This is a genomic window from Streptomyces agglomeratus, from assembly GCF_001746415.1.
Classification (GTDB): domain Bacteria; phylum Actinomycetota; class Actinomycetes; order Streptomycetales; family Streptomycetaceae; genus Streptomyces; species Streptomyces agglomeratus.
Genome location: NZ_MEHJ01000002.1, coordinates 1 through 54788, shown reverse-complemented (window position 1 = coordinate 54788; position 54788 = coordinate 1). Strand labels below are relative to the sequence as shown.

General features: G+C 67.5%; 59 protein-coding genes, 14 pseudogenes and 1 other annotated feature. Of the genes and pseudogenes, 40 read left to right on the top strand and 33 right to left on the bottom strand.

What is annotated here, in order from left to right; genetic code table 11:
- Positions 1-25: 25 nt before the first annotated feature.
- Together AS594_RS36940 and AS594_RS36935 are read right to left on the bottom strand one after the other, a co-directional pair.
- Positions 26-571, bottom strand: coding sequence for a thioredoxin family protein (locus tag AS594_RS36940; protein WP_069931739.1), 546 nt, complete (start codon positions 569-571; stop codon positions 26-28).
- A 182-nt stretch (positions 572-753) separates the two neighbouring features.
- Positions 754-996: a Helicase associated domain protein gene (locus tag AS594_RS36935; protein WP_069931738.1), complete on the bottom strand. Its 243-nt coding sequence runs from the start codon at positions 994-996 to the stop codon at positions 754-756.
- Between the two features lie 88 nt (positions 997-1084).
- Here AS594_RS36935 and AS594_RS41975 point away from each other — a divergent pair, with 88 nt between their 5' ends.
- A complete protein-coding gene (locus tag AS594_RS41975) occupies positions 1085-2008 on the top strand; it encodes a pentapeptide repeat-containing protein (protein ID WP_079148511.1) in 924 nt (307 codons plus the stop codon).
- A 691-nt stretch (positions 2009-2699) separates the two neighbouring features.
- Here the strand turns inward: AS594_RS41975 and AS594_RS36925 are convergent.
- From AS594_RS36925 to AS594_RS36915, 3 genes are all read right to left on the bottom strand, one after another.
- Positions 2700-4052, bottom strand: a complete 1353-nt coding sequence (locus AS594_RS36925) for an IS110 family RNA-guided transposase (protein WP_069774610.1) — start codon at positions 4050-4052, stop codon at positions 2700-2702.
- Between the two features lie 239 nt (positions 4053-4291).
- Positions 4292-5041 (bottom strand): transposase, encoded by a 750-nt coding sequence (locus AS594_RS36920; RefSeq protein ID WP_240509340.1) that lies wholly within the window; start codon positions 5039-5041, stop codon positions 4292-4294.
- Positions 5042-5189: 148 nt separating this feature from the next.
- Complete coding sequence (locus AS594_RS36915; RefSeq protein WP_069934042.1) at positions 5190-5648, bottom strand: hypothetical protein; 459 nt, start codon at positions 5646-5648, stop codon at positions 5190-5192.
- Positions 5649-5810: 162 nt separating this feature from the next.
- Between AS594_RS36915 and AS594_RS36910 the strand changes: the two genes are divergently transcribed.
- Positions 5811-6002: a hypothetical protein gene (locus tag AS594_RS36910; RefSeq protein WP_069774645.1), complete on the top strand. Its 192-nt coding sequence runs from the start codon at positions 5811-5813 to the stop codon at positions 6000-6002.
- 738 nt (positions 6003-6740) lie between these two features.
- Here the strand turns inward: AS594_RS36910 and AS594_RS36905 are convergent.
- Positions 6741-7091 carry an ATP-dependent DNA ligase gene (locus AS594_RS36905; protein WP_069931735.1) on the bottom strand — a complete coding sequence of 117 codons (351 nt, stop codon included), beginning with the start codon at positions 7089-7091 and terminating at the stop codon, positions 6741-6743.
- 245 nt (positions 7092-7336) lie between these two features.
- On the opposite strand from AS594_RS36905, the gene AS594_RS36900 reads away from it, so the two are divergent.
- Together AS594_RS36900 and AS594_RS43475 are read left to right on the top strand one after the other, a co-directional pair.
- Positions 7337-7537 carry a hypothetical protein gene (locus AS594_RS36900; RefSeq protein ID WP_069774455.1) on the top strand — a complete coding sequence of 67 codons (201 nt, stop codon included), beginning with the start codon at positions 7337-7339 and terminating at the stop codon, positions 7535-7537.
- A gap of 139 nt (positions 7538-7676) precedes the next feature.
- Positions 7677-9065: a GNAT family N-acetyltransferase gene (locus AS594_RS43475; protein WP_240509339.1), complete on the top strand. Its 1389-nt coding sequence runs from the start codon at positions 7677-7679 to the stop codon at positions 9063-9065.
- Here the strand turns inward: AS594_RS43475 and AS594_RS48180 are convergent.
- The 3 genes and pseudogenes from AS594_RS48180 to AS594_RS36885 form a co-directional block, all read right to left on the bottom strand.
- On the bottom strand, positions 8990-9466 hold the full coding sequence (locus AS594_RS48180) for a transposase (RefSeq protein WP_079148510.1): 477 nt from the start codon (positions 9464-9466) through the stop codon (positions 8990-8992). The genes AS594_RS43475 and AS594_RS48180 overlap by 76 nt on opposite strands.
- A gap of 88 nt (positions 9467-9554) precedes the next feature.
- A pseudogene (locus AS594_RS36890) lies at positions 9555-10898 on the bottom strand (NF041680 family putative transposase); the annotation flags it as partial.
- A 193-nt stretch (positions 10899-11091) separates the two neighbouring features.
- Entirely contained in the window at positions 11092-12543 is a 1452-nt protein-coding gene (locus AS594_RS36885) for a nucleobase:cation symporter-2 family protein (RefSeq protein WP_069931732.1), read from the bottom strand.
- A gap of 373 nt (positions 12544-12916) precedes the next feature.
- Here AS594_RS36885 and AS594_RS36880 point away from each other — a divergent pair, with 373 nt between their 5' ends.
- From AS594_RS36880 to AS594_RS36870, 4 genes are all read left to right on the top strand, one after another.
- Entirely contained in the window at positions 12917-13636 is a 720-nt protein-coding gene (locus AS594_RS36880; protein WP_069931731.1) for a helix-turn-helix domain-containing protein, read from the top strand.
- Positions 13637-13970: 334 nt separating this feature from the next.
- Positions 13971-15392, top strand: a complete 1422-nt coding sequence (locus AS594_RS36875) for a nucleobase:cation symporter-2 family protein (RefSeq protein WP_069931730.1) — start codon at positions 13971-13973, stop codon at positions 15390-15392.
- Positions 15393-15696: 304 nt separating this feature from the next.
- Positions 15697-15990: a cold shock domain-containing protein gene (locus AS594_RS41960; RefSeq protein WP_079148509.1), complete on the top strand. Its 294-nt coding sequence runs from the start codon at positions 15697-15699 to the stop codon at positions 15988-15990.
- A gap of 339 nt (positions 15991-16329) precedes the next feature.
- Entirely contained in the window at positions 16330-16488 is a 159-nt protein-coding gene (locus tag AS594_RS36870; RefSeq protein ID WP_176741126.1) for a hypothetical protein, read from the top strand.
- 117 nt (positions 16489-16605) lie between these two features.
- On the opposite strand, the pseudogene AS594_RS43470 reads toward AS594_RS36870, so the two are convergent.
- The 4 genes and pseudogenes from AS594_RS43470 to AS594_RS48175 form a co-directional block, all read right to left on the bottom strand.
- A pseudogene (locus AS594_RS43470) lies at positions 16606-17466 on the bottom strand (IS5 family transposase).
- Positions 17467-17536: 70 nt separating this feature from the next.
- The gene (locus AS594_RS36860; RefSeq protein ID WP_069931728.1) at positions 17537-17956 is read right to left on the bottom strand and encodes a RacP protein; all 420 of its coding nucleotides are present in this window, start codon (positions 17954-17956) and stop codon (positions 17537-17539) included.
- 2 nt (positions 17957-17958) lie between these two features.
- A pseudogene (locus tag AS594_RS36855) lies at positions 17959-18955 on the bottom strand (DUF6192 family protein).
- Positions 18840-19232: a Ku protein gene (locus AS594_RS48175; RefSeq protein WP_369522875.1), complete on the bottom strand. Its 393-nt coding sequence runs from the start codon at positions 19230-19232 to the stop codon at positions 18840-18842. Before AS594_RS48175 ends, AS594_RS36855 begins: the two are co-directional and overlap by 116 nt.
- A gap of 643 nt (positions 19233-19875) precedes the next feature.
- On the opposite strand from AS594_RS48175, the pseudogene AS594_RS48170 reads away from it, so the two are divergent.
- From AS594_RS48170 to AS594_RS36850, 4 genes and pseudogenes are all read left to right on the top strand, one after another.
- Positions 19876-20454 (top strand): annotated as a pseudogene (locus tag AS594_RS48170) (hypothetical protein); the annotation flags it as partial.
- Positions 20455-20578: 124 nt separating this feature from the next.
- A complete protein-coding gene (locus AS594_RS46855; protein ID WP_240509337.1) occupies positions 20579-20929 on the top strand; it encodes a hypothetical protein in 351 nt (116 codons plus the stop codon).
- 162 nt (positions 20930-21091) lie between these two features.
- Positions 21092-21220: a hypothetical protein gene (locus AS594_RS47380; protein ID WP_256097114.1), complete on the top strand. Its 129-nt coding sequence runs from the start codon at positions 21092-21094 to the stop codon at positions 21218-21220.
- Between the two features lie 539 nt (positions 21221-21759).
- Entirely contained in the window at positions 21760-22530 is a 771-nt protein-coding gene (locus AS594_RS36850) for an IS5/IS1182 family transposase (protein ID WP_069931727.1), read from the top strand.
- A 53-nt stretch (positions 22531-22583) separates the two neighbouring features.
- Here the strand turns inward: AS594_RS36850 and AS594_RS48165 are convergent, their stop codons facing one another.
- Together AS594_RS48165 and AS594_RS36845 are read right to left on the bottom strand one after the other, a co-directional pair.
- A complete protein-coding gene (locus AS594_RS48165) occupies positions 22584-23054 on the bottom strand; it encodes an RICIN domain-containing protein (protein ID WP_369522878.1) in 471 nt (156 codons plus the stop codon).
- A gap of 984 nt (positions 23055-24038) precedes the next feature.
- Positions 24039-24802 (bottom strand): annotated as a pseudogene (locus tag AS594_RS36845) (IS5 family transposase).
- 350 nt (positions 24803-25152) lie between these two features.
- Here AS594_RS36845 and AS594_RS36840 point away from each other — a divergent pair.
- The 4 genes and pseudogenes from AS594_RS36840 to AS594_RS36830 all read left to right on the top strand — a co-directional run bounded on the left by AS594_RS36840 (position 25153) and on the right by AS594_RS36830 (position 26551).
- Positions 25153-25338 carry a hypothetical protein gene (locus AS594_RS36840; protein WP_069925254.1) on the top strand — a complete coding sequence of 62 codons (186 nt, stop codon included), beginning with the start codon at positions 25153-25155 and terminating at the stop codon, positions 25336-25338.
- 223 nt (positions 25339-25561) lie between these two features.
- Positions 25562-25690, top strand: a pseudogene (locus AS594_RS45580) (IS5/IS1182 family transposase); the annotation flags it as partial.
- Positions 25676-25936: pseudogene (locus AS594_RS36835) on the top strand (DUF6415 family natural product biosynthesis protein); the annotation flags it as partial. The pseudogenes AS594_RS45580 and AS594_RS36835, both read left to right, overlap by 15 nt.
- 225 nt (positions 25937-26161) lie before the next feature.
- Positions 26162-26551: a hypothetical protein gene (locus AS594_RS36830; RefSeq protein ID WP_069934039.1), complete on the top strand. Its 390-nt coding sequence runs from the start codon at positions 26162-26164 to the stop codon at positions 26549-26551.
- 511 nt (positions 26552-27062) lie between these two features.
- Here the strand turns inward: AS594_RS36830 and AS594_RS44140 are convergent.
- From AS594_RS44140 to AS594_RS36805, 5 genes and pseudogenes are all read right to left on the bottom strand, one after another.
- Positions 27063-27833 (bottom strand): site-specific integrase, encoded by a 771-nt coding sequence (locus tag AS594_RS44140; protein ID WP_141747236.1) that lies wholly within the window; start codon positions 27831-27833, stop codon positions 27063-27065.
- 563 nt (positions 27834-28396) lie between these two features.
- On the bottom strand, positions 28397-28717 hold the full coding sequence (locus AS594_RS36815) for a helix-turn-helix domain-containing protein (RefSeq protein WP_069931723.1): 321 nt from the start codon (positions 28715-28717) through the stop codon (positions 28397-28399).
- An 18-nt stretch (positions 28718-28735) separates the two neighbouring features.
- Positions 28736-28876: a hypothetical protein gene (locus tag AS594_RS46850; RefSeq protein WP_338120227.1), complete on the bottom strand. Its 141-nt coding sequence runs from the start codon at positions 28874-28876 to the stop codon at positions 28736-28738.
- Positions 28873-29796, bottom strand: a complete 924-nt coding sequence (locus AS594_RS36810; protein ID WP_240509335.1) for a site-specific integrase — start codon at positions 29794-29796, stop codon at positions 28873-28875. Before AS594_RS36810 ends, AS594_RS46850 begins: the two co-directional genes overlap by 4 nt.
- Before the next feature lie 179 nt (positions 29797-29975).
- Positions 29976-30300: pseudogene (locus AS594_RS36805) on the bottom strand (hypothetical protein); the annotation flags it as partial.
- A 535-nt stretch (positions 30301-30835) separates the two neighbouring features.
- Between AS594_RS36805 and AS594_RS47375 the strand changes: the two are divergent.
- Positions 30836-30967 carry a hypothetical protein gene (locus AS594_RS47375; protein WP_256097109.1) on the top strand — a complete coding sequence of 44 codons (132 nt, stop codon included), beginning with the start codon at positions 30836-30838 and terminating at the stop codon, positions 30965-30967.
- A gap of 15 nt (positions 30968-30982) precedes the next feature.
- Here AS594_RS47375 and AS594_RS36800 read toward each other — a convergent pair whose 3' ends face one another.
- The gene (locus AS594_RS36800; protein ID WP_069931722.1) at positions 30983-31375 is read right to left on the bottom strand and encodes a hypothetical protein; all 393 of its coding nucleotides are present in this window, start codon (positions 31373-31375) and stop codon (positions 30983-30985) included.
- Between the two features lie 26 nt (positions 31376-31401).
- Between AS594_RS36800 and AS594_RS36795 the strand changes: the two genes are divergently transcribed.
- Positions 31402-32847, top strand: coding sequence for a transposase (locus tag AS594_RS36795; protein ID WP_240509334.1), 1446 nt, complete (start codon positions 31402-31404; stop codon positions 32845-32847).
- A gap of 93 nt (positions 32848-32940) precedes the next feature.
- Positions 32941-33243: a hypothetical protein gene (locus AS594_RS46845; protein ID WP_069931721.1), complete on the top strand. Its 303-nt coding sequence runs from the start codon at positions 32941-32943 to the stop codon at positions 33241-33243.
- A gap of 14 nt (positions 33244-33257) precedes the next feature.
- On the opposite strand, the gene AS594_RS48160 is transcribed toward AS594_RS46845, so the two are convergent.
- The 3 genes and pseudogenes from AS594_RS48160 to AS594_RS48150 form a co-directional block, all read right to left on the bottom strand.
- Positions 33258-33440: a hypothetical protein gene (locus AS594_RS48160; RefSeq protein ID WP_420877925.1), complete on the bottom strand. Its 183-nt coding sequence runs from the start codon at positions 33438-33440 to the stop codon at positions 33258-33260.
- A gap of 139 nt (positions 33441-33579) precedes the next feature.
- Positions 33580-33816, bottom strand: a pseudogene (locus AS594_RS48155) (transposase); the annotation flags it as partial.
- Between the two features lie 90 nt (positions 33817-33906).
- Entirely contained in the window at positions 33907-34257 is a 351-nt protein-coding gene (locus AS594_RS48150) for a helix-turn-helix domain-containing protein (protein ID WP_069931719.1), read from the bottom strand.
- Between the two features lie 276 nt (positions 34258-34533).
- Here AS594_RS48150 and AS594_RS45105 point away from each other — a divergent pair, with 276 nt between their 5' ends.
- Positions 34534-34701 carry a hypothetical protein gene (locus AS594_RS45105; protein ID WP_167368140.1) on the top strand — a complete coding sequence of 56 codons (168 nt, stop codon included), beginning with the start codon at positions 34534-34536 and terminating at the stop codon, positions 34699-34701.
- A gap of 8 nt (positions 34702-34709) precedes the next feature.
- Here AS594_RS45105 and AS594_RS36775 read toward each other — a convergent pair whose 3' ends face one another.
- Entirely contained in the window at positions 34710-35042 is a 333-nt protein-coding gene (locus tag AS594_RS36775) for a hypothetical protein (RefSeq protein ID WP_240509333.1), read from the bottom strand.
- Between the two features lie 141 nt (positions 35043-35183).
- On the opposite strand from AS594_RS36775, the gene AS594_RS36770 reads away from it, so the two are divergent.
- From AS594_RS36770 to AS594_RS36755, 3 genes are all read left to right on the top strand, one after another.
- Positions 35184-35618 (top strand): TSUP family transporter, encoded by a 435-nt coding sequence (locus AS594_RS36770; protein ID WP_420877915.1) that lies wholly within the window; start codon positions 35184-35186, stop codon positions 35616-35618.
- Positions 35615-35764, top strand: coding sequence for a hypothetical protein (locus tag AS594_RS46835; protein ID WP_240509332.1), 150 nt, complete (start codon positions 35615-35617; stop codon positions 35762-35764). The genes AS594_RS36770 and AS594_RS46835 overlap by 4 nt, the downstream gene beginning before the upstream one ends.
- An 821-nt stretch (positions 35765-36585) precedes the next feature.
- Positions 36586-36981, top strand: a complete 396-nt coding sequence (locus AS594_RS36755) for a hypothetical protein (protein ID WP_141747235.1) — start codon at positions 36586-36588, stop codon at positions 36979-36981.
- Here the strand turns inward: AS594_RS36755 and AS594_RS36750 are convergent.
- Together AS594_RS36750 and AS594_RS36745 are read right to left on the bottom strand one after the other, a co-directional pair.
- Entirely contained in the window at positions 36971-37480 is a 510-nt protein-coding gene (locus tag AS594_RS36750; protein WP_240509331.1) for a transposase, read from the bottom strand. The two genes, AS594_RS36755 and AS594_RS36750, sit on opposite strands and share 11 nt — an antisense overlap.
- Positions 37481-37482: 2 nt before the next feature.
- Entirely contained in the window at positions 37483-37674 is a 192-nt protein-coding gene (locus AS594_RS36745) for a hypothetical protein (protein WP_069931717.1), read from the bottom strand.
- Positions 37675-37806: 132 nt separating this feature from the next.
- Here AS594_RS36745 and AS594_RS36740 point away from each other — a divergent pair, with 132 nt between their 5' ends.
- The 5 genes from AS594_RS36740 to AS594_RS36720 all read left to right on the top strand — a co-directional run bounded on the left by AS594_RS36740 (position 37807) and on the right by AS594_RS36720 (position 41746).
- The gene (locus tag AS594_RS36740; RefSeq protein ID WP_240509330.1) at positions 37807-38442 is read left to right on the top strand and encodes a PP2C family protein-serine/threonine phosphatase; all 636 of its coding nucleotides are present in this window, start codon (positions 37807-37809) and stop codon (positions 38440-38442) included.
- Positions 38439-38807 (top strand): STAS domain-containing protein, encoded by a 369-nt coding sequence (locus AS594_RS36735; RefSeq protein WP_069934036.1) that lies wholly within the window; start codon positions 38439-38441, stop codon positions 38805-38807. The genes AS594_RS36740 and AS594_RS36735 overlap by 4 nt, the downstream gene beginning before the upstream one ends.
- A gap of 75 nt (positions 38808-38882) precedes the next feature.
- Positions 38883-39122: a hypothetical protein gene (locus AS594_RS44135; protein WP_069931714.1), complete on the top strand. Its 240-nt coding sequence runs from the start codon at positions 38883-38885 to the stop codon at positions 39120-39122.
- Positions 39123-39577: 455 nt separating this feature from the next.
- Positions 39578-40650, top strand: a protein-coding gene (locus AS594_RS48145) for an IS630 family transposase (RefSeq protein WP_420877877.1) whose coding sequence is annotated in 2 segments (ribosomal slippage) — positions 39578-40088 and positions 40088-40650 — 1074 coding nt in all. Because the reading frame shifts where the segments join, the coding sequence is not laid out codon by codon here.
- Between the two features lie 244 nt (positions 40651-40894).
- Positions 40895-41746, top strand: a complete 852-nt coding sequence (locus AS594_RS36720; protein ID WP_240509329.1) for an MBL fold metallo-hydrolase — start codon at positions 40895-40897, stop codon at positions 41744-41746.
- 777 nt (positions 41747-42523) lie between these two features.
- Here the strand turns inward: AS594_RS36720 and AS594_RS36715 are convergent.
- Entirely contained in the window at positions 42524-42862 is a 339-nt protein-coding gene (locus tag AS594_RS36715) for a hypothetical protein (RefSeq protein WP_141746910.1), read from the bottom strand.
- Positions 42863-43359: 497 nt separating this feature from the next.
- Here AS594_RS36715 and AS594_RS36710 point away from each other — a divergent pair, with 497 nt between their 5' ends.
- Positions 43360-43542, top strand: a complete 183-nt coding sequence (locus AS594_RS36710; RefSeq protein WP_069925111.1) for a hypothetical protein — start codon at positions 43360-43362, stop codon at positions 43540-43542.
- A 19-nt stretch (positions 43543-43561) separates the two neighbouring features.
- Here the strand turns inward: AS594_RS36710 and AS594_RS36705 are convergent.
- A pseudogene (locus AS594_RS36705) lies at positions 43562-44269 on the bottom strand (IS5 family transposase); the annotation flags it as partial.
- Between the two features lie 38 nt (positions 44270-44307).
- On the opposite strand from AS594_RS36705, the pseudogene AS594_RS48140 reads away from it, so the two are divergent.
- A pseudogene (locus tag AS594_RS48140) lies at positions 44308-44630 on the top strand (DDE-type integrase/transposase/recombinase); the annotation flags it as partial.
- 31 nt (positions 44631-44661) lie between these two features.
- Here the strand turns inward: AS594_RS48140 and AS594_RS46825 are convergent.
- Together AS594_RS46825 and AS594_RS36695 are read right to left on the bottom strand one after the other, a co-directional pair.
- The gene (locus AS594_RS46825) at positions 44662-45354 is read right to left on the bottom strand and encodes a cupin domain-containing protein (RefSeq protein ID WP_176743564.1); all 693 of its coding nucleotides are present in this window, start codon (positions 45352-45354) and stop codon (positions 44662-44664) included.
- Between the two features lie 349 nt (positions 45355-45703).
- Positions 45704-45982: a hypothetical protein gene (locus AS594_RS36695; RefSeq protein WP_069934868.1), complete on the bottom strand. Its 279-nt coding sequence runs from the start codon at positions 45980-45982 to the stop codon at positions 45704-45706.
- A gap of 329 nt (positions 45983-46311) precedes the next feature.
- Here AS594_RS36695 and AS594_RS46820 point away from each other — a divergent pair.
- The 5 genes and pseudogenes from AS594_RS46820 to AS594_RS41900 form a co-directional block, all read left to right on the top strand.
- Positions 46312-46860 (top strand): annotated as a pseudogene (locus AS594_RS46820) (ISAzo13-like element transposase-related protein); the annotation flags it as partial.
- 218 nt (positions 46861-47078) lie between these two features.
- Positions 47079-47483 (top strand): thiol-disulfide oxidoreductase DCC family protein, encoded by a 405-nt coding sequence (locus AS594_RS41905; RefSeq protein ID WP_079148664.1) that lies wholly within the window; start codon positions 47079-47081, stop codon positions 47481-47483.
- Between the two features lie 272 nt (positions 47484-47755).
- Positions 47756-48076 carry a transposase gene (locus tag AS594_RS36685; RefSeq protein ID WP_069925108.1) on the top strand — a complete coding sequence of 107 codons (321 nt, stop codon included), beginning with the start codon at positions 47756-47758 and terminating at the stop codon, positions 48074-48076.
- Positions 48034-48147 (top strand) — a sequence feature (AL1L pseudoknot). It overlaps the preceding gene by 43 nt.
- Positions 48073-48840, top strand: coding sequence for an IS3 family transposase (locus AS594_RS36680; protein ID WP_069925107.1), 768 nt, complete (start codon positions 48073-48075; stop codon positions 48838-48840). (Overlaps the previous feature by 75 nt.) Before AS594_RS36685 ends, AS594_RS36680 begins: the two co-directional genes overlap by 4 nt.
- Positions 48841-48987: 147 nt before the next feature.
- Entirely contained in the window at positions 48988-49428 is a 441-nt protein-coding gene (locus AS594_RS41900; RefSeq protein WP_107358019.1) for a transposase, read from the top strand.
- Between the two features lie 129 nt (positions 49429-49557).
- Here AS594_RS41900 and AS594_RS45570 read toward each other — a convergent pair whose 3' ends face one another.
- Both AS594_RS45570 and AS594_RS48135 read right to left on the bottom strand, forming a co-directional pair.
- Positions 49558-49779: an integrase core domain-containing protein gene (locus AS594_RS45570; protein WP_240509221.1), complete on the bottom strand. Its 222-nt coding sequence runs from the start codon at positions 49777-49779 to the stop codon at positions 49558-49560.
- A 409-nt stretch (positions 49780-50188) separates the two neighbouring features.
- A pseudogene (locus tag AS594_RS48135) lies at positions 50189-50428 on the bottom strand (IS3 family transposase); the annotation flags it as partial.
- Between the two features lie 556 nt (positions 50429-50984).
- On the opposite strand from AS594_RS48135, the pseudogene AS594_RS48130 reads away from it, so the two are divergent.
- From AS594_RS48130 to AS594_RS36660, 5 genes and pseudogenes are all read left to right on the top strand, one after another.
- Positions 50985-51695, top strand: a pseudogene (locus tag AS594_RS48130) (ice-binding family protein); the annotation flags it as partial.
- Positions 51696-51774: 79 nt separating this feature from the next.
- Positions 51775-52383, top strand: a complete 609-nt coding sequence (locus AS594_RS48125) for a pentapeptide repeat-containing protein (RefSeq protein WP_167368182.1) — start codon at positions 51775-51777, stop codon at positions 52381-52383.
- Between the two features lie 156 nt (positions 52384-52539).
- Positions 52540-53268, top strand: coding sequence for a DUF5819 family protein (locus AS594_RS41880; protein ID WP_240508864.1), 729 nt, complete (start codon positions 52540-52542; stop codon positions 53266-53268).
- A 142-nt stretch (positions 53269-53410) separates the two neighbouring features.
- Positions 53411-54394: an HTTM domain-containing protein gene (locus tag AS594_RS36665; protein WP_107358145.1), complete on the top strand. Its 984-nt coding sequence runs from the start codon at positions 53411-53413 to the stop codon at positions 54392-54394.
- A gap of 45 nt (positions 54395-54439) precedes the next feature.
- Positions 54440-54788, top strand: a 349-nt coding sequence (locus AS594_RS36660) for a transposase (protein ID WP_141747234.1), incomplete at its 3' end; no start/stop codon positions are given.

The following is a 54788-nucleotide window of genomic DNA, read 5'->3' as shown; positions in this document are numbered from 1 at the left end:
CTGCCCTCCTCGAAGAGAGCGGTGATCACTCTCGCCACTTGATGGAGCAGCCCATGCTCGGTCGGTGGGGTTCAGGGACCGGCTCACCGGCCAGGACGTGAGTGATCGCGGCGTCCAGTAGTTCACCGGTGACCGGTTTGCCACTTCCCGGTGTGGACTCGTCCATCGCTCCCCGGTAGGCCAACCGGCGCTGGGCGTCGTAGAGGAAGAAGTCCGGCGTGCAGGCGGCCTGGTAAGCCCGGGCGACGCTCTGGTCGGCATCTACCAGGTACGGGAAGGTCCAGCCAGCCCGCCCGGCCTGCTCAGCCAGGCGTTCGGGCCGGTCGTCCGGATAGGCGTCGGCGTCATTGGCGCAGACGCCCACCACCGCCAGGTTCGGGTACCGGGCGAGCAGCCTGCCGAGCCCGGCCTCGACATGGCGCACGTAGGGGCAGTGGTTGCACAAAAATGCGACCAACAGCCCAGGAGTGGTGGCAAAGTCGTGACGGCGGACAGTCCGGCCGACCAGATCGGGAAGCGCGAAGCCCGGCGCGGGCGTACCCAGGGGCACCATCTGTGACAAGACAGCCATACTGCCATGCTACGAACTTCGCACCGCGTATCCGAGTCGGCTCACCCTGGACCCGCGCGACTCGCCAGGGTCGGCCCGGCGCTGGCCGCGGGTCGGCGCCTTCCGGGGCACGTGGAACAGGGGTACTCGGTGACCACCCATCCGCACACAGGCACACCGGCGCGGGCTTCCTTCCCGCGCCGCTACGGCCAGTGGAGTCCGAGGTCGGCCAGCGCCTGGAGTTTGTCCTCCGTGAGCTTCGCGCGCCTGGATTTCGTGTTCGACAGAAATACCCCGAGCTTGACCTCTGTCCTGTCTTCCAGGTGCTCTACGTGGCTCCTGGGGGCGGTCAGGGAGCTCGCGCGGTTCTTGTACTGCGCCAGCGCCGCAACGCCCCGCTCGAACGCCCCGGAGCCGCGGCCCAGCTTCTCGATGCAATAGACCACGCGGGAGGGTCTGGTGGAGCAACATTTGCGGCCCCGAAGTCGCTATCTTCTGGAGCGACAACGGCCAGGGTCAAGTTTGGGAGTCTTCATGCCGGGTTGGCTTGTTGTGTTTCTAGCCGTGTGTGGCGCAGTTATCATCTTGCTGGCCCTCTGGGGCTTGGTGTTCCCTCGGAGACTTGCCCCACGGCTGAGACACGAAGAGCTGACAGACCTGAGGGAAGTAGAAGGGCTAAGCAAGAAGGATCCTTTCGAGCTGGCAGACGCTCGCCTGCGATTGCAGAATGACTTGCGTACGACAGCGCTGCAGGCGGTTGGTGGCTTGGCCGTTTTGGCAGGTGCTGTTCTTGCTTTTGAACAGCTCCGCGAAGACGGTGATCAGGCTGCCGATGCACAAACGCTGACCCGGCAAGGACAAGCGAGTGAGCGGTTCACCCGTGCCATCGATCAGTTGGGAAGTAGCCGCCCTGAAACACGAACGGGTGGGGTGTACGGGCTGGAGCAGGTCGCGAGCCAACACCGTGAAGACAACCGGCTCGCAGTTACCGAGGTCCTCGTGGCATTTCTGCACCGCCGAGCAGCGCACTCTGATTGGAACAGGGATTGTGGCCTTCCAGCACGACTTGGCACTCGTGCACCCGACTTGCAGGCTGCCATCACGGTGATTGGACGTCAGGAATCCGAGCGAGCAGACCCTCTGCTTGATCTTTCACGTCTTGATCTGTCGCGTGCCGACCTGAGAGAGGCCAAGCTGCAGAACACCAACTTCTTCATCACCGACCTCCATCGCGCAGATCTAACGGGAGCGGATGTCAGCAGAGTCAATGATTCCCGTGAAGAAGCTGCGAATTTCAGTAGGGTGAATCTCTGTAAAGCAAAGCTTGTGGGAACTAACCTCTCTGGAGCCAATCTTTCTACGGCATACCTCCATGGAGCCCAGGCAGATAAGGAAACCATCTGGCCGCGAGGGTTCGATTGGCGCGATGCGGGAGTCCTGTGCAAGAACTGTTCGTGATAATTCGCCCTCTTCTGAAGGGCAGCCCCCTGTCGGGGACTGCGGGTGCGGCCCGGACCTGGGAGCCCGGCGACCCCGGACCCCGTCCGTACGAACCTGACTCGGCCCATCTCATGCGGACCACCGCGTCACTGGAGGCCCTGGTCAGGTACATCCGAGAGAGCCCAGAGGCCTCGGCGGAGATGCGCGCCAGCAGCAGCGACCCCGAGCTGTACCTACGCCTCACGGAAACCGCTGCCCGGAGCGGCTCCGCCTGCACATGGTGGAGGACCCTGGCGTGGTGCTGTGGCTGCAGTCCACCCCTGTAGGCCGGGAGGTACTCGCGCGGGTGGAGTTGCAGTACGCCTTGGATGAGCCTGATCGTGCGGTCGCCGAAGAGGCGATCCGTACGGCGCCGACCGTCGAGATCGCTCGGGTCGCGGAGAGCCTGGTTCGCGCAGTGGGTCACGGCACACGAGCGGCATGCCACGTACGCGGCGTCCCGGGAGCGCGCGGCCCGGGCGGAGTAGACGCGCTTGGCGATGCTGGAGGCGTTCCAGCGCGCCCGGCTCGAGGACCGAGGCGACGGTGCCTAAGACCGTATGTGGTGAGTCGGGCGAGAAGCTGAACGGAAAATCCCCGTTTCTCCGGGCAGGCGGGAGCGCCGTACGGCGGAGCCGGACGGTTTCTCTGTGGGTGGGGGTGACTGAGGTCAGGCCACGATAGTGGGTGCGAGGGTGACGTGGTGGCCGAGGGCCTGGAGCTGGCGGACGAGGTCGCGGGTCTTGCGGGCGGGATTGAGATGGCGCTGGTGCCAGTCGGTGCCGAGTTCCTGGTATCGGGCGTCGGGGTCGTTGATCAGGTGCCAGGTGATGACGAGGATGGAGCGGGCGACGGCGACGAGGGCTTTGGCGTGGCCGCGGCGTTTGACGATTCTGCGGTAGCGAGCGCCGAGGAAGGTGTCGGTGCGGGCAGCGGCGTTGGCGGCTTCGCCGAGGGCGCCCTTGAGCCATGGGTTGCCCTTGCCCGCCGGGCCGGCGGTGTTCTTCGCTCCGGACTGAATCGTGCGGGGGCACAGCTTCGCCCACGAGACGAGGTGTTCGGGGGTGGGGAAGCGGCTCATGTCCAGGCCGATCTCGGCGAGGACGATCTGGGCGGTGGCGGGACCGATGCCGGGGACCGCATCGAGACGCTCGGCCAGTTCCTGCGCGGTCACACCGTCGCGGACAGACGGCCCGCCGGTGTCGTCCCCGTCCGACGGCCCGCCGGTGTCGTATGGAGCCGTGGTCTGTTTCATGAGGTCGGCGATCAGCCGGTCGAGTTCCTGGACCTGCGTGGTGAGGTGGTCGACGGTGCCCAGCAGCACGCCCAGCAGGCGGCCGTGATGTTCTTCGAACTGCCCGGTGAGTGCCTCGGCCAGGGCCGGCTTCTTCTTCACCAGGCTCCCTCTGGCGAGATCCGCCAAAGCTCGGGGGTTGCGTTCACCGGCGGCCAGGGCATCGAGCATGGCCCTGCCGGACAGACCGAAGAGGTCGGAGACAACGTCGGACAGCTTGATCTGCGCGTCCTGCAGGGCCTTGTCCACCCGGTGCTTGTGCCGGGTGCGTTCCTGGATGAACACTGTGCGGGTGCGGGTGAGGTCTCGTAGCTGCCGGACTGGCTTGGGCGGTACGAACGAAGCGCGGACCATGCCGCGTTCGGCGAGCTTGGCCAGCCAGACCGCGTCGAGCTTGTCGGTCTTCGGCCGGCCGGGGACGTTCTTCACATCACGTGCGTTGACCAGCCAGCATTCCAGGCCGCGGGCCTCCAGGAGGTAGAAGAAGGGCCGCCAGTAGCTGCCCGTCGCCTCCATCACCACCCGCTGGACCCCCTGGCAGACCAGCCGGTCGCCGAGTTCGAGGATCGCGTTCGTGGTGGACGCGACCGTCCAGACCTGCTGGACGCGCCGGCCTTCGATGGTGTCGTGCGGGATGCGCAGGCACACCATCCCGGTTGCCTTGGCGATGTCGATCGCCGCGACCCGGGCAACACTTCCGTCGTCGTGGTCGTCTTTGGACTCCTCCATCGTCTTCCTCCCCTTGGGCATTGGTGCGGGCGGGGGCTGCCCGGGGAGCCTGAGGGGAGACGGAGAAGCTGAACGGCGTGCTCGAGACGACAGTGTGCGGCCCCTCGGACGGCTCCCTCACCAGACTCCTATGCGGGCTCACAGCCCAGACATCGATCGGCGTCGGCGGACAGCCCCCGTACCGATTTTCACGCCCGCGAGGCGTCATCCGCAGGTGAACGGCTGACTCCTATAGATAGTCAAGTGGTCTGTGGGAGCGTTCGTGAGGTGTGGATCACGTGAGGTAGGTGGCGGTAAATCTCGCGGGCGACGAACCGTTTCAGACAGCGCATGATGTCCTTTTTGACCATGCCCTCTGCGGTGCGTCGGGCGACGTACTCCTGGGTGCGCTGGTCGCATTTTATGCGGACGAGGACAATCGTGTGCAAGGCGTTGTTGGCCGCGCGGTCGCCGCTCCGGTTGAGCCGGTGGCGGTTGGTGCGGCCGGAGCTTGCGGGGACAGGGGCCGCTCCGCAGAGGTGCGCGAAGGCTGCTTCGGAGCGGAGCCGGTCGGGATTGTCACCCGCGGTCGTCAGCAGCTGGCCGGCGGTTTCGGGGCCGACCCCGGGCAGCGCGACGAGCCGGGGTGCGGCCAGGGTGACCAGCGTTCCGATCTCCTTGTCCGCATCCTTGATCTCCTCGTCGAGCACTTGGTAGCGGCGCGCGAGCCGCCGGAGTGCTGTCCTGACCGCGCAGGTAGGGGCGCCGAGGTCACCGGTGGGACGGGAACGGGCGAGTGTGTCGATCAACTCGCGTGCGGACAAGCCGCGCAGTTTGTCGCGTACTTCGGAAGGGGCGGTGACGATGAGGGTACGGATCTGGTTGATGGTCTGGGTACACACGGCGATCAGCCCCTGGCCGATCCCGCGTCGCGGGTGCATGCCCGCGCCGTCAAGGTGGGCGGCCGGATGTGGTCCCGCCCCCTGACTCTGCTCGTCCGAGGAAGTCACACCCTCATGGCGCTCCCCCGGGAGCCCGGGCGGACAGGGGGCGCGAGAAGCACATGCGCTGCCGGCCGGTAGGAGGGTGAGGGCCCTGGGGTGGGCAGGGCCCTCACGACGCGGGTCTGCGGGGGCGGATATGTCTGGGGGGCAAGCTTCAAGAACCCGCGGTAGTAGCTATGGCCTGCGCTGACGTCTTGGTCGTCTCCTGAGCCCGGCGGCTCGATCGTGCGTAGATTGGAGGTGCAGGCGGTCGCGTGTCGCGAAGGACGCCGCGGCACCATCCGCCGGTGGCGAGTTCGGCGGCGGCGCGGCGGATGTGCACGCTGGCGCGGTCCGCGGGTCGCAGGTGGCGGCGGGTGATGCGGGCGAGCAGGCCGGGGCGGGCGAGCTGCTGGGCCGTGGCGGTGGCCTTCTGAGAGCGCTCGACTTCAGCGACGCCGGCGGCCACGAGGGCCTTGATGTCGAAGCCGTGCTCCGCGGCCGGGGCGGAAACCGGCGACGCGGAGAGGGGGTTGGCCGGGCTGCTGATCGGGGTGATCTGCTTGAGCCACGCCTCTACCTCGTCTCCGAGAAGACGGGAGCTGGACTCGATCTGCTGGAGCGTTGCGGTCATGATGGGGGTCTCCGGTTTCTCTGTTAGGGGTTCCGGGGGCCCGGGGCGGCCGATCGCCCTTGTCCGGTACTGACGGCCGCCCCGGGGCGAATTCACAGGCAGCTGCAAGCAGCTCGGCTGAAGGTCACCACCATCGGGTGGACCGGCAGCCGCCACGGAACCATGGTCGCCGTCCGGGACAGACGTGAAATCTTCAACGAGTACCGGGCCGTGGTCGACGAGGCGATGAACGACAAGCTGCTCGCGGCGCTCCACATGGTGTGGGGCGAACCGGGCGCGGCGCCCGTGCAGCGTGGCTCGGTCCCGCTGATGACGCAGGAGTTTCGCGCGGCCGTCGCCTCGCATGACACCTGAACCGGGCGGCCCGGCGGGGCGGGATGGCGGCGGCGCTGTGGCTCGGTCTGGACGGACTCCCACCTGACCGTGGCGGGCGCACCCTCAGCACCGAGGCCGCCGAATCGACCGCCAGGCCATAAGTTTTGCGCAGGCGCGTTGTCGGCGCGCGCTGAGGTCACAGTCGTGGTGGGATCGACGGTCATGGACAGGGCAGAGCACGATCGCAGCGGGGGAGTGGGGCGGCGGGCGCAGCGCCGACGGGCGCGCCTTGCCCTGGCAGGCCGGGCAAAAGACGCATCCGACCTCGCACTGCTTCTCGACATGCTCGCCCTGCGGCCAGAGCTGGACGGGGATGAGAATGCCAGCTGTGCGGGGACGGATCTGGCGGGGTTCAACGACGCTGTCTGAGGACGGTGGGGGCCGCAGTGCCCGTGCCGCGTCATTGCGGCGGTGACGTCAGACGAAGGGACGTGGCCCGGCAACGGCCCGGCAGCCGTCCCTACGGGCGTTGCAGGGACAGAAGGGAGATACCTGCCCATGGTCGTAACCGAGATCTCCCCCATGGGGGTGATGCTGCCTCCGTACACCCAGGCTGATCAGACCGGTGTGCGGCGTCCGATCCAAGCCGACCGGCCCCGCCGGCCAGCCCCAAGCCCCACATCACCCCGCCATGCTGAGCGAGGCGCTGGAAGGCCGCTCACCAGTGGACGCCGGTTGGTGGCAGGACGTGCGCGGCCGTACGACGGCCCCCGCCACCTAGGCCCGCGACGGTCGCAAGTGCGCGGGCCACTGCTCGGCAAGCCGCCCCGCACCGGCGCCGCGCCGCTGCAACCGCCCTTGCAGCCGCTCGAATGCGGTCCTTCCGGACTCCCACGCCACCAGCTCCCCGTCCAGCGCCGTCGCATCCGGCAGCTGCAGCGTGGCGGCGCAGACCTCGGGGAAGGAAGGGGCGAGGTCCGCTCCGTTGCGCGAGCGCAGCACCACACGTCCGGCGTCCACGGACAGCATCGCCCGCCATCCGTCCCACTTGAGCTCCGCAGCCCACCCAGGGGGCAGCCCCGGGTCGGACACAGGGGCGGCGAGCATGGGGTCCGGCAACGTCCACATGCGCTCATGCCTCCCCACCGACCGCTCACAGGTACCGCGCACAGTCGCGCGCCGCACAGCCCGGCTTCGAAGGTGCCCCCATGCCCGAGGCCCGCACCGCTCTGCGGAGCGTCGCATGGTCCGCTGCAGTGAGGGGTAGTGCTGTCGGCGTGAGTCGCCAATGGATCATTGCACCGGAGCCTGCAGATACCCGCACCACCTCACCGGGCATCGCGCCTGCCTTGCCGCGGCAGCCGTTGGGGACGGTGGCGATAGACCTCCTGCCGTGGGAACTGCGTGTGGGTGACGTCGTTCCCTTCGACGACCACATCGGCAGGCCGATCGCCGACATACACGCCGTGGGCCCCGGCCACCGCGCCCGACGCCTCATCCTGGCCGGCCTCCCACCCCTGACCACACGCCGCAAACTGCGCATCTACCGCGCCACACAGCGCCTGAGCGACTGAACGGCGCCCCGACCGCCCGGCTGACCCAACACTGCGGCGCGGACCGGTCAGCTGCCGCCAGCCCAGTAGATCGGCCTCACGCCGCCGTCCCCGCTGAGCTGCTGGACAGAAAGGGGCACGCGCGGCCATGGTCGAAACCGTGAGCCCCGCACGCGGCATGAACCTGCGCCCGTACAGCCCGGCCGACGCGCCGGCCGTCCTGGTCCTGGTCGAAGCGGACCGGATCCCCGGCCAGCCCCGCACCACCCCCGCCATGCTGAGCGAAGCACTGGAGGGACGCTCGCTTGTGGATGCCGGTTGGTGGGCCGAGCTGAACAAGCCGGTGACCCAGGTGGCCGTCAACAGGGCCGGGGCTGTCGTGGGCGTCGTCTCGTACGCGCCCCGCGCAAGGGACTACACGGGACAGCTCCTGTGCCTCCACTGCCGCGAGGACGAGACGACCGCCGACGCGTTGCTCCACCACGCCCTCACCGCGCTTCCTGCCCGGCGGGTCGAGGCGTTCCAGTTCGCTTCGGCCCTGTCACTCGGCCTGGAGGCTCTGCCGGTCGGCCACCGCCCCGCCACGGTCCGAGCGCTGGAACAAGCCGGGTTCACCGGTAAGCGACTCTGGCGGTACATGCGCGCTGATCTGCCCGCCCCCACACTGCCGCGCCTGCCACACGTTCACATCGGCCCCGACCCCAGCGACAGCAGCAGGCGGCGACTGGAAGTCCGCCAGGACGGCAGCACCGTCGCCGAGGCGGTGATCGGGTCGCCCGTTCAGGGGGTCGGTGTGCTGTGGTGGATCGAGGTGGCCGCCGACACGCGGAAACGGGGTCTGGGCCGGGCGATGCTGGGCTCCGTACTCGACGCGCTGACCGGCCTCGGCGCCAAGGAAGCGATCCTTTACGTCGATGACGACGCGCCCCCCGGCCACGAGCGGGACCGTACCGCCGCTAACCGCCTCTATGAGAGCGCCGGGTTCGCTGAAATCGACCGGCTCCACTCCTACACCGTTTCAGGCACGGGACTCCGGGGAGGGGGCCGGTCGGGGTGTGCGGGCCCGCTCCAGCCAGGCACGCATCTTCACCAGTCGCGTTCGCTGGCGAACGAGGACGGTCTTGTGCTCCATCGGGACCGGCGGCCGTCCGTTCGCTCCACGACGTCCTGCCGCCCGGTCCTCTCGGACTCGGAGCTCGTACTTCTTCAGCTTCTCCTGGTGAGCCTCGGTCTCGGCGGCCAGGCGCTTCTCCGCGCGAGCCACCATCCGCTCGGCGGCTTCGACTTTGATCCGGATCTCGGTGGGCGAAGGCTTGGCCCGTTCATGCAGTCTGTCCCTGGCCAGGTAGGCCCGCGTGAGCCGGTCGCACAGCCGGGACAGGCGAGGCCAGTTGTCGCACGCGTCATCGCCATTGCCCTGTGCTGCCGAGCCATCGGCCTCGACGCTCAGCGCGCGGTCTACTGCATCCTCCATCAGCGCGTGGATCTTTTTCTCGCACTGGGAGATGGTCTCCTCCAGGCGCTGGAGCCGCTGGTTGGCGTCGCGTGAGGCGTTCGCCTCCATCGGTGAGCCGTCCACGGCCACCGCCGAAAGATCGACCAGGCCACGTCGTCCGCACAGCGACAACACCTGCACGAACAGCGCAAGGCGGCACGGTGACGTCGTACGAACTGCGCGACGGTGGAGTGGTCCACTCGCCGGTTCGCGGTGATGATTCGGCAGCCCACGTCGTCCCAGCAAGCCTGCTCGATGCGACGGGAGGAACGCACTCCCTTGCTGTAGCAGTACAGGAGCAACGCGATCAGACTTGCGGGAGCGTACGCCGTCCCACCCTGCCCGTCGTCACGGTAGCTGTTCTCGAACGCCGACAGGTCAAGCAACTCGACAACGTCGAGCACCTTCCAGCACAGGTGCTCGGGCGGCAGCCACTCCCGCACATCCCGCGGCATCTCAAGATCACGTTCACGGTCACACGACAAGAAGTTCCGCCCCACCAGCCAAGAGTCCGGCGCCTCCCTGATCCCTGGAACCGAACAACGAATCGCTCTTGACCTTCACCGGGCAGGAGTCGTGCGACAGCCTCGCCGCGGTCGCGCGGACGTTGCGAAACCGCCGCCTGACCCGGGCGGGGGTGAGGCGACGGGGTTCGGTTCGTCGTTCCCAGGGCCGTCGGAGGTTTTCGGTGAGGGGCCGGGCGAGACAAAGCTGGGTATGTGCGGCGATGATCAGCCAGGTCCACAGATCGGCGGTGTCGGCGCGGCGGATCTTCGGTGCGGTCCATCCGAGGGTCTGTTTCATCAGTCGGAAGGTGTGTTCCAGGTCGAAGCGGCGGAGGAAGGCCTGCCACCACCGGTCCACGTCCGCCGACGTGGCCGAGGTTGCGGAGCACCACAGCCAGACCGGTTTCGGTTCGCGGTCGCCCGGCAGGCGCTCGACCGTCAGGCGCATCAATGTGCCGTGCAGGACGGGTAGTTCGTCGTCCGCGTGCTCCAGCCAGGGGCCGCGGTGGGTGAGTCGGGGATGCATACGGTTCCAGGCCGTCGTCTCTGCCTTGCCGTAGCGGGTGGTGTCCGTGGCGGTGGTGACGTCGGGCTGGTGCCAGGTGTCGGGCTTGGCGAAGGTGAGGATGCCGCCGTGTCGGCGGGGCCGGCCGCCCTTCGGTCCGGAGCGGGCGGGGCCCGGGTCGCGGAGCATGACGCGGTCCGAGCGCAGTCGTCCGAGCAGCACGACCGGCAAGTCCCGCAGGGAGTGGGAGAGGTAGGTGACGTCGTAGCCGGCGTCCATCACGATCAGGATCTCGGGGTCGCCCGGCTTCCAGTGTCCCGCGTGGGCCAGGCGTTCCACGACCTCGCGGAGCTGGGCGGCGGTGACGAGTGTCGCATCGTCCGTGGGTCCGAGCCGCAGGGCGTCCAGGAGCCGGCACCAGGAGGTGCGGCCTGTTTCCAGAGCGGCGACGAAGGAGTACGGCCAGCCTGGGACGAACTGGTCCTTGCCGCGGTCGCCGCGTGCGTAGACGTGGCAGAACAGCCGGCCGTCGCTGGTGGGAGCGTCGGGGCGGAGCCAGTTGCTCACGTCCACGGCCAGTACGATCCGCCCGTCGGTCGTCTTCGGCAGCGGTAGGCCGGCCAGAGTGCGTCGCAGACGCGTCGGTTCAATCCGGCCGCGGTCCAGCCCCGAATACAAGGCGCCGTGTCCACGCCGGTGCTCGGCCGTCAGCGACAGCTCGACCAGGGTGTTCACCGGCCCTTCCGCGCACAGCACCGCGTCGGTCAGCTCGAAGAGCGCGTCAGCCCGGGCATACAGGCAGTCGTAGAACTCGACACGAAAGCGGGACAACACATCCAACGCCTCGCGTCCGGACACCTCGGCAGACAGACTCATACACAGCGGCCGTTCTCTGGTGCTTCATGACTCGACATCTCGAAGCGTGGAGAACGGCCGCCTCCGCCGTCCCCGGAAACACCGCAGATCAGCAGGTCGGGTGACGAGCGAGGATAAACGCCAAGCTTAGTACCTGTTTCTGAACCTCGCCTCGGGCGGCCCACTGCGTGACGAGTCACACGGCGCCCCTGATTCATCGGGGTTGTCGGGCTGAACCTGGGGGGAGGTGTGTCTGGCTGTCGATACCGTCGAACGCGTTGACCTGTGCGGTGGGGATGTGGCTCTCGTTGGCCTCGCTGCCTCGTCCGAAGTGGTTCAGGAGCAGGTTGAGGAGGACGGCGACGAGGCATCCCGCCGTGATGCCCGATCCCAGCACCATGGTGATGGGCGCGGGGAGCCGGTCGTAGAAGTCAGCCGATGCGACGGGGAAGAGACCGAAGGCGAGGGCGACGGACACGATGATGCCGTTGTGCCCGGTGGCCAGGGACGCCTTGGCCAGGGTCCGGATTCCGGCGACGGTGATCGAGCCGAAGAAGACGACTCCCGCCCCGCCGAGTACGGGCAGCGGCACGAGCGCGACCAGCGAGCCCAGGACCGGCACCAGGCCCATGAGAACCAGGATCGCTCCGCACAGGGTGACCGCGTACCGGCTGCGGATGCGGCTGATCGCGACCAGGCCGACGTTCTGCGCGTAGGCGCAGCTCACGAACGCTCCCAGTGCGCCGCCGAGTGCGGTGCCCAGTCCCTGGGCGCGCAGGCTGCCCGCGATGACGCGGTCGTCGACCGGCCTGTCGACGACCGATCCCACCGCGATCAGGGACGCGGTGGACTCCGTCATGGAGACGAGCATGACGACGAGCATGGTGGCGATGACCGGCGCCTCGAACTGCGGGGCGCCGAAGGCGAACGGGTCCGGGAGTGCGAACAGCGGTGCCTGGGAGAGGTGGTGAAAGTCGACCTTGTCCATCGGTACCGCGGCGGCCGTGCCGGCGATCAGTCCGAGCAGGATCGCGACCCGTTGCAGGAATCGTCCGCTGAGGAGTCGGTGGAGGAGGAGGATGAAGGCGAGGGTTCCGGCGGCGAGCGCGAGGTTGGACGGTGAGCCGTAGCCGGAGGACTGCGGGTCGCCGCCGCGCGCCCAGTCCCCGGCCACCGGCAGCAGCGAGAGGCCGACCAGCGTGATGACGGAACCGCTGACGACGGGCGGGAAGAAGCGGACGAGGCGGCAGAAGGCTGGGGCCAGGAGGAAGCAGACGGCCCCGGCGACGAGAGTGGCGCCGAACACCAGGGGTAGGGTGGCCTTCCCCTGTGACACGGAGGCGGCCAGGACCGGGGAAACCACAGCGAACGAGACGCCGTTGGTGACGGGCAGCCCGGCGCCGACACCCCACAAGCGCAGCGTCTGGGCGACGGTGGCCAGGCCCGCGACGAGCAGGCTCGCGGCCAGCAGAACGGTGAGCTGTGCTGCTGTCAGGCCGATCGCGCCGCCGATGATCAGCGGAGGCGCCGCGATGCCCGCGTACATGCTGGCCACGTGCTGCAGGGCGGCGGGGATCATCCGCCGCATGGGCAGCACTTCGTCCGCGGGATGGGCGGGGAGGGACGGGGCGGTGCGGTCGTGCGTGAAGAGCGCAGGGGAACGCATGGGGACAATCCCTCCGAGAGACCGGCCGGCCGGCGCACGGCTGGGACGGTCGGAGCGAAGCATGGCCGGACGAGCCGGACAGGTGGACGGGCCTGCCCGGAGGGATACGGAAATCGTGCCGGGTTCCGGGGTACGGAGTACGACGTCATTCCTTATTGCGGAATTCACTTTCCACTGTGGACACCAGCGACCCTACGAACAGGCCCCCTGGCCGTCAACTCCTCCAAACAGACCAATTGGTTCCTGTGATTGCTTGGAGGTATGCACAATCACTGTCGCCCAGGGTGTCAACGCGCGTTCATCGGCGTCCTGAGCGCCTGCGGATTCCGCAGGTCTTGGCCGCAGCGGCACCCCGGCCCTACGGTGTCCGGCTATGCCATCCCAAGACGATCTCCACAGTCCGCCCGAGGGTGAGATTTCCGCCTATCCACCGCTCGATCCCCGCCGGGCCACCCGGGTGCGGGAGGAGCTCGGACTCACGCACGGCCAGGTCGCCTGGGCCGTCTCGGCCTTTCAAGGGCACCCCCTCCACCCTGACACGCTCCGGGCGTGGGAGCAGGGCGCCGAGATGCCGACGGCCCGTCAAATCAGGGGGCTGGTCGCCGCGTTGTGGTGTTCACTGGGTGATCTGCTCGGCGAACCGGCCACGCTTTTGCAGTGCCGGACGCTCCTCGGGCTGACGGTGGAGCAGGTGGCCCTGGAGGTCGGCATGACCCGCGACCGGTACGCCGAGGCGGAGCGGCGCAACCGCTGGCGGGGGTCAGGGCGGCAGACCCAGGCTCTGCTCGAGGTACTTCGCCCGCCGCCCGCCTGCTTCGTCGGCGCGTGCGGCAGGACGGGGCAGTTGCGCGTGCTGCTGCGGGAGGCGGTCACCGGGTGGTGGCCGAACTACGTACGGCCCGTCGAAAAGATCGTCCCCGTGGCGCCGGCGGAGATCCGCCGTGCCTTGGAACAGCTGCACCTGGCGTACCAGCGGATCGACAACCACGGCCGGACCGGGGCTGCTGCGGAGGCGGTCGAGCGCGAGGCATTGGCCTTCCTCGACCGGGTCGACGAACAGCTGTGGCGGCGGCTGCGCACCCAGGGGACCTGACCCCACCCGCCTCCGAGCCAGGAGGTCTTGACACACTCGCCGCCACATGAGGCACTAGAGCCACCCAGCCATACGGAAGCTGCTTTCCGCATCGTGGACGATCCGTTCATGCAGTCTTCGGCAGGGCCTGTCGGGGCTCGCTCACCCCGCGACACCCCGGCTCGGGCAACTCCCACGTTCCCGTTCCTCAGGGCACCCCTGTGCCCTCGGGCCCTCCTGCCGCCCGCTCGACTGCGTCATCGAACCAGTCCACACGGCCCTCCGAGACATCGGCCGCTTCCCAGCGCCCTGCTCCTCGGCGACCGCCGTCCCACGCAGCCCAGGAGGTACCTCCGTGTCGCCCACCGCCACCCCCAGACCGGCCCCTGCCGCGAAGCATCCCGTCGACCAGACCCTGCCGTTCGGAAAGCTCCTCGGCGCCGGTCTCCAGCACGTGGCGGCCATGTACGCCGGTGTCGTCGCCCCACCTCTGGTCGTCGGCATCGGCGTGGGACTGAGCACGGCAGAGATCGCGTTCCTGATGAGCGCCAGCCTCTTCACCGCCGGTATCGCCACCCTGCTGCAGACCATCGGCTTCTGGAAGGTCGGCGCGCGTCTCCCCTTCGTCAACGGCGTCTCCTTCGCCGGCGTGGCCCCGATGCTGGCCATCGCCAAGGCCGAGGGCCCCGATGACGCGCTGCCCGTGATCTACGGCGCCGTGATCGTGGCCGGGGTGTTCGGCTTCCTGCTCGCCCCCTGGTTCTGCAAGCTCATCCGGTTCTTCCCGCCCGTCGTCACGGGCACCGTCATCACACTCATCGGCCTGTCCCTGCTGCCCGTCGCCTTCAACTGGTCCCAGGGAGGCAACCCGCAGGCCGCGGACTACGGCGACATCAAGTACATCGGCCTCGCCGCCGTGACACTCCTGATCACCGTCGTGCTCCGCAGAGTGCTGCGCGGCTTCCTCAAGCAGATCTCCATCCTGCTCGGACTCGTCGCCGGCACCCTGATCGCGCTGCCCCTCGGCCTCGCGGACTTCAGCGCCGTCGCCGATGCCGACGTCATTGGCTTCCCCGCCCCCTTCCACTTCGGCGCTCCGCAGTTCGCCGTCGCCGCGATCATCTCCATGATCATCGTGATGATCGTCTCCATGACCGAGAGCACTGCCGACGTGATCGCCCTCGGCCAGATCGTCGACAAGCCCGCGGACGAGAAGACCCTCGCCGCCGCGCTGCGCGCAGACGGCCTGGGCACCGCGCTGAGCCCGCTCTTCAACGGCTTCGCCGCCAGCGCCTTCGCGCAGAACGTCGGCCTGGTCGCCATCACCAAGCTCCGCAGCCGGTACGTCGTGGCCGCGAGCGGCGGCATCCTCATCCTGCTGGGCCTGTGCCCGTTCCTCGCCTCAGTCGTCTCCCTGGTGCCGCAGCCCGTCCTCGGCGGCGTCGGTCTCGCCCTGTTCGGCACCGTGGCCGCCAGCGGAATCCAGACCCTCGCCCAGGCCGGCCTCCAACGCGGTGACAACGTCCTCATCGTCGCCATCAGCCTCGGCATCGGCCTGATCCCCATGGCCGCGCCGAACTTCTACCACGCGTTCCCCGAGAGCATGCGCATCATCCTCGACTCCGGAATCAGCACCGGCTGCGTCGTCGCGGTACTGCTCAACCTCGCCTTCAACCACATCGGCCGCGGCAGTCAGAGCGACACCGCCGACACGGCCACCACGGAGCACGACACCACCCCGGAAATGGAGCCCACGCCGGCCGCGCACGGGCACTGACCGCGGGCAGTGGGTGAGGTGTGCGCTCCCTTCGGGGGCGCACCCACTCGTGCGCCGGGGAGGAATGCGGCCGGGACCGGCAGCGTCGCCAGCGGGGTGACGGCTCCTCGACAACTCTGCCGACGAACGGGCCGTGCACACGCTCAATCGCCGGGCATCAGCGAGGTCGCGCGGGAGAACGATCTGGCCCAGCGGGCAGGGGGGTGCGGTAGTGGTCCCGCCGGAGGCGGGGCCACTACCGGCGTCGGAGGCGCATTGACCTTGTAGTTCCCGGTCGGCGCGAGGTTCGCTCGAATGAGGGGCGGTGTCGCTTGCGCGAACCGCAAGGCTCTGGCCAGTAGTCCTGGCTCACATCCTGCTCTTGAGAGAGGTGAGCGTTGTGCCAAGGGGGACTGTGAAGTGGTTCGATCCGAAAACGGGAGTTGGCGTCATCACGTGGGGCGACGGCGAACCGGACGCTGTTGTGTACTCCTCAGCCATCCAGCTCTGTTGTCGTGCACGTGCTCTGGTGGCGGCCGAGGCTGTCATCCTCGACGTGATCAAGGACTCTCAGGGAGTCTGGGCGGCAAACGTCTGCCGGGCAGAGCCTTGTTGTTGAGGCTCCCGGGCGGGCACTTCAGTGGCAGAACCGGCGGTTTGCCCAGTGGTGGCAGCAGGGATGACCTGCGGGGATGCGTCAGTGGCTGCTTCTGATCCCCAGCCTGGAACCCGCCAGTGGTCCATCAGGGTGACGGCAGCGCTGCCGGGCGGTTCGGCATCACCGAGGGGGATGAGACAGGGCAGGCTGACGGTATGTCCCGTCTGCTGCTCCGAGTTCGGGAGAAGGAAGCTGAGGTCGAGGCTTGGCTCGGAGTGTTCGCCGAGGGTGGATGGCCGCAATGGGGTGGCATCCTGCGAGACGTGCCGGCACGACTGGCTGCTGTCGTGCATCACGGCGATGACGTACGGATCCGCCTTCTTCCTGCTTCTTCCTGGTGGGGAAGAGCGGCGGATTCATGCCGCGGTGCCGAGCGTCGACGACAAGGAGCGCGACGGCCAGGAGCGCGTCGAAGTGCTCTTCCTCGGGGAGGGGACGGTTCCGTCTGACCTGACGTGAACAGGCGGGCGGTAGGCCAAGTTGGTCGCGACCAAACTTGAGATCGATCAAGCAAACCGTGAGTTCACCCGCTGGCACGAGCAATCCGGCAAGGAGGGCCCGCAGACCGACCAGTAGTCAGGCGGCTTGCGCCGACCGGGGCGGCGGGGTGACGGGCAGGAGGTTCAGCCTCTTGCTGCCGCGGGTGATGCGGCGGGTCATCAGTGTGATCGCGGCCCACGTGATCAGGGTTTCGGAGTGCTGGACGAGCCGTTCGTAGTCCCGCGCATGCCGGCGGGCGTTCATCATCCAGGCCAACGAGCGTTCGACGACCCAGCGGCGGGGCAGCAGCACGAACCCGGAGGAGTCCTTCGGTCGGGCAACGGTCTTGATCGTGAGGTTCAGATGCTTCTTCGCCCAGGTCACGAGCTTGCCGGCGTATGCGCGGTCGGCCCAGAGGATGGTGATCTCGGGGCGCGTCAGGCGGAGGCGGAAGAGGACTTCCTTTGCCGCAGCGGAGTCGTGCAGGTCGGCCGAGGTGACCATCACCATCAGCGGCAGGCCGCGGGTGTCGACCACGAGATGTCGTTTGCGGCCATTGATCTTTTTGCCTGGATCGTAACCACGGCTGTCCTTGCCGACGGTCGAGGCCGCCTTCACGGACTGCGAGTCGATGATCGTGGCCACGGCCCTCGGTCCTTTGCCCATCTCCTGGCGGATCCGCCCGGCAAGGACGTCGCGGATCTGGCCGACGACACCGCAGGCGGCCCAGCGGGCCATGAACCCCTAAACCGTCCTCCAAGGAGGGAAATCCGCAGGTAAGGCCCGCCATTTGCAGCCAGTGTCCACGACATATCGGATCGCGTCGACGATCTCGCGGCGGGGATGCTTCTCCGGCCGCCCCCCAGCAGGTGTGTCGCAGGCCGGCAGTGGCAGCAGCGGCTCGATCAGGGCCCACTCGGCGTCGGAGGTGTCCGAGGGATAGCGGGGGCGACGCATCTTCTCCTCCGCAACTGACCTGCGGCGGGTGCCGACCGGCGAAGCCGGTCGGCACCCGCCAAGGAGACGGTCAGGCACTGGCGATGAGGTCGAGGGTGGATTCGATGGAGTTGAGCTGGGCGACGATGTGGCGTACCCACTTGTCGTTCGGGTGGGCGGCGGCATGCGGGGCGACGGTGCCGGTGATGAACCGGCGGAACACGGTCAGCTTCTCTCTGACCACCGCCCGTTCGTATGCCTCCAGCGCGGCCCGTTCGGCGCCAAGATGATAGCCGTCCTGCCTGGTCCAGATCAGCGGCGGCGAGCCCTTGGAAGCGGCCTCATCCCGCAGGGCCGCCAGCCCCGACCGCACCTGACTGACCGACAGTCCGCTGGCGCGTACTAACTGGTGCATCAACAGGCCGGCGGGCCTGGCCTCGAACAACACGAACCGGATGGTGTCCGCGTGCCGCCGGGCGGCGTCTCCCCGTCGCCGTGAGGCGCGGGGCACCGCTATTCGCCCTTCAGCATGCGGGCCAGCTCGTCGTCCATGTCGACCTTGCCGGTCTCGACTGCTGTTTCGATCCAGTCGAGCGTCGCCCTCACCTTCGCGATGTTCTGCTGCACGATCGTGCGCTCGTCGTCGCCCAGGGTCCGGTCCCGCAGGCCGGGGACGGTGCGGCCGGCCGCAGCGACGAACGAGTGGCAGGCGGTGACCAGGTCCAGGAACTCCACCGTCCGGTCGATGTGACGGACCGCCGGGGCAACCGGACTGGTGTCCTCGAAGTGTTCGCGGGCTTGTCGACTCCGCTCGACCTGGGCATGGTTGACCCTGGAGTCGGGCGGTGTCGTCACTCATCGCCTTGAACGCGACGTCCGGCCGCCGCAGCAGACTGGTCGCCGCACTCGCCGCGACCGTCTCGTCGCGGGTGAACTCCTCAACCACCCGGACCTTGTTCTCCGGGGAGACTTTGGCCGCAACCTGCGGACGCTTGAGGAATTCGGTGGTCACCGACGCGGCGACCTCCTCGTCCCGGGCCAGATGGTGGATCGCGGTGATCTTCTCCTGCGGGGTCTCCGGGTTGTCGACCGTCCACCCCACCCGCCGCTTGGCCTCGTCCGGCGACCACCGCGTCTTGCCTTCCGGCGGGATTTTGATCGCGGTGAACCGCTCTTCCTCCTCCTCGATCTGCCCCAGAATGCGGTGAACCGTGAACGAGACACCCGCCTGGCGACGCTCCTTCGGCCAACGCGACGCGGTTCACCTGGCGTTCTTCACCGTGCTGAACGTCAAGCCGATGTCCTCGGCCAGACGGATCAGGGACTCCCTCACCGTCCACTCCGCGTCCGCGATGCCGCCGCGGGGCCTGACCGGCTCGATCTCCAGAGCGCGATCACCGATCGTGAACTGGCCCTGGGTCTGCTGTTCGACGACCTGCCGCAGCTCGGCCACGATCTGCTCGTAGCGGGACTGGCTGACGTTTCCGACGTTGTCGATCTCCTCGGGCATGGCTTTCACCATCCATGCAGGCCGGGGCACGGAACTGAAGTCCGTGACGTGGACACGACCCGCTCATATCCCGCTCGGCGTCCGTGACCTCGATGATCGTGTCGCGGGAGATCTCGTAGACGCGCCCGATCTCGCCCTGGTGCACGACTTGCCCGTCCAGTTCGCGCATCTTCTGGTACCGGATCCGGCTGCTGGCGGCCTCATGGAATTGACGGAAGGCAATGGAGTGATTCTCGGTCGCGCTCAGGGAGCCGGATAGGGGTGGTGACCAGCCCAAGTGAGATGGCGCCGCTCCAAACGGGGCGTGGCATGACGGCCTCCCGCACGTGGGAGAACCCCTAGTACGGACATGGATGCGAGGCTCGGCGGCGGCTGGCGGGGTGCCGTTTGGGTGAGCCTGTGCGTGGCGGCCTCGCAGGCTCGCAGGACCATGGCAGAGTCTGGATCGGCAGATACGCGAATGGGGCCCCCGGCGTGGCCGTCACACTCCGCCCGGGGGTTTTCGCCTGCCCCGGCGTTGCACCGCCGAGAACTCTCCGCTGGAGTTTCGGGTCGTGGTGGCCAGTGCTTGACCGGCCGCAGTATGCGTCGAGAGTCTCGGGCTGCAGAAGGCGCGTCGTGTGGGTACCCGGGCTCCTTGGCTAACCGCCGGCTGGCGTCACAGACGTTGAAGCGGGTGCGGTCGGCCCTGCGGCGGTCTCTACGCTTTCCCCTACGTTCTCCCCTACGTTTGCCGGCACGTTTGTGCAGCTCAGGCCCCCTGGACCAGCCCGGTTCCCGGCACTTCGACAACCCTCTTTTCACCTTTCTACGTCAGACGAGAGTGGTAGGAGAGGTGAGTATCGGGTTCCGGGGCGCCAGGGCGGGAGCCCGCCGCCGACCGGCGCTGGGCGGTCGGCCGGACGTGGGGGAGGCGTGGGGTGCTGGTGGGTGGGACGAAGGCGCGACCGTACGGGTCGACCACGAAGCGCCCGCGGCCGGCACGGCAGATCCGGCAGTTGACGTGTCCGGGCACCGCTGACGCGCAGACGGTCCGTAACGCCGCGAAGGATCTCGGGGTGGAGGGCCTGGTCGTCTCGCTCGGGTCCGCGACCCGGATCAACGACAAGGGCAATCGGGTGTCGGAGAAGCTGTGGAACCTGACTCCGGCCGGCCTTCAGGCGCCGAGTGTGGTCCTGGACCGTGAGGTGAAGGAGATGGGCGGCACGGCGAAGGCGTCGGTGCCCTCGGGTGCTCCGCACGCGCGGAAGGTCACGGACACGATCACCGCGTTCCTTCAGCCGGTCCCGGAGCCGACCCGGCCGGTCGTCCGCAAGAACCAGCCGCCGCCGACGCCGACGGTCCCGCCCCAGACAACGGCTGGCCCGTCCCGGCCCGCGGGGGTCGGCACGCTGGCCTCGTGGGAGACCGAGGTCGTGTTGCCGGTGGCGGGTACGTTCACTACCCCGGTCAAGGGCAGCCCTCGCGCGGACGCCGTCCTGACCGCACCTGGGGCCGGGTTGCCGGTGCTGTTCGTGGAGGTCGACAACGGCACCGAAGACCGGCAGATCGTGGCCAAGATTTTTCAAGTATCGCCGATTCTTCCGCCGCACGGTCAAAGACACAGGCGCCCGGGAGATTTCGATGTGGCAGACGCTCTACGGCGACCACGGCCGCCAGGGTCACCCGCCTGTGGCGATCGTGTTCACCAAGCAGGTGGGGCCCGAGGCGATGATGAACCGTATGACGGCCATCCGCGACCTCTCCACGGAGTGCTGGAGGGGCCACTGGCAGGACGGCACCCTCTACGGGTCCGGTGTGAAGGACGGCTTCCGCCGCTACGACGACACCGTCCCCGTCACCACCCTCCCCCCGCCTACAGGAGCACGGACCCCACGGGCCCATCTGGTGGCGCTACGGGCATTCCTCGTGGGAGACCCTCGAAGCGGCTCTGGACAACCCGGACGACTACCGGGCGTTCTACGTCCGCGATGAGGAACGCCGCCTCGAGCGGCGCGCCCAGGAGGAGCGCGAGCAGCGCGAGCGGGAGGAGACCAAGCGGCGGCAGAAGGCCGCCGCTTGGGCGTGTCCGACCTGCGGCCGTGACGTCTACCGAACGACGGCTGGCAGTCCGTACCGGCGGGCAGCGACTGCACTGTGTGCGCCTCCGCCAAGGAGCGGGAGCGCCAGGCGGCCGAGGAACGGGCGGCTGAAGAGGCTCAGGCGAAGGCGGAAGCGGAGGCGTGGCGCAAGGAGAACGGCATCTTCGGCTTCCTCCGCCGCTGACACCGGAGCTCTGCCGGTCTGTACACGCCGCCCCCGCCGCCGCTGGGGGCCGGCGGGGCATGGGGTGGGGCCCCGAGCCAGGCGCGGGTTATCGGGGCCCCGGAGCGCGCAATCCGTTGGGTTGCATGCGTCGCCCGGCACAACTGCGACGGTGAGTCTCGGGTCACGGGGTCGGCAGAGTGAGGCCTCGCTAATAAAGCGGATAGCGCTTCGAGCTTCTGCGCTGGGGTGTCCGCTCCGCTCCCACCCCGAGTCCTTCCCGCTCCGCTTCAACGCCGAACAACTACTGCCAAACAAACACAGATCATCACGTCGGATTGGATCGGGGTTCCGCTTCGCTCCACTCCGGGGGCCCACTTCGCGGGCCCCCGGTACTCCCATCGCATGGGAGTTGGCCTCGTTTCAAGAGGTCAGAGACTTCAGCTGGTTACGGTGCCCGCTTCGCTTCCACCCCAGCTTCAATCCAAGCCTGTACCCAGAAAAATCCGCAGGCTAAGTCCTGTCCCGTAACTGCTGGTCAGGGGTGAGATGATCTTGCCGTGCCTGGTGTGATCACGGCGTCGCAGCCCTCCTGGATAGCCCCGTTCAGCGGGTTGAGCCCGCGCCAGTTCGGCAAGCTGATCACCGCGCTCCGGCGCGAGGGTGCGGATCCGGTGCGCAAGGGCCGGCCGTGGAGTCTGCCGCTGGAGGACCGCGTGCTGCTGGTCGCTGCCTACTGGCGGACGAACCTGACCCTGCGGCAACTGGCGCCGCTCTTCGGGGTGTCGAAGTCCGCAGCCGACCGCATCATCGACCACCTTGGGCCGTCGCTCGCCCTGCAGCAGCGCCGGCGGTTCCGCAAGGACACCGTGCTGATCGTGGACGGCACCCTGGTTCCCACCCGCGACCACAGCGTCGCCGAGCAGTCGAAGAACTACCGGTACTCCACCAACCACCAGGTCGTCATCGACGCCGATACCCGGCTGGTCGTCGCGGTCGGCAGCCCTTTGCCCGGCAACCGCAACGACTGCAAGGCGTGGGAGCTGTCCGGTGCGAAGGCCGCCGTCGGCAGGACCACGGTCATCGCGGACGGCGGCTACCGGGGCACCGGCCTGGTCATCCCGCACCGCCGCGAACCCGGCCAGAGCGAACTCGAGGCATGGAAAGAGCAACACAACGCCTCGCACCGCACAGTCCGCGCCCGCGTCGAGCACACCTTCGCCCGGATGAAGACCTGGAAGATCCTCCGCGACTGCCGCCTCAAAGGCGACGGCGTCCACCACGCCATGCTCGGCATCGCCCGCCTGCACAACCTCACCCTCGCCGGATGACGAAGAAACAAGCAGGTCACCGAACACGTCATAGATCATTTACGGGACAGCGCTTAGAACCAGGCCTGGTTCAATCCTCCGGTGCACGTCCACTGGCGGGCCGGAGCACCGTCGGCCTCACTCCAGGCCGCGATCTCAAGACACTTTTGGCTGTGCACGTTCTTCATGACCATCTTGCTGCCACTGAAGGTGAAAACCCACTTCTGGTTAGCTCCGCCAGTGCAATCCCATTGCCGGGCCGGAGCACCGTCACTTCTACTCCAGTCCGCTATCTCAAGACATTTCCCGGAGTTCTGGTTGTACAGCGGCGCCGTGTACGGGTCATCGCCAGGAGCCGCCCGACCCTGCCACTTCTGATTCGCCCCGCCACTGCACTTCCACTGCCGGACCGCAGCACCATTGCCCTCACTCCAGTCCGCGACCTCAAGACACTTGTTTATGGTATGCCCGGAAATAAGACTGTCCCAATCCCCGAACGGGTACGCCGCAGATGCAGACGACGCCGGGAGTAGCGAAACGAACACAGCCCCCGCAACTACCCCAACAACCCGACGAGCATTTCGAGCAACGCGAAATCTCACGAAAAGGCCTCCTCACAGCCGGAATCAACCGGCTCGCAAATGTCGAAGTCGATCATAACTTGATCTTGAACCCACGCGCGACGGAGACGCCCGCTCGAAGGCCAGCGTCGCGTTCGGGCAGCCGGCCGCGTAGCGCAGTAGCGCATCGCGCTCGGCCCCGTCCGGGCAGCACACGGGTGGGGCTCTTCGAGAGCCTGTCGTGTGGCATACGCCTGCACCCATCAGCTGCTTCGACTGCCCGAAGTCCGCCATGGCGTGGCGGAACCGTCTTCGCGAGAAGTCGTGCACGTGGCAGGGCTCATGTGAAGGCATGAACGCTCAGTGCACCTGTCGTCCTGTTCGACGTCGGGCACGTTGGATTGCGGCGGCCGTTGCTGCGGCTGACTTTGCTTGCAGCGGCTGTGGAGACGATGGGAGCATTCCCGGCTTAAGTCGCAGCGGTTGTGAGCCCGGTCGTACCGTCCCCGGCTCCGGTTGGTTAGAGCCAGGTGCCGTCCAGGGCGCGGCGGTCGCCGGTGAGGGCGTGCCGTCTCGATACCGATGCCGATGTCGTCGGCGTACCGGGCCAGGACCCCGCCGTCGGCTTCCTGATCGGACAGGAGTCCCGGGGCGAGTTCGAGAGCGACCCAGCCTGCCGTCAGGTGCGGCCACTTCGTCGATCAGGCGTCGTATCACCGTCGTGTCAGCGGGATGGCGTTCCACGTGCGAGGGCCCGCTCGAGAATGTTGTCGTGGGCAGCGGTGTCCTCGGCTGCCGGTCCGCTATCCGCAGCTGCTTGTGCGGCGCGGTGGTGGGAGATGGGGCCCTGGGCCGGGCAGGGTTACCAGGGCCCAACGGGCGCGCGCGCAGACGGTGGCTCTCTTCGTGCGCCGCACCTGACCGGATAACACTGGCGGCGGGTTGCGCGTCACTAAGCCTTTTCCATCCTCAGCTTGAGCTGGCCAGATGGAGGGTGAGGACGGCTTGGACGAGGCTGGTGATTCGGGTCGTCGAGCAGCGGAGCCTCCGGAGGATCCGCCAGGACTTGAGGGTGGCGATGGCCTGTTCGACCAGGGCCCGGACCTTTGCGTGGGATCGATTGACGGTTTGCTGACCGACGGAGAGGCGGTCCCACCGGCCGCGGTATGGGAGTCGGACCGTGCCGCCTGCGCCTTGGTAGCCCTTGTCCGCCCAGCAGGTGATGCCGGCCTCGGCGAGAGCGTCGATGATGCCGTGCTCGCGGGCCGCCCGGATGTCATGGACGGCACCGGCCAGGGCCGGTGAAGCCCACAGCAGACGCCCCTTTGGGTCGGCTATGACCTGCACGTTCATGCCGTGCTTCTTGTGTTTGCCCGAGTAGAAGGGACGGTCGGCGGCGATCCGGTCGATCGGCAGAAGCGTCCCGTCCAGGATCAAATACGCCTTCATCGACGCGGCCCGCATGGCTTCGGCGAGCGTGGGGGCGAGGACGGCCAGGAGCCCGACGGCCTCGGTGACGTAGCGGTAGACGGTGGTGGTGCCGATCCCGAAACCAGCCGCGAGCTGGGCATACGGCTGGCCGTTGCGGAGGTAGACGAGGGTAAGCAGGGCTGGCGACCCGCGCTCAGGCGCCGCCATCGGGTGCCGAGAACACGACGGTGTTCCCTCAGGCGGGCAGTGAGGAAGCGCAGGGCAGAGCTGGAAACGTCGACGCCGGACGGGTAGACAAGCATACGAAGCCTCTGGTGGAGACGGTTCTCTGGTCGAAAACCCGTCTACAGGGGCTTCATCCGTCCGTCAGGCCAACTGGCCATCCGACAGGTGAGATTGGCAATGGCTCACTGTACGGCTGGCCGCTGCCCCGCCCCGGGCCGACCGGTGACCTACGTCTTCGATTACGTATTTCTACTGACGCCTCGGGAAGGCAGCCTTGGGAGACTCACTCCATGAGCTTCCTGACGGAGCCGTGGTGTCACGCCGGGGAGCTTGCTGACTCCCCACTGGGCAACCGTCGCCAGCCGTCCAACGGGTAGCGAACGCTGTCTGGTCAATAGAGCCCGCCTGAACATTGGAGAGTCCTCCGTTGGTTTCCAAGATTCGAGTCCTTCTGGGCATGCTCGTGCTCCTGGCGCTGGCCCTCGGCGCCATCGCCCTGCTCGCGGCCATGAAAGCCGATGCCACCTGGTTCACGGTCGTTCCTCTCGGCATCCTCGTTATCGGCGCGTCCGTCCTCCAGTCGCTCGGATGGTTCAACAAAAAAGGCAGGTGACTGGCCTGGCGCCTCGCAGGGCACACAGCTTCTCCTACGGCGCCCTGCTCGCGGGGCAACGGCAGGTCCGTCCGCCCGGCTAATCCGGGTGCCGTCGAGAGCCGGTCTGCAACCTTCCTGCTCAACTGATCGCAGCCATGGCTGACCGCCGCCGCCCATGTCGGACGGCATTTCATGGGAGGGAGAGGCAGGCGCGAGGTGTGCCGGACGACGAACGGGCTTAGCAAACGTCCGGGCTCTTGTCGAACAGGCCATCGCCACCCTCAAGTCCTGGCGGATACTCCTCCGCAGGCTCCGCTGCTCGACGACCCGAATCACCAGCCTCGTCCAAGCCATCCTCGCCCTCCAGCTGACCGGCCACGCCCGCGCGGTCGCCTCCGACGTACGGCGCCGCGCCGACCAGCTGCCGAAGAGCAGCGGCCCCAAAGCGCTCGCCGACGTCGTCCTGCGCGAGGCGGAAGGCCGGCTGTCCGCGACGCTGGAGGGCACCGTGTGCTGCGTCCAGAGCCGCGCCCGCCTCGTCCGCGCTCTCTACGAACGCCTGGACCGCCTGGAGGCCGCGCTCGCCCCGGAGAGGGTTGTACCGAGCGGGGGCTGAACCGTGGGCTGGACGGTTGCTTCCAGCTACTTCGTCAGCGTGTCGAGTGCCTTCCTCGCCTCACCCAACAAGTCGCTGACCTGGCGCAGAGCATCTTCCTGGGCGTCGGCGGGCTTGCTGACCGTTCCAGCGGAGGAGGCCTGGCCCGGCTCCCGCCTCGGATACCGTGTTGCTCTACGGGGTGCCATAACGGATGTGACGCCCCCCACCGGAGGTAGTCAGCGTATGAGTTCAAAGCGCAGCAAGAATCCAGCCCTGCCCGTACTTGACGACGCATACCGACTCGAGTCGGTCAAGGACGCCGAAGAGTCCACCCGTGACTTGGCCGCGCGGCTGGCCACCACCGAGCTGCGCCGCGTTTCCCACCCGGGCCGGGTCACCTGGGAGCCCACCGATCAGGCCGAGCCCGTACCGGTCCCGCCGACTGTGGTCGACGGTGACGGGGACCTGTGGCTGCGGGACCGGGGCACTGGCACCTGGACCATGCCCGAGTTCAACCCGAAGGAGTTCCCGGCCCGCTGTGGCGAGGTACTGACGTGGAACCAGCTTGCCCGCGAGTTCGGCCCGCTGACCGCACTGGCCGACGACCGCCGCATCGGCGGCGGCCGGCGCTGACCGCGCAGCCTTCTGGGATGACCGCGCCCCTGAAGCGCCCGTTACGGGTAGCTGGGAGCTCCAGCTCACCGCCGAGCTCGACGATGGCGGCGAGCAGGTGAGCGTGGTGGTCGGTCACGATGTCTCCATGTTGCAGCCGGATACGTCGTCGCTGTCCGTGGGGTCGGGGTGGAAGAAGCGGGTGTAGCGGAGGTCTCCGGAGTGATGTTGAACACCGCGCATAGGTGCTGCGGGTCAGCGCCGGTGACGGCGGCCTCTTCGAGGATTCGGTCCTCGCGAAGTTGCTGGGCGGTGACCGGGAGGCCGCGCAGCAGAGGCTGCATCCAGCCGGTTGTGACCGGGGCCCGGGTGTGCGCGGTCTGCGAGCTGATGAACACGTGAGGGTTGCGGGTATGTGGTCAGCGCTGGTGCCGGAGGTGGATGTAGTCGACGGCGGCCTGCTGAGTGAAGGCGTCGAGGGGGTGATCGATGTCGCCGAGCGTGAGCCGGCCGCGGGTGAAGTCGATGGCGGTCAGGGGCAGCCTCGGGCCGGGTGCGGGTAGAGCGCATGGATGCCGACGAGGGCGATCAGCAGCTTCAGGGCGGGGTTGGTCTCGGCGGCTGCGGTCAGACGCTGGATCGTTTCGGGGCTCAGCGGCATGGGCACCGAGCTGGGCCGGGATCCCAGGCTCACGCCTCGTGCGGGGTTGGCGAACAACAGCCGTTCGCTCTTGAGGGACTTGAATATGTCGCGCAGCGCGACGGCTTCGGTGCGCGGTGCCGCGCATTGGGCGAGCCACTCGGTGACGTCGGCACGGCTGACCTGGCGAAGGGTGCGGTAGCGCTGCGAGCAGGCAAGAAGGAACGGGATCGCGGAGTTGGCCTGGTTTCGGACCGTGGTAGTCGAGCGGGGACGGCGGCGAGGTCCGCCGTGACGGACGATGCGGATCCACACGAGGGCTTCTTCGCGGATCTCCGGGTGCACGCTGGCCAGTCGGCGGTGGATCCACGCGTCGAGGGGGTCGATGCGGTCGTCTTCGAGGAGAGCGAGGTGGGCAAGGACTTCGGTGACCCGGATGACGGCACGTCGGTTTTGCTGACGCGGTAGCGTGGCAACGGTGCTGGCCTTGATTGTCTCGTGCGGACCGTGGACGGCGGTCAGTAGGTACAGGCTGTTCTGCACGCGCTCGCGCAAGGCTGGTGACCAGCCTTGGGTCTCGGCGCTGGCATCGGCCTGTGTGGCGACGTAGGCGGTGAAGGCGGAATCGATCGGCGTGACGTCGGGCACGGTGACGCGCGACATGTCCCGAGCTGCGATGAACAGCGGCTCCTGGCGCCACCGGGGTGTCGCCCAGAAGGCGATGTCGGGCTGCTGGTGCGCCGCGGGGGCTCCGTATCCTCGCGGTCGAGCGGCGGCGGCAAGGTGCACCCGCCGGACCAGATCGGCGAGGAACAGCTGCTGCCCGGCGTTGGCCGCGGTGGACCAGTCCGGGCGCTGCCATGTGCGCGGAACTGCGAGAGCTTGGCAGCGGCACAGTCGGCACACCCCCTGTTTGAAGAGCGGCACGGTACGGCGGCAAGTCGCGCAGGTGCCGGTCTGGTGGCCGCGGTTGCGTAGGGAGGTGCAGGCCGCGCAGCGGCCGTGGCGGCGCCAGATGCCCCAGGCAAGGCAGTCGCTGCAGCTGTCCGCATACGGCACGCGGGGATGGCATCGGCGGCAGAAGCCGCCGGCGTAGTGGGCGTCGCTGCCGCAGACCTTGCAGTTCGGAGGCGGAAGGCTGGGATGCAGGCAGCTGAAGCAGCGGGCCCGGCCGTACTCCGCGATCTTCTCGCCGCACTGCTTGCACGATCGGGGACGCAGGTGGCTCACAGCGGTGGTTCCGTCCGGCCGACCCTGCGTCCGAGCCTAGGGCGCTCGCCCGCGACCGCAGCACGGGCGGGAGTGCTCGCAGGTCGCTGAGCGCGGGCCTTCTCCGGTTCTCGGACCATGAGGTCGTTGGGTTCGCAGCCAAGGACCTCGCAGATGATGTCGAGGTCGTCCAGGCGGATCGTGACCGGCTGCCCGGACCACAGGTTGGACATCTTCCCGGCGCTGATCACCAGGCCGGCGTCGGCGAGCATCGCCTGCAGCTGCGATGACTTCCAGATGTCGCGTTGCGCGGCGGCCAGCCGCAGGTTCCACTTCATAAGGGCTCCTGTCCAGGGCTAACCGGTGAACCGGGACGCCACCCGCTGTCCGGCGGAAATCCAGGCATCCTCGATGTGGGTCTTGTTGACGTGGACGTAGATCATCGTGGTGTTGATCCAACGATGGCCGAGCAGCTCCTGGACGGCGACGACGTTCATCCCCTGTGCGTACAGATCCGACGCGGCGAAGTGCCGCAACGCGTGGGGGTGGCACGGCCGGCCCAGCGGGGGAGGTGATGCTGCACTGCCTCCGCCATGCCGCCCCGGATCGCGCTGGTGCTCACGCGCTTGCAGCGCCCGCCGGTGTCGCGGCGCTCGGACGGAAACAGTGGTGCGCCTGGCTCATCGAGCTGGTCGTCGAACTCCCACCGCGGTCCCTGGAGCCACCATTCGAGGAGCTCGCGGGAGCCGTTGATGAGCGGGACCAGGCGCTCCTTCTTCTGGCCGCGGCTGCCCTTACCGCGCAGCAGTACCTTGCCGAATGTGCCCAAGTCCCAGCGGATGTCGTGAACTTCGAGCAGACACAGTTCCGAGACCCGCGGGCCGATGAGGCTGGCCAGGCGACATGCGGTGTAGTTGCGGACGGTCGGCGCGTACTTCCGAGCCGCGTGCAGGTCGTCGCGCCAGCCAGCGAAGAGTCGGTCGACGTCCGCGGCCGGCGGCGGGATCCGCACCCGCATGTTGGTATTGCCACGGGGACCGTTGATCTCGTCCACCGGGCACTGCACCAGTACTCCGGTGGCAGCGTGAATGTCGGCCTGGTGCCGCACCTCCAGGAACTCGAAGTACGTGGCCAGCGCCTGCGCCTTGCGGACCTTCGTCAGCGTGGCCAGTCGGCGCTGGTCCTCGCCGAAGAACCGGTCGAGGTCGGTGGGAACCAGCTCCCAAAGCGGGCCGCCGAACCATCCTCGGACCTCCATCAGGGCATCCACGTCGCCGGAGATCGTCTCGTCGGCGAGTCCGGCCGCCGCCCGTGCGAGCACGAACTCCGACAGCAGGTCCTGCTCGAAGTCCGCGACGTCCTGCGGTGACTGCAGCAGCGGTCGAGATCGGATCGGTGCAACGACTGCGAGCGACATCCCGCCCCCTCAACTTCCCGAAACCGTAAGGAATCTCAGGCTGCTAGAAGAAGGCTCACAAATTCCGAGGTTCCCTCACTCTTCACCCGTAGAGGTGACAGGGACCCATCGATGCACAGCGCAGGGCCACTGGGGAGGTGCCCACGGGCACCGCGTGCGGGGGAACTCGGGCGCACATTCACAACGAGCCCCTCATCAGCGAGCCGGATCTTCGCTCGGTGCAGATCGTCGAGTCGAAACCTTCAGCGCCTCGGCCTCGACAGGATCGGACCAAAGTTCGTGCGGCGACTTCATGTCGCAACCCGGTCTGACGACAATCTTTCCGGCTTTGGTCTCCCGCAGATCGGCCTCGGTCATCTCGGTCATGAAACGGGTGGAGCCGCAGATCACGACGATACGCGGGAGGCTCAGCTGCTTCTTCGCGTCGGCGAGTTTCTCCTCGGGGGTGAGTGGTTGCGGGTATGACACTGGTTCCTCCTGGTGGTGTGGTCCAACGGGTGCCATCTAGCACGACGGTTGTCGTTAATCTCCCACCCCGACCTGGCGTCTTGAAGCGCTGAGCCCGCATCGCTGTTCAAGTGCTCCGTGCTTTGGCTGCAAGCAGGCACCCCAGCCCGAGAAGCGGGCAAGGTCAGGACCGCGCGGTCCGGAACGCGAGATACCGGCTGAAGGCTTCGTGGCTGTCGAGGGTGAAGCCCCCCCTCCAGCAGGGCCGACCGCAGCTCCGGCTCGGTCAGCCAGCCATGCCAGGCGACCTCATCAGGACCGGCGGCCACGGCGTCCGGCACCAAGGCTTGGTGCACGCCGAGAGTACGCGCGGGTCGGTTCCACGGTCGGCGCTCCTTGAAGTCAGGGACTGGGAAGGGCGTATCGGGTGGTGCGGGCCAGTCGGCCTGGACCGCCACCGGAGCCGCTTCGGGGCCGGTGACGGTGCGGGGCAACCGGACGCGGAAGAGGGCCCGCATCGGCGGGCCCTCTTCTGTACGGGGAGGGTTGTGCATCACGCTGAGGCGACGCTGCGCGATGGGGAGGAGCTGGAGTGGACGGCGAATGGGTTGAAGAAGAGTGGGTGGAAGAGGAGGAGTGGGTCGAGGCCGTGGAGGAGCCGGCCGCGGTGGAGGAGATATACGTCGAGGCGTACGCGGAAGCGTGGGTCGAGTACGAGGACTGACACCCGCTGGCCTGGTCAGCCGTTGAAGCGGTTGCGCTTGAACACGGCCTTCTTGATGGTCACCGTGGTGCCGCCGTTTCCGCCGCGGCGCTTGCGAGTGCCCGGGGCCAGGAGCACGCTGACCAGGACGGCCAGGATGGCGATGGTCATGACGGCCTGACCGAGCGCGGACAGGATGTCGTCGATGTGGGCTAGGCCCGGGGCAGCGGCCCCGACGCCGAACCCGGCCAGGGCGACGAACCCGCCCGACGACAGGGCCAGCACGCTGTACTTCCACACCCAGGCCGGAACGCCCGGGCCCGGCGTACCGGGCAGCGAGTCGACCGGTGCGGCCTGGGTGAAGGCGGTGGGGCGGCCGCCGGTGCGGGCGGCTTCTTCCTTGCGGATGAGCGCCCAGACGCGGGCCATGTAGAGCTCGTCGGAGATTCGAGTCCGTGGGCGGCGGCGAGGTCGCCGCTCCACATCCGGCCCCCAGCGGCCACCAGGACCTGCTCACCGAGGACGACAAACTCACCGTCACCCATGTGCTGCAGTTCCTGCTCGGCCTGTCGGACCGGCAGGCCGCCGAGGCGGTCCGCTGCCGCATCGACTTCAAGTACGCGATGGCCATGGAGCTGGACGATCCCGGGTGCCATCACAGCGTGCTGGCCGATTTCCGCGATCGTCTTGCTGAAGGCAACCGTGCTGACCGCCTCCTCGACCTTGCGCTGGCCCGTCTCAAGGAGGCCGGACTGGTGCGCGAGCGCACCACCCAGCGCACCGATTCCACCCATGTCCTGGCCGCGGTGCGTGACCTGACTCGCCTGGAGCTGATCACCGAGGCGGTCCGCGCCGCACTGGAAGAGGTCGCCGGCACCTCCCCTCACCTGCTGGACGAGCTGGTCGATGAGGACTGGGGGCGCCGCTACGGCCGACCGGTCCGCCTGGGCAAGAACCCCACCAAGCCCAAGACCAGGATCCTTGCCACTGGAAACGACGCGGTCCGGCTCCTGGAGCACCTCTACCAGCACGGAACAGACCACACGTCCGGCCCTCGCGTCCAGGCCCTGCGCCAGATCATGGTGCAGAACTACCACCGTGACGCCGCAGGCCACCGGCGCTGGTGCACTGCCGAGGCGGAAGGCGGGCTCGGGCTGCCGCCCTCGTCCCGGGCGGTCGTTTCTCCCTACGACACCTCGGCCCGCTACGCACGGCACGGACACATCATCAGCTGGAAGGGGTTTTCCGCTCACCTGACCGAGACTTGTGCTCCCGACGGCCCCAACGTGATCACGGACGTGGCCACCACCGCGGCCACCACCCACGACAGCCAGGTCCTGCCCGGCATCCACACCCGCCTGGCCCTCCGCGGACTCCTGCCCGCCGAGCACCTGGTCGATGCCGGCTATACCTCCCTGCCCCGCCTGGAACAAGCCACCCGAGAACACCAGGTCACCGTCTCCGGGCCGCTCCGGAGCAACCCCACCCGGCAACACCGCCGGAGCGAGGGCTTTGCCCGGGACGACTTCCACATCGACTACGACCATCAGCAGGTCACCTGCCCCCAGGGCCAGGTCAGCCAAGGCTGGCACGGCCCCTACCCGACCTCCTCGCTCACCGCCGCCCCGCTGATCGTGGCCAGGTTCACCAAAAGCCAGTGCCAGCCCTGCCCGGCCCGCACCCAGTGCACCACCACCGCCGACAGCGCCCGCACCGTGGGCTTTCCCCCGCGAGAGCTCCGCGACCTGCAACTTCGCGTCCGCACCGAGCTGCCTTCCAGAACTACCTCGACCAGCGCGAGATACCCCGGCCGAAGTCATGGCGAATTCTGGGTACCTGACCTCGACGGGTCCAAGATCCCCGACAGAGTCAAGTTAGAGCGTGTCTCTTTGACAGGTTGAACGGGGGACGTACCTGGGCCCGGTGGCACCGGGCTCATGGCAGAGAGACCATGGATTGGGGGATCCAAGCGCGCAACGCTGGGGAGTGTAGATATGAACACCAAGCCCGCCTGCGGACCGGAGCGCGACCCTGACTTCTTCGAAGAAGTCGACAAACTATTCGCCAAGCACCCTGAGGCCGCTGACAGGTATGCGGTGAAATGCAGGAGGTTGGAGCTCGAAATACTGAAGATCGACTTCAAAAAGCAAGTAGGGGTCACGCGTATTGAAGACGGCCGCATCGTCACGGAGTTCCTCGATCGCGACAAGGTCGAGCGTGATGCTGGCCTCGCCCGGATGTGCTGCGAGTGGCCGAAAAGTGACGACGGCTCTTGCAGCTTCATATGTCCGATCTGATTCACACCTATTGATCAGAAACTCAAAGGGTTTTTGTTGAGGGTGTGGCGGACGTGGGGGCCGTGGAAGTAGCCGCGGACGATGTGGGGCTGGCGTTGGCGTCTGCGGAAGAATCGGCGTGTCTCGGCGGCGAGTTCGGCCTGGTTCCGGGCCCGGTGGCCTTTGGGTAGGCTGTGCTTGAGGTCGGCGTTGACCAGCTCGTCGGGATTCAGCTCCGGCGAGCACGGGGGCAGGAAGTGCAGCGATGCTGTGGCCGGTCGGCGAGCCGTGGCCGGTCAGGAAGCGGCACATCACGGTGGCGTCGAAGGTCTCGGTGAAGACCATGAAGTGCATCCGGCCCTTGGTGCTGATCGCGGACATCGCGTTCACCGAGAACCGGTTGCCCGTGCGCCGCACGATCGGGGTACGCCCCTTCTCGCCCCAGGTCCGGCCGGTGACCTGATCGGAACGGACACCGACCTGGTCGGCGAAGAGGATCTCACCGCCCTCGGCCTTCGCCCTGGCCCGGATCGCCGGCCAGGTCTCCTCGTGCCAGCGCCGCACTGCCCGCGGGTCCTGTTCCACCGCCCGCTTGTCGGGACGCCGGAAGGAAAGCCCCCACCGCTTTAGGTACTTGCCCTTCCCGGTTCGGTCAGCCGCACCCGGTACAGCTTCGCGATCAGGTCACCGATCAGCCCCGCCTCCACACTGCCCCACCAGGCCCACATCGCTCGGCCGATAGTCAAGTACGGCCTGGCGCACGGCGGCTTGCTTGGCCTCGCCCAGCACCTGATGGACCCCCACCGGGCGACCACGCGGCTGCGCGAGCAGTGCGTCCCGGCCCCCGCCCTGCCACCTCGCCCACCAGTTGTCCACGGCCTTCAACGACACCCCGAACACCGCCGCAACGTCCTCACGGTCCCGCCCCGCCACCAACGCGGCCACCGCCCGCAACCGCAGAACCTCCTGCGCCGACGGCGACAGATGCCGCGCGTCCCCCACCAGATCACTTGGACTCCGTCGGCTGACGGCCATCGGAGCCGATGGGCCGCGGACCGGGACAGGTCCCGCGGCCAGTTTCTGGTGTCACTCCGCAGCAGGCTCTATTCGGGAAGGTCGCCCCTTTGCTCCTGCCGAAGGGAGACCAACAGCTCGGGCGTCGGGGGGAGGGAACGCGGGTCGGTAAGGTCCGGTGGCTCGGCGTCGAGCCGGAGCGCATAGCGACGAGCGCCTTGTACGAGCCATGCAGCCTTGCCGTTTACCAGAGCGGTATCTGCCGCGACCCGCTCCCGGTCCAGTCGCATCCGCTCGGTGGCTTCGAGCACCACCAGCCGAAGGCTGGGCGGACATCAGCTGCCGGTGACCGACCTCGTACTTCACGAGCTGTGGCCGCTCGTCGGCACCCGCCGCGCCCGCGCGGCGCACACGGCTTTCACGATGGCCGCACCGTCCGCACCGAAGCACCGGCCGCGTGCCTGAGCGGTGGGTCAGAAGATCGGGGTCTGCGCTTCGACTTCGGTGAGCGCATCCTCCATGGTCAGCGACGGCAGCACGCGGACACGGTTCCAGTGCGGGAGACGAGACTCCATCAGGAAGCGGTCGACATTCTCGACCTTGTCGGACTGCACGACCGCGACAATCGTGTGTTCGCGGTTGACGAAGGGACCGGCCACGATCTCGACGCCTGCCTTCTGGGCGAGGTTCGGCACGTCAGGACCGGTCTTCAGCATCAGGTCGCGCGTTGTCGCGTTGGAGGTCGGACAGATTTCCGGAGTGTGGGTCGCGATCAGGACGAAATGCATCTCGAGGTTCCCTTCCACTCGAAGGCCCCTGATCTCAGGCTAAGCCGCGCAAAGGTGCTCCGCGACCGGCGATCCCGGCTCTGACCGGCGGAGGAACATCGCTCTGCGACACGAGCGCGCACCAGACTGCGTTGACATCTGACCTGCTAGAACGCCCGTGTGGAGCCGGGCTGCGGCGGCTGTTGCACCCCATCCACCCTGTACAAGGTGCTGGCGGCGTTGATTGTGCTCATGGCCGCGGCCCTGATGGTCACGCACACCACCGTCCTGGAGACGCCCGCGCTGCCGCTGTGGGCTCAGGTGCCGTGCGGAGTCGTGGCCGGCTTCGGCATCGGGGTGGTCGCTGCGATCATGCGTGTGGCCGGGGGCGAGCTGCTGATCCCGACGATCGTGTTGCTGTTCGCGGTGGACATCAAGACCGCGGGAAGCCTCTCACTGCTGGTGTCACTGCCGACCATGCTGGTGGCCTTCGCCCGCTACAGCTGTGACGGCAGCTTCGCGGTGGCCTGGTTCGTCTGTACCGGGGTCCGATGGCCCGGCCTGGCGCTACGGATGGTGGCACACGTCCGAGAGAAGCCCAGGAGTCCCGGATGAGCGAGCAGCCGGCCTTTGCACCCGACCGCCAGCCCCTTGATGAGCACGCCGCAGCGTCCGTTCGCGCGTACGCGGCCGATCAGCGCGCGCGGGTCGACGTCCTTGCCTCGGTGCTGGAGGACATCGCCGCCCGCGGCTACCTGTGACGGGAGACGGGCGTGCTGTGGGAGGAAGCCCGCGACTCGCACCTGGAGCGCCTCGCCGGTGAGCAGCCCCGTGTCGCCTGAGCACGCGCCGCGCCGGTCCCAGGTCGTTCTGGTGGAGCCCGCGCTGAGCCAGCTGGCGAAGCTCACGGCGAGCGAGACGCACAGCCTGGACCGCGCGATTGTCGCGATCAGCGTCCCGGCCCGACCTGGCAGCCGGTGCCCGGCACCCTGCTGCGCGACTACGTCGACGACGTCGACGGGGTCCGCGTCATCTACTACGTCACGGCCCTTCGACAGTTCACCATCGTCGCGTACGTTGAGGCGTAGGGGCCTCCCGAGCGCCCGTGCAGCGCCCCGGACCACCTGGTGGTCCGGGGTGCTGCTGCATCCGCTGCGCTGAACTTCGCTCCGCCGGCCATACCCGATGAAGCGGTTGTGTGTCTGGCCGGCGATAAGAGTGATGTCGATGTGACTGAGGGCGTTCTCCAGTCCTGGTTCCCAGGGGACCGTGACGTCATTGACGACGACCCGTAAGAAGTCCGTTTGCGTCTGATGCCGATCCTGCTGGCTGATTCCGTGCCCGGAGGGGCTGGCGGCTCGTTGGTCAGAACAGCAGCGGCCACTCACCGCGTGACCTAATGAGCCGGCAGGATCGTCACCAGCCGCAAGACCGGTGGGTAGCCCCTTGCCGAGCGCGGGGCCGGGCCGGATGGGCGCCCCGTCGTGGGTGAACTGCAACTGCTTCGGGATCTTGGAGGGCGCGATGTGGGGATCTTTATCCAAGTGCCTCAGGCGGTCCGGGGATGGAAGGCGGTTTCCTCATGAATCGCACGTCACGCGCTCTGGCCGGTACGGCGGCTGTGGCTGTCCTCGCTGGCATTCCAGCGACAGCGCAGGCAGCGCCCGTCAGGGGCAAGGCGGCGGAGTGGACGCTCCACTTCGACGGGCTGGGCGGCACTCCCAGCCCGGCCGACGCGGTCAGTTACTGGAGCGGTACGTGCCTTGTACCTGGCGAGATTTTCAACGTGGTCGTCCTGGGTGAAGCACTGAGCGGTTTCACGGAACAGGTGCCGTGCACGTCACAGGGCACCTACAGGTTCGGCGCGATGCACTACGACTACTTCAAGAGGGACAAGCGCGTCGCGACGGGCCAGAAGTACGAAGCGGCGTTCATGACCGATTCCAGTTACGGGACGGCGACGGCAGTCATCGAGTAGCGGCGAACACCCAGGTCGATTCCCTCTCGGAATATCGCCCGCGAGGGCTGTCACGGTCACGCGGTGAGTGAGAGGTCGAGGCGGGCCAGGTGGCTGACGCGGGTGCGGTCCCGTTCCACCAGGCATCGAGGCGAATGAGGTTGAGTGCAACGGCGGAGAAGACGTGTTCCAGGTGGGTCTTCTGGAGACCGAGGTAGCGGGCACGTCTTATCCCGGTGACCGCGACGGCTTGGTGGATGGTGCCCTCGATGCCCGCGCGTTTTCCGTACTTGGCTCGCCACTGCTCGTCGCTCTGCTGGAGGCGGGCGTGGTCGAGGACTTCTTGCAGCTCGCGGGGTTGCAGGGAGAGGGTCCGGCCGCCGGTCTTCGAGCGGGTGCACTGGTCGCGCACCGGGCAGGGGCGGCATGTCTCCTTGTCGAACTTGATGCCGATGGCCCTGGTGCCGCGCAGGGTGGCTGAGGGAGGCGCCCGGAGCCTGTGGATGCCTGCGGTGAGCATCCTCAGTTGGATGTGTCCGGGGTGTTGGCCCTCTCGAAGGCGGCGATGTTGTCGGCCATCCGGCGGGTGGCCGCGTTGTGGGGGCCGGGAGGCATTGCCTTGAAGACAGCTTTCTCTACCTGGAGAAAGGGCAAGTTCTGGGCCGTCACGATCAGCTCATCCGGTGGCGTCAGGAATTCGATGCGCTGGGCCAAGCCTTCCACCGCGGGAACGGACCCAGAGAGGTGCTCGTCCAGGATGCGTGCAACCGAGAGGCACTCAGCCCAACCATCTCGCTGACGGGCGAGTAGTTCAGCCCGAACGCCCGGGCGGAAGTCGAAGACGACTTGATCGAAGGCCGCGCTCGCAGGGTCGTGGCTGTCGTCGACGCGGACCCGATGGCCGCGCTGAAGGCCCTGAACACGGCGCTGCTGCTGGACGCGGCGGTCGGGACGCGCTTTTGCACCGCCGTCTTCGGCCTGCTCGACCCGGCCGGGGAAGGCGGTTTCACGGTCACACTGGCCACTGGCGGTCACCCGCCTGCCTACCACCTCAGCCCCACCCAGGGCGGCGGTGTACGGGTCGAGGCGGCCCGCGCCAAGGGCGGCATGCTGGTCGGCGCGTTCGCCGAAGCAGCCTTCGCCTCACGCACCCTGCACCTGGCACCCGGCCACGGACTGCTGCTCTACACCGACGGGCTGACCGAGGCCCGCACGGCCGACGGCCACATGCTCGCCGACACAGGCCTGACCGACTTCCTGGCCCAGCGGCAGGCACCGGTCAGCGCCGGCGCCTTGATCGACGACACCGTCGCGCTCCTGGACATCCTCCCCGACACCGAACGCGACGACGTGGCCCTGCTCGCCCTGTCCGTCCCCACCCCCGATGCCGCTCCCGCCGGCATCATCACCACCGCTCACAGCGCCGCCGCCCCGACCGCACCCGCCGACACCTCTGTCCGGCAGGAGAACCGACTCCCATGACCGACGCATTCCACATCGACGTGCCGCACACCGACGGCGCCCTGGCCGTGATCGCACTGTCCGGCGAATTCGACATCACCACCGCACCCGCCGTACGAGCCCGCGCCCTGGAACTCATCGCAGCCGGACACCCCGACCTGGTCGCCGACCTGTCCGGCGTCACCTTCTGCGACTCCTCCGGCCTGGGAGCCCTCGTCGGCATCTGGCGCTGCGCCAGGGACGCCGACGGCTCCCTGACCCTGGCGACCATCCCCGACCGGCTTGACCGACTGCTCAGCCTCACCGGGATGGACACCTTCCTGCCCGCCTACCCCAGCGCCGCGGCCGCGCTCACCGCCCGCCAGGGCAATCGCACCACCGCCTGAACACCCTCGCTCGCAGGAGTGGCATCAGCGGGCTTGCTCGGCACAGCCCAGCCCTACAGCTAGGCGCGCGGGGGCATGGCGAAGCGCGCGTCGCGACCGACGTACTGGTCGCGACGCGCGCTCATCCGCTCCGTCAAGCAGGCCGCCGCCGCGATCGAACCGGGCACGCCTGCTCAGCCGTTCATCGACGTGCTGACCGAGCTGGTCCAGGAGCAGGCCGGCACCAACGTAGATCAGGGCTTCGTGGAAGTCGTCCGATGTGGCGTCTGGACGGACGTGTGGTCGTGCGGGTCGGGCAGTTTCTCGGCAATGTAAGCGCGCAGTGCGCGGCGGAGCACGTCGGCGAGGGAGAGGCCGGAGCGGGCGCGGTGCCAGCGTGCGGGGTGCCGCCACCGGCCGGAGTAGTGGAACCCGAACTGGTGGTGGAAGTCGGCGTCGACGTCGCCCGCGACGCTGCTCGCTGCGGGGCGGCGCGGTCATCCGTGGACAGACTGGTCGTTCTCCGCAGGGTGGGACAGCCAGGAAAAGCTGGTCGTCACGCAGGACAGCGACCGCAGCACCTGCGGCCTGGGCGAGGGTGGTGGTGCGGCCGACTTGAAGGCGGCCTCCATCGTTCATACCTGGTCCTTCCACGCGAGCAGGTCAGCAAGCGCATCACGGCCCCCACGCCCTCCATGAGAGACACGACCGTCTGCTGCCCTCCATCTACTGAGATTTTCGTGTTGTCGTCGGGTGGTGACGGTTCATGATCCCTGCGGTATGCCGGTGGGATGAGGTATTCGGAGGGTGGGGGCCTGACCGCTGAGCGTCGGGCGTTTCGTGAGGAGATCCGGCTTCAGGCCGGGCAACGGTTCGCGGCGGGTGAGAAGACCGCGGTGATCGCGAAGGACTTGCGAGTGAGCGTGCGGTCGGTGGAACGCTGGCGCCGTGCCTGGCGCGAGGGCGGCATGGAGGGCCTGCGTTCTGCGGGTCCGGCGAACTCACCGGCCATCACCGATGCCCAGTTCACTGTGCTGGAGGAGGAACTCGGCAAAGGCCCGGCGACGCACGGCTTCGAAGACGAACGCTGGACCCTGGTCCGGGTCCAGGCGGTGATCCGCCGTCGGCTGCGAGTGAGCCTGTCGGTGGCGACGGTGTGGCGGCTACTGAAACGGCACGGCTGGTCCTGGCAGGCGCCCGCCCGCAGAGCACTGGAGCGTGACGAGCACGCGGTGGAGCTGTGGAAGAAGGAGGTGTGGCCCCGGGTAAAAGGCTCGCGGCGGCCTCTGGGGCCTGGATCGTCTTCGAGGACGAGGCCGGCTTCTCGATGACGCCGCCCCGTGCCCGCACCTGGGGCCGGCGCGGGCATACCCCCGTCATCCGCGTGCGTGGCAGGTCCCGCCGCCGGACCTCGGTTGCCGCGCTGTGTTGCTACAAGGCCGGCGAGAAGAGCCGTCTCATCCACCGGCCCCGCACGCACCTCCTGCTCAAGGGCGCCCGCAAGAGCTTCTCCTGGCAGGACTATCGCGACCTCCTGGTGCGGGCACACATCCAACTCGACGGACCGATCGTGGTGGTCTGGGACAATCTCAACACTCATCTGGCCGCGGGGCTGAAGCGGTACGAGGCCGAACACGACTGGCTCACCACCGTCCGGCTTCCGCCGTATGCACCCGACCTGAATCCCGTCGAGGCCGTCTGGTCACTCGTGCGCAGAGCAATGGCCAACACCGCTTTCACCACACCCGACGACCTCGACCGCAAGCTCCGCAGCGAGTTACGCAGGATCCAACTCCGACCCCGTCTCATCGACGGCTGCCTCACCGCCACAAGACTGGCCATCAACCCACCGACCCCACCCTGAAAACCTCAGTAATGCCCGCTTGGCGTGCGCCTGGCCTGTTATAGGGAACTGCGCCGTGCTCCGTACGCCTGTGGTGCCACCCGTACTGGGACACCGCGCCGTCGGTGCCCCCAAACCACCAACACCGGCCGGAACCCATGGTCGCTCACCGAAGCCGACCGTAACGAGTTCGCGTTTGACGACGGCCCGGCACGGGGCTGCACTGGAATGGATGCTGCACCACTCCGTCCTAGGGAGAGCAGCGATGACAGACATGGAAACGTTCAACCTTTTGCAGCCGTACAAGATCGCCGAGGAGACGTTCGTCATCCCGTGGGCTCTCGAGGCCCCGCCGGTCGGCCACTTCCCGATGAACTCGATGGTGATCCGGGGAGCCGAACCGGTCCTCGTGGACACCGGGGCGCCCGCAGTGCGATCCCAGTGGCTGGAGGCAGCCTGGTCCGTCGTGGATCCACTGGATGTCCGGTGGATCTTCCTCACCCACGACGACCGCGACCACGCCGGCAACCTTCTGCCGGTCCTCGCCGAATGCCCGAACGCGACCCTGCTGACGACATGGTTTTCCATCGGCCGCATGGCCGATGAGTGGGAGACTCCCATCAACCGGTGCCGCTTCATGATCGACGGTGACACGATCGACGCGGGCGACCGCACTCTGGTCGCCAAGCGACCGCCCCTGTACGACAACCCCACAACCCGCGCCCTCTTCGATCCGAAGGCCAACGTCCTGTGGGCCGTCGACACCTTCGCCACGAACGTGCCGACCCCTATGCCCGAAATGGCGGCGCTGTCGCCAGACGAATTCCGCGGCGGCCAGTTCTTCGGCGGAAGCCTGGTCTCCCCCTGGGTCGCCCTGGTGGACGCCCAAAAGTTCCGGACGGTTGTCACCGACTTCCAACACCTGAACGCCGAGGTCATCGCCGGCTGCCACTGCCCGGTCCTCCGCGGTCCGCAAATCCCCGAGGCCTACGACCTGCTCCGACAGCTCCCCGAGATCCCACCGTGGGCAGAGTTCACCCAGGCCGACCTTGACCAGTGGATGGCGGTTGCCGAGAGCTCGGTTCCGCCGGAGCAGCCGCGGCCGTCGGAGACGTGAGAAGCGAGCGCGCACCAGATCCGCGTTGCAAATCTGACCTGACGTCGGCGGGGGAGAGGTCGGGTCGGGCGCGGTGCCAGCGTGCGGGGTGGCGCCACCGGCTGGAGGCGTCGCGGGCGACATCGACTGCGACTTCCACCACCAGCTCGGGTTCCACCAGCGTGACGACCAGCTTTTCCTGGCTGCCCCACCCTGCGGAGAACGACCAGCCTGTCCACGGATGACCGTGCCGCGCTGGATGAGCAGGCCGGCGACCGCAGCACCTGCCGCCCGGGCGAGGGTGGTGGTGCGGCCGACGTACTGAAGGCGGCCTTCGTCGTTGTACCTGCCGAGCAGCAGCGTCCGGAGAACTGCCGGAGAACCCGTGACCGCGCAGACGATCGCCTCGCTCGTCTCGCGGACCTTGTATTTCTCCCAGCCCCTCACCGACGGGCGGTAGGCGTCCCCCAGCCTCTTGAAGACCACACCCTCCATCCCGACCGACGCCCACGTCAGCCACTCGCGCACGACGTCGGCCTCGGTGGTCGACGGACACAGCGCCCACGGCGCCGACAGCCGGCGGGCGACGAACACCGACTCCAGTGCGGCCCTACGCCGCCGGTACGCCACCCGGTCGTGTCCGTCCCGGACAGACGGTCTCGGAGGGTGGCTGTTTCCTGTCGCGGCTGCTGAGGTCCCAGCCCAGCACTGAGTCCATCAGCGCCATGATCTCCACTTTGTCCACTGGGTGCTGCTTAGTGTTTGTGCTGGGCTGGCTAGTCATGCCGAGGACTCCTTTCAGGGCAGGGGCAGGGGTTGGGCGCTGACGTAGTAGCCCGGCCCGTGGGGGCCGTGCTCGTCGTGGTGCAGCGTGCCGTCGGCCACCAGGTGGCGGAACGCGCGCGGGATGCACTTTGGTTGGATGCCATGCGCGACGGCGAGGATTGAGGTCGGCATGGCCTGGCCCCGGTGGTAGATGCCGGCGCTGATCCGTGCTTGAACCTCCCTGAGCAGGTCCACGTCGTCGGGGTGCACGTCGCCGGGTGCCAGAACCTCGCCGCGCTGGTGCATGCCCCAGACGACTTCGCCGATGCCGTCCAGGTGGACAAGTGCCGCTTTCAAGGTCCTGTACGGCACCGAAAGATGGTGAGCCAGGGAGCGGGCACTTGGGAGGGGCCCACCCGGTGAGCAGTGCTGAGCGATGTACTGCCTGACCAGCCAAACGGCAGACGCCAGGCGCCGCTCCATGCCCCGGTCCACGGTGTCGGTGGGCATCGTCATTATCCGTATCTCGTCTCAAAGGACCCCCGCTGCCGGAACCGGATCCGTTCTGGCAGCGGGGGAGCGGACCGTGTCGCTGGAATATGAGGGGGACAGCGCCAGCGACACGGAGTTGGGCCTCGGGAAGCGGTCCAGTCGGCACGAGTCGGTCGCTCGCTGACGGACGCAGCCAGTAGGGGCCCGACGGGGTGCGGCTGCTCAGGGAGGGCAGGGTGATCACGTGAGGGGCGCCGAGGCATACGGCGTGGGAGGGAGGTACCCACCGGCTCGACGTCCCGGGCGGGACCAGCCAGTACAGCCACCTGCTGCGCCTGGGCGCGGGCCTGGGTGAGGACGCGGTCGGCCTGCGCCAGGTGCGCCTCGACGTCCCGCTGAGCGGCAGCGAGCTGCCCGGTGGTCAGTGCCTGGATCCGGCGCGCGGTCTCTTCGGCGGCTTCGAGCTGCACCTGGGTGCTGGTGCGCATCCGGACGTGCTGCTCGGCGAGGTCGGCCTGCTCGCGTACCGCGTCCGCGATCTCAGAGGGCGTTTGAAGTAGGCAGATTGCCCTTGATGCCCTAGTAAGTCCCTCGCCAGGTTGGGGTGGTCTCGTCCGTTATGCGCTTGGCGAGGTTGTCGACCGAGGCGATATGGATCATGGCTTCGGAGCTGGCGGTGAGGGTCTCGTAGTCGCGGGCGAGGCGGCGGTGCATCATGATCCATCCAATACTCCGCTCCACCACCCAGCGTCTTTTGACGACATGAAAGCCACGGATTTGAGGGTTTCTGTTGACGACCTCGACGTCGATTCCAAGCTTCGCCCCGTGCTCGACGACGGCGTTCTTGAAGCCGGTGTCGACCCAGCTCTTGGAGATGGTCGGGTACGTCTCCTTCGCCTTGTCCAGGAGGCGTATCCCCAGGGCGTTCTCCGAAAGGCCAGCGGCGGTGACGGTCACGGCGAGGATGAGGCCGATCGTGTCGGTGAGGATGCCGCGCTTCCTTCCGACGATCTTCTTGGCCGCATCCGTTCCCTGGCTGGTCAGGGGCACGTTGTTGGAGGTTTTCACGCTCTGGGTGTCGATCACGGAGGCGGTGGGCTCGGACGTGCGCCCTTCCTTGACCCGGGCCAGTCCCGTCAGGTCGTAATTGAGCTGGGCGAAGACCCCTTCGTCGCGCCACGCGGCGTAGTAGGCATAGACGGTGCCGTGGTTCGGGAAGTCGTGCGGGAGGTATTCCCAAGGGATCCCGGTGCGGTTTATGTAGAGGATCGCGTTGAAGACGTCGCCTCTAAGAGCGGACGGCGTCCAAGTGGGCTTCGGCGGTGCGTGCGTCGGCGGGCGACAAGCTCCGCTCCTACGGCACGGCCCACCGGGAGGTGATGCCCTCGGTGGAGCAACGCTCGCACGAGGGCCTGCACAACGGGCCGAGAGCTCCCACCAACCAACCCGGCGGCGCGAACGCGCGATGAACCGATTCCGCTCCGCCGGCGCAGCGCAGCGGTTCCTGTCCGTTTTCACCGCAATCTCACCCCACTTCCGGCCCGGACGTCACCTCATGACCGCCAGCCGCCACCGCTTCGAGATGAGGGCCCGCTTCACCACCTGGGACCACATCACCGGCCTCATCGGCAGACCCGCCACGATCTGAACCGGACCGAAACCCGAGCTCCGGCTTGCCTTCAGACGACCACACCCCGATGAAGTGACAACGCCCCCATGGGTCGGGAAGCAAGGGTCCGGGGGCCGCGACGCTGACGCCGGAGAGCGGAACATCGGCAACGCGGGCGTCCAGGCGCAGCGCACGAAGCAGCGATCGGGCGCGGATCGTCCATCGCCCGGCCGCCGGCGCCGAACCGGCCCGGTCCGGCAGACGCCCGCTCCGGGTAGGCCCTTCCACGGCTCGGCTGCGGGCCCGGCTCCCGCTGAGCGGCGCGCGTAACAGCAGCGGTTTCGGTACTCAGCAGCCGGGCCCGTGGCTCTCCCGTTCGCGAAGCCGTCCTCGCGACGGGTTCACGAACGGGTGCAGCGGGCGCGGACTTTGGGGGCCTGCCCTGTTCAACGAAGTACGAGTCGTGCTTGATGAAGAACTCGGTGCGCTCTTCGTCGGTGGCGTTGGCGAGCTGCGACAGCCCTTCGGCATACTCTTCGCGCGGTGGTGCCCCCGGCGCGAACAGCATCAGCATCTCCGCCGGGGCGTCCGAATCGTTTCGGAAGGCATGCAAGCCGCCCTGCGGCACGAACAGGAAGTCGCCCTTCTTCGCATCGACCCAGTCCACCCCGTTGAACAGCCGCTCCGTCCCGTCGAGGATGAAGAACGACTCCGAGATGGTCTTGTGGAAGTGTGTCCTTTGACCACCGGGCCCGCGGCTCATCTCCACCCCGGTGGAGACCGAACTCCCCGTTCGTGGACGCTTTCGTGGCGAGATACTGATCTTTGATTATGGGCTTGACGCGGGTGGGGCGAGTTCGAGGCCGGTCCCGGTCACCGACAACGTGACAGTGCCCTGACCAGCCGCGATGAGCGACAGGCAAGAGCTATCTACAGCTGCCGTGACTGCCTGACAACGTGCGCACAGCGGCGGGAGGACGGCGGCGCGGGGACCCTTCACGGAATCGGTACGAGGGGACCGCTAGGGAGTGTCCGGCGGACCATGACCGCATCGGCGCCGGGAGAGCGCCCGGTGCTAGTGATCGATCCGTCATGATCCGCCGGACACGGCCTCAGAAGGCGCTGTTGTTGCAGCCCATGGTCGAACCGAGGTGGGTGTCCTGTGCGCCCGGGTTGCCCTCGCCGTTCAGCAGGTTGCCGCCCAGGCCGTTGAGAATGCCGACCTGGCCGAGGACGTCGACGTTCAGGTCGCGCGACTTGCACATGGAGCTCTGCTTGATGTTGAAGTTGTCGTTACCCTTGTCGCCGCCGGCGTGGGCAGTGCCGGCGCCCATGAGTCCGACGCTGGCGATGGCGGCGACCAGGACGGCAGCCTTGCGAAGCTTGTACATGTCATCTCCGGTGGAGTGAGGTTGAGGCGATCAGTAATAGATCGACTTCGTACAGTCACGGGAGATTAGCCCGAAATGCCACAAAACGCCCTGCGGCGCGCTGATCTCGCAATCGTGTTGCGGAAGCATCCGGAAGCCGCATGGTTGCGAGCGGACCCTTCGGCGGGGCGATCCTCGAAAGGCCGCCCAGGGGGTCCATGTCCGGCCGTACGCCGCCCCAGCGGACGCGCGACGGCGTTCGCAAAGGCGCTGCTTTGCGAGCGCGGGCTCGCTGTCAAGGTATGGCAGTTCCGAAAAAAATCTGTTCCTGACTCCGCTGCAGATGCTCGGTGTTGTTGCGCACTAGAACGAGCGGCAGCGGCGGCTGCCCCGGCCACCGAGGCCCGGCTGCTTGGGCATGGCGGCGTACGGGCGGTGGCCCGGATCGCCCAGGTCAGCGAGACCACCGTGCGCCGTGGAATGTCGGAGCTGGAAGCGGGGGCCGGACCCGATGCCCGGCGGCCGGTGCGTGCACCGGGCAGAGCCAGCACACGGACCGAAGATACCAATCCAGCCCTGCTCCAGGCGTTGTTGCGACTGGCGGAGCCAAACGAGGGGGTGATCGCCCAGTCGCCGCTGAGGTGGACGACGAGGTCGCTGCGGCACCTGGCCGAGGATCTGAGCGGCAGGGGCACCCGGTGTCCGCGTCGACGTGGGTCGGCTGCCGCGACAGGAGAACTTCAGGGGCTTTCAGCCCGCAGGCGAACGTCAAGACCCTCGAGGGCGCCCAGCACCCCGACCGGGACGCCCAGCTCCGCTACATCAACGAGCAGGTCAAACAGCACCAGGCCGACGGCGAGCCGGTGATCAGCGTGGACACCAAAAAGCGCGAAGCCGTCCAGGTCACGGACAACTTGACGACGTCCTTTCTACCCCGGCACAGACGGGATCAGTCGACGCTCTGTAGGTGGGAGAATGCCGGGCCGGCACGGTGGTCCGAGGTAGCATTCCACGCCATGCGGTATGGACTGGAGTTCTGGCTGTTTTGTGCGCCAATCCTTTTAATTACCGCATATAGAGACTCCTCGCCACAGCCAATGCAAGGAAAGTAGCCAAGGTGGTAAGCCAGCCGATTCTACTGTTTGACGGAGACTGCGGTTTTTGTGGCAGAACAATCGAGATTGCTAGACGCGTAATCCAACCGCGCGTCCGATTCATCCCCTGGCAGTATGCTGACCTCGCCACCCTGGGTGTCACCGAAGACAGAGCCGACCGCGAGGTCCTTTGGATCAGCCCGGTCGGCGGCACTGTGTACGGCGGACCGCGCGCCCTTTCCGCCATGCTGATGTCTGGACGAAAACGCTGGAGGTGGCTCGGGATTGTTCTCAGGATGCCGCCTTTCAACTGGATGGCAGGTGGCGTCTACCAGGTGGTCGCAAGGAACCGCCATCGCCTTCCGGGCGGCACAATCACCTGCTCCCTTCCGGCCCATATGCGTCGCGAGCCGGACACACACATTTGATCGGCTGGCGAGCGCCCGATCAGGAACGGTGCCCTGCTCGGTAGTGTGACGCATGCGATTGCGTCAGAAGCAGGTAGCAGACCGGCCGCCAGTAGTCCGAGGTCGCCTCCATCACCACCATCTTGACCTGCCGCTCCATCAGCCAGGCCAGCAAGCCCCGAACTTCGGCGGTTGTAGTGCCGAACCGCTTGGTCTTTCAAGGACCAGCTGCCAGCCCGTTTTGAACCGCCCCGTGTTCTTCGGAGGCTCTGATCCCTGGAAGGGTTGGAGTCATGCCGGCACCGAGGAAGTACCCCGCCGAGCTGCGGGAGCGAACCGTGCGGCTCGTGTTCGAGATACGCCAGAAGACCGGTCAGAAGGTCGGCTCGGTCTCCCCGGTCGCCACTCAGCTCGGGGTGCACCGTGAGGCCCTGCGGGAGTGGGTCAAGCGCGCGGTGATCGACGTCGGGCAGCGGCCGGGAACCTCGACCGTGGATGCTCAGCGGATCGCGGAGCTGGAGCGGGAGAATCGTGAGCTGCGGCGTTCGGTGAAGACCCTCAAGGCCGCGTCGGCTTTCTTCGCGCGGGAGCTCGACCCGCGACTGCCGAGATGACCGGGTTCGTCGACGCCCACCGCGACCAGTTCGGGGTCGAGCCGATCTGCAATGAGCTGCAGTTCGCCCCGTCCACTTACTACGCCGCGGTTGCCCGCAAGGGCCGCCCGTCCGCCCGCGAGCTGCGGGACCAATGGCTGAAGAAGGAGATCACCCGCGTGTACGAGGACAACTTCCGGGTCTACGGAGCAAGGAAGATCACCCGGCAGTTACGCCGGGAGGGCATACTCGTGGCCCGTTCCACCGTCGAGCGCCTGATGCGGGTCCTCAACTTGACCGGCGCGGTGCGTGGGAGGAAGAAGGTCACCACCGTGACCGATCCGGCCGCCGAGCGGCCGACGGACCTGGTGAAACGGAACTTCACCGCCACGGCGCCGAACCAGCTGTGGGTCACCGACTTCACCTACGTGGCCACCCGGGTCGGCACCGTCTACGTCGCCTTCGTCCTGGACGTGTCCTCCCGGAAGATCGTCGGCTGGCGCGCGGCGGACCACATGCGCACCGCGCTCGTCCTGGACGCGCTGGAAATGGCGATCTGGTCCCCTGACCGCGACGGCGTGGGCGACCTGGACGGGCTGGTGCATCACAGCGATGCCGGCAGTCAATACCTGTCCATCCGCTACACCCAGCGCCTGTCCGAAGCCGGCGCCGCACCCATCCTCGGCACCGTCGGCGACGCACTCGACTGTCAGTCCTTTTCGCGCCGGATCCCGCAAGGATCGGGTAGCCCCGGTCGAGGCGGTCTGACTCTTGCTTACGACTGACCCTGCGGGTGTCCTGGCGTTGATCTGTCGACCGCCCGGCCGGGCACGCAGCAAGCGCTGCCGCCGGACGGACGTGACCTGACAGGAGCCTGGAGCCGACTCGCCAAAGCACCGTGACAGTCCTGTCCGCATGGCCACGCGGTCCTCCTGGACCACTCCACGCAGGCAAGGGCCGGTGAAGGCTTCGAGAAGAACGCCTTCACCATTGACTGGAAGACCCGCCGGGCCCGCTGCCCCGCCGGCCGCACCAGCTCCCACCGGAACCCGGTGAAACAGCACGGCAAGGACGCCATCGTCACCAACTTCAGCGTCCTGACCTGCCGGGACTGCCCCTTCCACAAGCAGTGCACCACCTCGAAGCCCGGACGCCGCATGCTCACCCTGCGGCCGAAGGAACTCCACGAAACCCTCGCCCGGGCCCGCGCCGAGCAGAAGACCGACACCTGGAAGAACACGTACGCCCTCCGCGCCGGCGTCGAGGCAACCATCCACCAGGCCCTCGACATCACCGGCATCCGCCGAGCCCACTACCGAGGCCTGCCGAAAGTCCGCCCCCAGCACGCCTTTTCGCCACCGCCCTCAACGTGATCAGACTCGACGCGTACTGGACCGACCATCCCCTCCGGCGCACCGCACCAGCCGACTCGAACGTCTCGCCTACCAACTCATCGCGTGACCCCACCAATTACGCAGCAGAGTCCACCATTGGTGTGGTGGTCAGGCTGCGAGTGCGTTCTCGTATTCGGCGGGACTGCGGTAGCCGAGGCTGCTGTGCAGTCGGTGCAAGTAGTACCAGCCCTCGATGAAGTCGAAGATCGCGGTGCGGGCGGCGGCCCTGCTGGGCCAGGAACTCGTGTCGAGCAACTCCCGTTTGATCGTGGCGAAGAACGACTCGGCGAGCGCGTTGTCCCAGCACTGTCCGGTGCGGCCGACCGGCAGGCGGATGCCGAACTCTGTTGCCGGCGAGGCCCATTGCCGACTGGTGTACTGACAGCCACGGTCCTGAGTGGAAGATCACCGGCCGGGTGGGACGACGCTGTCGGCAGGCCGCCGTGAGAGCGGGTCGGCGACCAGAGCGATGCGCAGGTGGTCGGCGGTCGCCCAGCCGATCACCCGGCGCAAGGCCGATGTCGATGACGGTGGCCAGATAGAGCCAGCCCTCCTCCGTCGGGACGTAGAGGATGTCGCCGCACCAGCGGGTGTGGGCGCCGGCCGGGTCGGGACCGAACTGCCGCAGGATGAGGTCGGGCCGGGTGGCGGCGCGAGAGTCGGGGACGGTGGTCAGATACCGTCGTCTGCGGTGGCGGCCCTCCAGGCCCGCCGCTCCCATCAGTCTGGCGATGCGGCGGCGTCCGCAGACAGCACCCTGGCGTTTCAGCACGGCCTGGATGCGTGGAGCGCCGTAGGTGCCACGCGACTGGGCGTGGACCTCGGAGATCTGCCCGGTCAGTTCCGCGTCATGGACCGCCCGCGAACCGGGCTTGCCGGTGCGGCGGGCGCAGAAGGCGGCTCGGGAGACCTTGAGCAGTTCACATGCGCGCTTGACGTTGTGACCGTCTTGCTTCTCCGCCTCGATGAACGGGTGCACCGTCACCGGCTCTCCTTCGCAAAGAAAGCCGTCTTAGATTCAACCGGTCAAGGCAACGCTCTCGGCTGGCGTCCGGAACCCCAGGCACTTGCGCGGACGGTTGTTGAGCTTCGCCGCGATGGCGTCTAGGTCGTCCTGGCCACCACTCGCCCGACGCTTTGGCGAACTTCAGTTCCCGCTATCGGACTCGACGATATGAATATGTGATTAGTTGCGGCATTCGGCTCCGGCTCGGCGGACGCTTCTTGGCTTGCGCTATTCAGGGGAGTGTCGCTGCTCACTCGCCCCATTCCGCGCTAAGCGCGATTCAGCCGAGGCACATTGTAGGTGCAGGCCTATTCCATTGGCGGTCGACCGCGCCACCGATGGATCGCCGCTGGATGAGGGATAGCCAGTCGGGTCAACGTTCGTCATACATTTTCGTGATGCACATAAATTCCGGCGACACCGCCCGATGGATCGTAGCTATGAAGGGTTATCTGGGTAATCTCCCGCCGACAAGAGAGGCGATTAAGTTTCGCCGGACGTTACCACCCCTACAGGAGTTGGTTCCTCAATGACACTGAACATGCCCGATGCGCCGCATCGGCGCACAATGTCCGCCTGGATCGCGGGGGTACTCACCCTGCTGGTCGCCGTTGCCGTTGTGGCAGTGACGCCTATTCGGGCACTTGCGGCAACATCTGTACCTTTGGGTACCGCGGAAAGCTTCGCGGTGCTGGCCGGTTCGACGGTCACCAACGAGGGCCCCTCAGTAGTCACCGGAGACCTCGGCGTACATCCAGGGTCGGCCGTTACGGGATTCCCGCCTGGGACGGTCACGGGCGGGACAATCCACGTGGCGGACGGTGTGGCGATGCAGGCGAAAGCCGACCTGGCCACTGCGTACGACAACGCCTTCGGACAGCCCACGGAATTCAACCTTCCCGCAGCGCCAGTGAATCCCACGCTGGCTCCCGGCACTTACGCCGTCACGTCCGGACTCCTGATCAACGGGACCTGGACCCTGGACGGACAAAACAATCCCGATGCCGTCTGGGTGTTCAAGGTTCCTGCCGGCCTGACGACGGCATCCGCCAGCAGCGTGGTCCTTCAGAACCTCGCCCAGGCGTGCAACGTGTTCTGGGTGACTGATGAATCGGCCACTCTCGGAACCGACTCCAACTTCGTGGGTACCCTCATGGCACTCACTTCGATCAGTGTCACCAATGGGGCGACCATCCAGGGCCGGGCGTTGGCCCGCAACGGGGCCGTGACACTGGACGACAACGTGATTACCAGGCCCACATGTGACGACGACACCACCGCGACGGGTGACGCTGCGACGGGTGACGCTGCGACGGGCGATGCTGCGACGGGCGATGCTGCGACGGGTGACGCTGCGACGGGTGACGCTGCGACGGGTGACGCTGCGACGGGTGACGCTGCGACGGGCGATGCTGCGACGGGCGATGCTGCGACGGGCGATGCTGCGACGGGCGATGCTGCGACGGGTGACGCTGCGACGGGTGACGCTGCGACGGGTGACGCTGCGACGGGTGACGCTGCGACGGGTGACGCTGCGACGGGCGATGCTGCGACGGGTGACGCTGCGACGGGTGACGCTGCGACGGGCGATGCTGCGACGGGCGATGCTGCGACGGGTGACGCTGCGACGGGTGACGCTGCGACGGGTGACGCTGCGACGGGCGATGCCGCGACGGGCGATGCCGCGACGGGCGATGCCGCGACGGGCGGACACGGAGACTGCGACTGCGACGAGAAGCCCGGGAAGCCGGGGACTGGCCACCACGACAAGTGGGGGAAGAACGACCACCACGACAAGTGGGGAAGAACGACCACCACGACAAGTGGGGGAAGAACGACCACCACGACAAGTGGCAGTCCAAGCCGGCCTTCGCCAGCTGAGTGAATTTCTCCCTTGCGGTTCGCTGGGAGCAGTGAGTCGCGCATAGGTCCTTTCTTCGGAGCGCGCGCATGGGTGGGCATGCTCCGACACGCAACAAATACGGGTGGCGCGCGGTGGATCGTCGTCGATGCCATCGCGCGTTACCTGCGGAAGCAGGAGAAGCAGGTGCGAGCAGTCGGGCTGGGAAGGACCGGGTGGGGCTGTGCTGGGCAACGCTGAGTCGACGAAGATGAAGGAATCGCAACGGACCGAGCTCGAGCTGGCCGCGAAGGACGGGGGCGGAGGGGCCCGCAGAACTCGTGGCATTTCAGGGCCACCATGCCTGCTGACCGCGGTGACGGGAGCCGCGGTGGCCCTGTGTCTGGCAGCGACCCTGGTTCATGTGCTTCTGGTATTTCTGTACGTGGCGCCCCCGAACGCCATCTCGAAAATGTACAGCCAACAGACCAACGCGTGGGTCCGGCCAGTCTTCGAGCAAAACTGGCGGCTCTTCGCCCCTAATCCGCAGTCAGTTAACCGGCACATCTCGGCGAGGGTCAGGCACACAGCACCGGACGGCACCACACAGGTGAGCGACTGGGTCAGCCTGAGTGCCAAAGACAATTCTGCCGTCAAGCACAACGTCTTCCCCAGCCATACAGCACAGAATATCTTGCGCCAAGCTTGGAATGCTTACCTCAAAACGCACGGCAGTGACGACCGGCCGCGCACGGAGCGAGCTTTGATGATTCAGAAGTATCTGCGCAACATCGCAGCGGACCGCGTCACCGCCCAACGTGGCGGCACCTTCGACTCGATCCAGCTACGGGTGATCACCCTGCCTATCGCGGCGCCCCGCGAAGCGGGCGGACCCCCCGCCGCAACGGCACCTGTGCGAGGCCAAACTCGGTATCTGCCCTGGTGGAAGGTGGCCACGCGTGGAACGGACTGAGCAGGCGACGGTCGTGGCACCCTCAGCGTCCCGAAACACCACCGAGCGGGCGAGTGGGCGTGTGCCGCAGCACGTCTTCGAACGGATCCATGCGTTCTTCCTCCTCCTGACCGAGCGGCCGGTCTCCCTCTACGCGGCGGCGATGCTGCGCATTGGGTACGGTCTGCTCTATCTCATCTTCCTGCTTCGCGAGTACCCACACCGCGACGAGATGTGGGGCCCCGGTTCACCGTGGACGCCCGAGCTAGCCAGGCAGATGTTCGATCAGAGTGGGTGGGCCAGCGTCCTCACCCTGTCCGACAACCCGGTGTACTTCGAGGTGTGCTACACCGTGGCTCTCGTCACTTGCGCGCTGTTCGTGCTGGGCTGGCGGACGCGGGCGGTGTCTGTGCTGTTCGCGGTCATGGTCGTGTCGTTCCACGCCAAGGCGATTTTTATGGCGGACGGCGGGGACAATCTCATGGTCCTCATGGCCGTCTACCTCATCTTCACCGCGTGCGGCCGGCGCTGGTCCCTTGACGCCCGCAGGACCCGGCTCCAGGCCTCAGTGGGCAAGATGGCAGGCCCACACCGCGGCGGCCTCCGATACCAACTCGACAGCGCCCGCACCAGCGTGATCACTGTGCTGCACAACTGCGGCATGTTCGTCATCGCAGCCCAGGTCTGTTTCCTCTACGGATGCGCAGGCCTGTACAAGGTGCAGGGCCTCAAGTGGGGCGACGGCACAGCCCTCCACTACATCCTGAACATCGACCTGTTCCGGCCATGGCCTGAGTTGTCGCAGATGATCGACGGTCATCACGTGCTGCTTGCCGCCGTCGGCTATCTGACGGTGCTGGTTCAGGTCGCCTTTCCGTTCGTCCTGTTCGGCAGGCTCAAATACCCGGTCCTAGCCATGCTGCTGGGCATGCACGTGAACATCGCGGTGCTCATGGGACTGCCGCTCTTCAGTGGCGCCATGATTGTCGCTGATGCCGTGTTCCTGCCCGACCGCTTCTACCGCGCCGTGGGACGGGTGGGACGGCGCGCCGTCAAGCGCACCAGTGTCACGGGAGCGGGAGCCTCGCCAGGGACAGCGCACGCTGCAGTACCGTCCCAGCCCGGTCCGACTGGCGACTGGGCTTGATCCGCTTTGACGGACATTTAAGATCAGGGGTTCGTCCCCGGAAGGATGTTGATCACGGAGAGCATGGGGAATCTCCCTCGCCGTTCGTTCACACCGGAGTTCAAGGCCGAGATCGTGTGCCGGCGTGGTGACCGCTCGGTCGGTCAGATCGCCAAGGACTTCGATCTGATCGAGACCGCGGTGCGGGACTGGGTAAAGCAGGCCGAGGTCGACACGGGCGAGCGCGAGGGACTGACCAGCAGCGAACGTGAGGAGCTGACCGCGCTGCGGCGGAGAACCGCCGCCTGCGAGAAGACGTCGACATCCTCAAGCGGGCCACGGCATTCTTCGCGAAGGAGACCCGCTGACGGTGAACCCGTTCATCGAGGCGGAGAAGCAGAGCGGCCACAACGTC

Bases quoted from the DNA above. Each gene is read 5' to 3' on its own strand.
- AS594_RS36940 (WP_069931739.1), bottom strand. From the start codon at position 571: ATGGCTGTCTTGTCACAGATGGTGCCCCTGGGTACGCCCGCGCCGGGC.
- AS594_RS41975 (WP_079148511.1), top strand. From the start codon at position 1,085: ATGCCGGGTTGGCTTGTTGTGTTTCTAGCCGTGTGTGGCGCAGTTATC.
- AS594_RS36925 (WP_069774610.1), bottom strand. From the start codon at position 4,052: ATGGAGGAGTCCAAAGACGACCACGACGACGGAAGTGTTGCCCGGGTC.
- AS594_RS36915 (WP_069934042.1), bottom strand. From the start codon at position 5,648: ATGACCGCAACGCTCCAGCAGATCGAGTCCAGCTCCCGTCTTCTCGGA.
- AS594_RS36910 (WP_069774645.1), top strand. From the start codon at position 5,811: ATGGTCGCCGTCCGGGACAGACGTGAAATCTTCAACGAGTACCGGGCC.
- AS594_RS36905 (WP_069931735.1), bottom strand. From the start codon at position 7,091: ATGTGGACGTTGCCGGACCCCATGCTCGCCGCCCCTGTGTCCGACCCG.
- AS594_RS48180 (WP_079148510.1), bottom strand. From the start codon at position 9,466: ATGCCGCGGGATGTGCGGGAGTGGCTGCCGCCCGAGCACCTGTGCTGG.
- AS594_RS36885 (WP_069931732.1), bottom strand. From the start codon at position 12,543: ATGCGTTCCCCTGCGCTCTTCACGCACGACCGCACCGCCCCGTCCCTC.
- AS594_RS36880 (WP_069931731.1), top strand. From the start codon at position 12,917: ATGCCATCCCAAGACGATCTCCACAGTCCGCCCGAGGGTGAGATTTCC.
- AS594_RS36870 (WP_176741126.1), top strand. From the start codon at position 16,330: ATGACGTACGGATCCGCCTTCTTCCTGCTTCTTCCTGGTGGGGAAGAG.
- AS594_RS46855 (WP_240509337.1), top strand. From the start codon at position 20,579: ATGTGGCAGACGCTCTACGGCGACCACGGCCGCCAGGGTCACCCGCCT.
- AS594_RS36830 (WP_069934039.1), top strand. From the start codon at position 26,162: ATGAGTTCAAAGCGCAGCAAGAATCCAGCCCTGCCCGTACTTGACGAC.
- AS594_RS44140 (WP_141747236.1), bottom strand. From the start codon at position 27,833: ATGTCGCGCGTCACCGTGCCCGACGTCACGCCGATCGATTCCGCCTTC.
- AS594_RS36815 (WP_069931723.1), bottom strand. From the start codon at position 28,717: ATGAAGTGGAACCTGCGGCTGGCCGCCGCGCAACGCGACATCTGGAAG.
- AS594_RS46850 (WP_338120227.1), bottom strand. From the start codon at position 28,876: ATGAACGTCGTCGCCGTCCAGGAGCTGCTCGGCCATCGTTGGATCAAC.
- AS594_RS36810 (WP_240509335.1), bottom strand. From the start codon at position 29,796: ATGTCGCTCGCAGTCGTTGCACCGATCCGATCTCGACCGCTGCTGCAG.
- AS594_RS36800 (WP_069931722.1), bottom strand. From the start codon at position 31,375: ATGGCCCGCGTCTGGGCGCTCATCCGCAAGGAAGAAGCCGCCCGCACC.
- AS594_RS46845 (WP_069931721.1), top strand. From the start codon at position 32,941: ATGAACACCAAGCCCGCCTGCGGACCGGAGCGCGACCCTGACTTCTTC.
- AS594_RS48150 (WP_069931719.1), bottom strand. From the start codon at position 34,257: ATGGCCGTCAGCCGACGGAGTCCAAGTGATCTGGTGGGGGACGCGCGG.
- AS594_RS46835 (WP_240509332.1), top strand. From the start codon at position 35,615: ATGAGCGAGCAGCCGGCCTTTGCACCCGACCGCCAGCCCCTTGATGAG.
- AS594_RS36755 (WP_141747235.1), top strand. From the start codon at position 36,586: ATGAATCGCACGTCACGCGCTCTGGCCGGTACGGCGGCTGTGGCTGTC.
- AS594_RS36750 (WP_240509331.1), bottom strand. From the start codon at position 37,480: ATGCTCACCGCAGGCATCCACAGGCTCCGGGCGCCTCCCTCAGCCACC.
- AS594_RS36735 (WP_069934036.1), top strand. From the start codon at position 38,439: ATGACCGACGCATTCCACATCGACGTGCCGCACACCGACGGCGCCCTG.
- AS594_RS44135 (WP_069931714.1), top strand. From the start codon at position 38,883: ATGGCGAAGCGCGCGTCGCGACCGACGTACTGGTCGCGACGCGCGCTC.
- AS594_RS36720 (WP_240509329.1), top strand. From the start codon at position 40,895: ATGACAGACATGGAAACGTTCAACCTTTTGCAGCCGTACAAGATCGCC.
- AS594_RS46825 (WP_176743564.1), bottom strand. From the start codon at position 45,354: ATGAGCCGCGGGCCCGGTGGTCAAAGGACACACTTCCACAAGACCATC.
- AS594_RS36695 (WP_069934868.1), bottom strand. From the start codon at position 45,982: ATGTACAAGCTTCGCAAGGCTGCCGTCCTGGTCGCCGCCATCGCCAGC.
- AS594_RS36685 (WP_069925108.1), top strand. From the start codon at position 47,756: ATGCCGGCACCGAGGAAGTACCCCGCCGAGCTGCGGGAGCGAACCGTG.
- AS594_RS36680 (WP_069925107.1), top strand. From the start codon at position 48,073: ATGACCGGGTTCGTCGACGCCCACCGCGACCAGTTCGGGGTCGAGCCG.
- AS594_RS48125 (WP_167368182.1), top strand. From the start codon at position 51,775: ATGCTGCGACGGGCGATGCTGCGACGGGTGACGCTGCGACGGGTGACG.
- AS594_RS36665 (WP_107358145.1), top strand. From the start codon at position 53,411: ATGCTGCGCATTGGGTACGGTCTGCTCTATCTCATCTTCCTGCTTCGC.